The organism is Paraburkholderia translucens (genome assembly GCF_020881035.1).
Lineage (GTDB): Bacteria > Pseudomonadota > Gammaproteobacteria > Burkholderiales > Burkholderiaceae > Paraburkholderia > Paraburkholderia translucens.
Genome location: NZ_JAJITC010000011.1, coordinates 169,088 through 214,668, shown reverse-complemented (window position 1 = coordinate 214,668; position 45,581 = coordinate 169,088). Strand labels below are relative to the sequence as shown.

Genomic DNA, 45,581 nt, shown 5'->3' with positions numbered 1-45,581 from the left:
GCATCGATCTTGCGCAGCAGGTGGTCCTTCGGCACGAGTTCCTCGAGCGTGACCATCTCGAGTTCGTGCTGCATCGGTGTTGGTTTCTTGAGCATGACGCCCATTAAACGACAAAGCCCGGCGTGTGGCCAGGCTTTGGGGGTACTTTGTCAGCAGTCTGGAGCCCGCTCGCCGCGGGCTCTTTGTCATTCGGACGCCATTGGCGCAGTGCCGGTCATTGGCTCGCCGAGTCCGCCGACCCTGCCGCACCCGGCTTCTTTTTCTGCTTTTTCGCCTTCTTCACGTGCGTCTCTGTCGGCGGCGAGTAGGAGCTGACCGAGCTTGATGCGGTCGGCGCGGCGGGTTGCGCGAGTGCCACGGACATGCCCGTGGCCAGCGAAACAGCGGTCAATAACAGCGTCAGCTTCTTCATATGATTTTCTCCGGTGACGGTTGCAATCTTGGTGAGCCGGCGCGTTGCGGCCGCGCCTGACGGGATGAAAGCCGGGTTAGTCTACAAAGCCGAAATTGCCGTGGCCGCAAATATTCAGTCTTTCGGACTCGATATGGTGGGGAACGCGGGCCGCGCGTTCCGTGCCGGATCGCGCTTACAGCAGCGGCGCCAACGCGCGCTCGGCGTCCGCTTTCGTGAGCGACATCCGTTGCGCGTAGTCGTCGAGCTGATCCGGGCCGATCTTGCCGACCGAGAAATAGGTGCTGTCCGGATGCGCGAGGTAAAAGCCTGACACGCTCGCCGCGGGCAGCATCGCCAGCGATTCGGTCACGCTCATGCCGATTTCGTTCGCCTGCAGCACCTCGAACATGTCGCGCTTGACGAGGTGGTCGGGGCAGGCCGGGTAGCCGGGCGCCGGGCGGATGCCACGGTATTTTTCGGCGATCAGCTCGTCGTTGGACAGGTTTTCGCTGCTCGCGTAGCCCCACAGATCGCGCCGCACGCGTGCGTGCATCGCTTCGGCGAATGCTTCGGCGAAGCGATCCGCGAGCGCCTTCAGCATGATCGCGCTGTAGTCGTCGTGATCCTTCTCGAACTGGCGTTCCTTCACGTCGACGCCAAGACCGGCCGTCACCGCGAACATGCCGATGTAGTCGGCGACGCCCGAGTCCTTCGGCGCGATGAAGTCGGCCAGCGAGCGGTTCGGCCGCATCACGCCGTCGACCACCGGCCGCACGCTCTGTTGACGCAGATTGCGCCACGTCAGCGCGACCTCGGTGCGCGATTCGTCCGTGTAGATTTCGATGTCGTCGTCGTTCACCGTGTTGGCCGGCAGCAGCGCGATCACGCCATTTGCCTGCAACCAGCGGCCCTGAATCAGGCGCGCGAGCATCGACTTGCCGTCGGAGAACACGCGCCGCGCCGATTCGCCGACGATCTCGTCGTTGAGAATCGCCGGATAGGGGCCGGCGAGATCCCACGTCTGGAAGAACGGACCCCAGTCGATATAGTTCGCGAGTTCGTTCAGATCGTAGTTCTTGAATACACGACGGCCGATGAACTTCGGCTTGACCGGCTGGTAGCCGGCCCAGTCGATCTTCGTTTTATTGGCGCGCGCTTCGGCGAGCGTGACCATCGGCTGCGCTTTTTTGTTCGCGTGCTGATCGCGGATGCGGTTGTAGTCCGCGTTCAGTTCGTCGATGTACTTCGCGGCGCCCTCGTCCGACAGCAGACTCGACGCCACCGATACCGAGCGCGACGCGTCCGGAACGTAGACCACCGGCCCTTCGTAATTCGGAGCGATCTTCACCGCGGTGTGCACGCGCGAGGTCGTCGCGCCGCCGATCAGCAGCGGAATCTTTTTTACGCGGAAGTAGTCGTCGCGCTGCATTTCAGAGGCGACATAGGCCATTTCTTCGAGACTCGGCGTGATGAGGCCCGACAGTCCGATAATGTCCGCACCCTCGACCTTCGCCTTCGCGAGGATCTCGCTGCACGGGACCATCACGCCCATGTTGACCACTTCGAAGTTGTTGCACTGGAGCACCACCGACACGATGTTCTTGCCGATGTCGTGCACGTCGCCCTTCACGGTGGCGATGACGATCTTGCCCTTGGCGCGCACGTCGCCGCCGGCCGCCGCAAGCTGGCGCTTTTCTTCCTCGATGAACGGGATCAGATGCGCGACCGCCTGCTTCATCACGCGCGCCGACTTCACGACCTGCGGCAGGAACATCTTGCCCTGACCGAACAGGTCGCCGACGATGTTCATGCCGTCCATCAACGGACCTTCGATCACGTTGATCGGACGGCCGCCGGCGGCGGCGATCTTCGCGCGCACTTCCTCGGTGTCCTCGACGATGAAAGTGGTGATGCCGCCGACGAGCGCATGCGCGAGACGCTTTTCCACCGGCTGGTTACGCCATTCGAGGTTCTCTTCCTTCTTTGCGGCGCCGCTCTTGAACTTGTCGGCGATTTCGAGCAGGCGGTCGGTGCCGTCTTCGCGGCGATTGAGCACGACGTCTTCGACGCGCTCACGCAGTTCCGGATCGAGTTCGGCATACACGCCAAGTTGACCCGCGTTGACGATGCCCATGTCCATCCCCGCCTGGATCGCGTGATAGAGGAACACGGTGTGGATCGCCTCGCGCACCGGATCATTGCCGCGAAACGAGAACGACACGTTCGATACACCGCCGCTCACCTTCGCGTACGGCAGGTTCTGCTTGATCCAGCGCGTCGCCTCGATGAAGTCGACCGCGTAGTTGTTGTGCTCCTCGATGCCGGTCGCGACCGCGAAGATGTTCGGATCGAAGATGATGTCTTCAGGCGGAAAGCCGACTTCGTTGACGAGAATCTCGTACGAGCGCTGGCAAATCTCTTTCTTGCGCGCGAAGGTATCGGCCTGGCCCTGTTCGTCGAACGCCATCACGACACTGGCCGCGCCGTAGCGGCGAATCAGCTTCGCGTGATGAACGAACTGCTCCTTGCCTTCCTTCAGCGAGATCGAGTTGACGATCGCCTTGCCCTGCACACACTTCAGGCCCGCCTCGATCACCTCCCACTTCGACGAGTCGATCATGATCGGCACGCGCGCGATGTCCGGCTCCGACGCGATCAGATTCATGAAGCGCACCATCGCCGCCTTGGAGTCGAGCATCGCCTCGTCCATGTTCACGTCGATCACCTGCGCGCCGTTTTCGACCTGTTGGCGCGCGACGGCCAGTGCTTCGTCGAACTGATTGTTCAGGATCATTCGCGCGAATGCCTTCGAGCCGGTCACGTTGGTGCGTTCGCCGACGTTGATGAAGAGCGTCCCGGACGTGACGTTGAACGGTTCGAGGCCGGCAAGGCGCATGGTGTGATCGGTCATGGCGTGAGTGCGAGTCGGATGCGTGCGTTAAGAGGCGGGCAGGGGCGTGCGAGCGTCGGGGTGAAGTGCGCGAGGCCGGCTCAGGCCGCGTCGCGATACTGTGCCGGCCACTTGCGCGGCTTCAGGTCGGCCAGTGCCTTCGCGATCGCCGCGATGTGTTCGGGCGTCGTGCCGCAGCAGCCGCCCGCGACGTTCACGAGACCCGCTTCGGCGAATTCCTTCAGCAGACCCGAGGTATCGGCGGGCAGTTCGTCGAAGCCGGTGTCGCTCATCGGATTCGGCAGCCCGGCGTTCGGATAGCACGATACATAGGTGTCGCAGAGCTTCGCCAGTTCGGCGACGTACGGGCGCATCAGCGCCGCGCCGAGCGCGCAGTTCAGGCCGAACGTAAGCGGCTTCGCGTGACGCAGCGAATTCCAGAAGGCCTCGACGGTCTGGCCCGACAGAATGCGACCCGATGCATCGGTAACGGTGCCCGAAATCATGATCGGCAGGCGCTCGCCGGTGTCCTCGAACAGTTCGTCGAGCGCGAACAGCGCGGCCTTCGCGTTCAGCGTGTCGAAGATCGTTTCGACGAGGAACAGGTCCGCTCCGCCGTCGAGCAGCGCCTTCGCCTGCTCGTAGTAGGCCGTGCGCAGTTCGTCGAAGGTCACGTTGCGCGCGCCCGGATCGTTGACGTCCGGCGAAATGCTCGCCGTCTTCGGGGTCGGTCCGATCGCGCCGGCGACGAAGCGCGGCTTGTCCGGCGTCGAGTACCTGTCACATGCGGCGCGCGCGAGCTTCGCCGATTCGAGGTTCATCTCGACGGCGAGCGACTCCATGCCGTAGTCGGCCTGCGCGACCGTGGTCGCGCCGAACGTGTTGGTTTCAATGATGTCCGCGCCCGCCGCCAGATATTGCTCGTGAATCTCGGTGATGATCTGCGGCTGCGTGATCGACAGCAGTTCGTTGTTGCCCTTGATGTCGCGCGCGTAGTCCTTGAAGCGCTCGCCGCGATAGCGGGCTTCGTCGAGCTTGTAGCGCTGGATCATCGTGCCCATCGCTCCGTCCAGGATCAGGATGCGTGAGTTCAGCAGCGCGGGCAGCGCTGCGCCGCGCGTGTAGGCGGGCTCGGAGCGGACTGGCGTGGCGGTTTGAGCAGGCTGGGTCATGGCGGACGAGGGCTTGCGCCGGCGTTGGCGGAAAACGTGTCATTGTAGCCGCTGCCGGGCGGATTCGCCCGGCGGGCGGGCCAGGCAGGGCGCGAACGGCAGGATCGAGCGGTATGAACGCGCCGCACGAAGAATTCGGAAATGCGCTAACAAACGAAACCGAGGGCTTTAGCAAAAAAACGGCCCGGCAAGCCAAAGCCTGCCGGGCTGTTTCGCTGCTGCCGACCGCCTGTTGAAACGCGCCGGAAAGCCGCGCGATGCGGTCGTTCGATGTCGCCAAAGCGTTTGCTCGAACTCCTCCGGTTAATGAAGGATCACTGGTTGATGCATCAGGCTGTCGAACTGGCCGAGAAATTCGTCGACCTCGTCGAGCGTCGGCGCGCCTTCGATCAGTTTTTGCACATGCTCGCGAAAATGCGCCGCCATTGCACCGTCGAGGTAGATCTCGCGCTGCATGTTCTTGTCGACAATCTCGTAGCCGCCCGACTTCATGGCCAGCGGACCTTCCTGTGGCGGAAACTCGACGACACAGTAGTTAGGGCTGTTATAGATCATTTGCATGGCGACACTCCTTATTTCCGTTGGGCTCCTGCCCTGCTCTGCATCCTAGGTGGAGCATGCGAGGTGGAATTCAAGGGGTGGGTCCGGACGACGCTAGTAAAAAACTCCGGACCTGACGGTTAGACTCGCCGCTCCAGAAACGATTCAAGCAACGCGGCAAAACGGTGAGATTGCTCGATCGGCGCGAGATGCGCGGCCTCCAGCATTTCGAAGCGGGCGCCCTCGATCGCCTCAGCTATCGCCTGTGTAGCAGCAGGCGGCGTGCCCGTGTCGTGCCGTCCGGCCACCGTCAGCGTCGGACAGCGGATCGCGCCATGCCGTCCGCGCAGGTCGAAATCGCGCAGCGCCTCGCAAGCCATCGCAAAACCTTCCGGGGGCGTGCGCGCAAATGTTTCAATGATCGGCTCGACTGCTTCGGGATGCGCGGCCTGGAAGTCGGGCGTGAGCCAGCGCGCGATCGTCGAAGGCAGGAGCGCCGCCATGCCGTCGCTACGCGCGGTGCGTGCGCGCTGATCCCATAACGGGCGGTTTTCGGACGGGGGATCCCAGATGGAAAGATCGCCGCCCAACTGATGGATGAACGTGAGCCACGGGCCGCCGCCTTCGTTACTCAGCACGTAACGTGTTTCGATACCGTTGATGTTCACTTGCATGCGGACTCCTTCGAAGGAAACGCAGTGAAAAAGCGCGGTGGGTCGCCTCGTTCGCACGAACGGGCGCTCCAATGACGTGCGAGTCAGCGTTGCAAACGAAGTTTCGCCGAAATCGTGCGGATTTGCTCGTGTCAGCCCGTCACGAAACGTGTCACGGTTTGATGATGGAGGGAGCGGTCGAATCGGCCGGCGCGGCGGGTGCGGTGTCGGGCGTCACTGCCGATGCCTCCGCGGGCGCGGGCATCGAAGGAGCGGCAACAGAGGGCGCGGCGGGCGCGGCAGCCGCAGCCGTCGTCGGCGCGCCAGCATTGCCGCCATTGCCACCGTCATGCGGCGTCGCCTCGTCGACATTCAGCTTGCCGCGCCACACCAGTTCGAATTGTGTACCGTTGGGTTCGGTCTGCAGGATGCGCGCGGGCAACCAGCCGAGCGACGGCGCGAGCCACACGTCGATGCGGCGCTGATCGCCATCATGCCGCGGCAGACGCTTGAAATGACGCGTCTCCAGATAGCCCTGCGCCGCGCGGATCGTCTCGTCGCCAATCGTCTCGATCGGCCAGTTCTCGCCGCTATCGGTATCGGCGACGAAAAACTGTCGCGTCACGCCAGGCTTGTAGGCATCCGGGTCGCCGCGAACGAGGCTGGCGAGTTGCATCACGACGCTGAAGCGGTCCTGCGCACCGTCGGGCAACGGCAACGTGGACGGCGTGCGCGTGAAGCCGATTTTTCTGTCGTTGCGATTGAAGATCGCGATGTCTTCCGCGCGACGACCGCGCTTTTCGCTGTACTTCGCCGGCGCCAGGCCGAACGCATCGATTGCGCCGTGGCTCGAGAACACGAACGGACCGACGAACGGCAGCGGCACCGACACGATCATTTCGTAGCCTTGTGCGTTGCTCGCCCAATGGATCGTGCCAGGCGCGTTGCGCACGCCGTTGTAGAACGTGTCGTAGTCGAGTTCGGCCGACGGCGGCACTGAAAACTGCACGCCCTTCGATGCTTGCGGCGAGCTCGCCGCGGCAGGCGCGCTCGGTGCGGTGGCGCCTGTGTTTGCACTGGGCGATGCCTTCGCGCTCGCGGCGGCGGGCGGCGCGCTAGCCGCCACTTCCGAGGCGGGCGCGAGCGCCGGCTCGTTCGGTTTGGCGGATTGCAAGGCCGTCAACACATGCCGCTCGCGCGGCGGACTCGCCTTGGGCTGACGCGCGGGTGCAGGCGCGGGCGCATGCGGTGCCGGGGCGGGCGGTTGCGCCGGTTGACGCTCGACCCTTTGCGGTGTCAGCAGCGCGACCTGCACGGGCACATGCTCGTGTTCCCCCGGATTCAGATTTAGGAGGGTGCGCTCGAACCATTGCGCCGCGATCCAGTGCACGACCGCCACCGCTACGAGCACCGCGATCCAGCGCCACGCGCGCGCACCGCGGGATGTCCCGCTGCCAAAAGGTGGCAGGCGATCCTGACGGCGGGTGGCGGAAGCAAAATCCATTGGCGCTTGAATCCGTGAGAGGTTGAAAGGACAGCCTCGTAAATCAGCCGTTTTCGTTACGCGGCGTGGCGCTATAGCCGAGTTCGTACGACAGCTTGTGCGCGCATTCGCGCAACGCGATATCGATCTCGCCGCCCCAGCGAATATCGAACGCGCCTTCATGGCCGAGCGCGACGAGACCGAGCGCGAGTTCGCCCGTCGAATCGAACACCGGCATGCAGAACGCGTGGATGGTCGGCAGCAACATGCCTTCGACGCGCGCGGCCTCGCGCTGGCGCACCTCGGCGAGCAGCTTGTCGACGTCTTCGCGGGTGCGCGGCGCACCGCCATACGACGAGCGCCGCGAGTCGGCGAGCTCGCGCTCGAGCATCGCAGCGGTCTTGCCGGGCGGCAGGTAGGCCGCGAACAGCAGGCCGCTCGCGGAGCCGAGCAAGGGCATCACGTCGCCGAGTTTCAATGATGCCTTGGCCGGATAGCTCGATTCCATCCAATGCACCATCGTCGGTCCCTGATTGCCCCACACCGCGATGCCGACCGTCAGATCGAGCCGGTCGCGCAGTTCGGCGAGCGCGATGCGCGCGAGCTTCACGCCGTCGACGCGCGCAAGCCGCGCGAGTCCCAACTGCAACGCGAAGCCGCCGAGTTCGTAGCGACCCGACAGCGGGTCCTGTGCGACCACGCCGAGGCGCAGAAAACTGACCAGATAGCGATGCGCCTTCGCCGGACTCATGCCCGCGCGGTGCGCGAGATCGCGCAACATCATCGCGCGCGGTTCGTGGGTCAGCACGTCGAGCAGCCTGAAACCGACCTCGATCGACTGGATGCCCGAGCGCGGTTTTTCTTCGCCGGGTTCGCCGGTTTCATCGTCGGCGCGGGTTGTATCGATGGCGTGGGCGGCGTCTAGCAGCGCGTCGGCGGGCGATGGGCCGGTGCGGGTGCGGATCGAGCCGGAGCGGGCGTTGGCGGGCATGTGCAAAAGGCGCGGGCGGCGCGTTCTGTAATCGTTATGACGGCGGTTTCAATGAGAACGACGACGAACACGCAGATACTGGGCCGCGCCGATTCACCATCGTAGAATAGATTCCCTCCATCGTCACTAACACATGGTTCACAGCTCTATGAAACTTGCCTCGCTGAAGGACGGCACGCGCGACGGTCAACTGATCGTCGTGTCCCGCGACCTGCACACCGCGGCCATCGCCGACACGATCGCGCCCACGCTGCAGCGCGTGTTCGACGACTGGGCCTTCTACGCGCCGCAACTGCACGACCTCTATGACGCGCTCAATCAGGGCCGCGCGCGCAACAGCTTTTCGTTCGACGCGAAGGAGTGCATGGCGCCGCTGCCGCGCGCGTTCCAGTGGGCCGACGGCTCGTCGTACGTGAACCACGTCGAGCTCGTGCGGCGCGCGCGCGGCGCGGAAATGCCGCCGGAATTCTGGACCGACCCGCTGATGTACCAGGGCGGCAGCGACGACTTCATCGGTCCGCGCGACGATGTCGTGTGCGCATCGGAAGAGTACGGCATCGACTTCGAGGCCGAAGTCGCGGTCATCACCGCCGACGTGCCGATGGGTGCGACACCCGAGCAGGCGCTGCGCGGCGTGCGGCTGGTTACGCTCGTCAACGACGTGTCGCTGCGCAACCTGATCCCCGCGGAACTCGCGAAGGGCTTCGGCTTTTTCCAGAGCAAGCCGGCTACGTCGTTCGCGCCTGTCGCGGTGACGCCCGACGAACTCGGCGAACACTGGCGCGAAGGCCGCCTGCATCGGCCGATGATCGTCCACTGGAACGGCAGGAAGGTCGGCCAGCCCGACGCGGGCACCGACATGGTGTTTCACTTCGGTCAGCTGATCGCGCATGCGGCGAAGACGCGCAATCTGCGTGCCGGTTCGATCGTCGGTTCGGGGACGGTGTCGAACAAGGACGCGAAGCGCGGCTACTGCTGCATCGCCGAGAAGCGCTGCCTCGAGACGATCGAGCAGGGCGCGCCGCAGACCGAGTTCATGAAATACGGTGACACCGTGAAGATAGAAATGCTCGACGAGGCGGGCAAGTCGATTTTCGGTGCGATCGAGCAGAGCATCGCGCCGCTCGAATGAAGCGCGGCGGTGTCGCGGTCATGCTTTGATACGGCGGTCCGCACGAAATCCATCAGCCGCATTGGAATGGGTCGCGACGTTCCGCTCGCAGCCTGACGAATCTTATACGGACTGCTCATCATGTCTCAGCCATCGCAACCGAACGACGCGTACTACGCGCACTACCACTCGCTGCGTTTGCGGCGTCATCCGCACGGCGTGCTCGAAGTCGTGATGAGCGGCGAGGGCGCGAATAAAAGCGGGCTTGCGACCGCGAACGAGCGCATGCATTACGAACTCGCGGAGATCTGGCGCGACATCGATCGCGATCCCGATACGCGTGTTGCGATCATTCGCGGCGAGGGCAAGGGCTTTTCGGCTGGCGGCGACCTGCAACTCGTCGAAGACATGGCGAATGACTTCGACGTGCGCACGCGCGTGTGGCGCGAAGCGCGCGACCTCGTCTACAACGTGATCAACTGCGGCAAGCCGATCGTGTCGGCGATGCACGGTCCGGCGGTCGGCGCGGGGCTCGTTGCGGGGCTGCTCGCCGATATCTCGATCGCGGCTAAGACGGCGCGCATCATCGACGGACATACACGGCTCGGTGTCGCCGCGGGCGATCATGCGGCGATCGTTTGGCCGTTGCTGTGCGGGATGGCGAAGGCGAAGTACTACCTGTTGCTGTGCGAGCCGGTGAGCGGCGAGGAGGCGGAACGCATCGGGCTCGTGTCGATCGCCGTCGACGAAAGCGCTCTGCTGCCGAAGGCATTCGAAGTCGCGCGCAAGCTCGCCGACGGTTCGCAGAGCGCCATCCGCTGGACCAAGTACGCGCTGAACAACTGGCTGCGCTCGGCGGGCCCGGCGTTCGATACGTCGCTCGCGCTCGAATTCATGGGCTTCGCGGGGCCGGACGTGCGCGAGGGCGTGAGCTCGTTGCGCGAGCGGCGTGCGCCGGATTTTGGCGCAAGCGATCCGCACCAGCACAAACGATCGTGATGCCACGCCCCGCACGGTATGATCGAATCAACGCGCGCGGCTGCGCGCATCCCCCACATTTTCATGCACCGAGGCGACAAGCATGACCGACACCACTGGCGCCACGCCGCCCTTTTCCGGCTTTCCTGGTTTCCCGCCCGCTGAAATGCTCGATCGCATGTGGAGCATGATTCGGCTGTCGCCATTCGGTGCTGCCATGACGGGCGCGCAGCCGGCTGGCGACACGAATCCTTCGCTGTCGATGATGTCCGACATGATGGCGCCGCTCGCGAGCGTCGAAGAGCTCGACAAGCGCATCACCGACATGCGCGCGGTCGAGCAATGGCTGAAGCTGAATCTGAGCATGCTGCAGTCGGCGATTCAGGCACTCGAAGTGCAGCGCGCCACGCTCGCGACGCTGCGCGCGTTCGGCGCGTTCGCGCAATCGTCGATGTCGCAGGCGGCGGCTGGCGGGTCGAGCTCCGCCGCGAGCGGCGCATCGAGTGCTGCTGCGAGCCCCGCGCCGGCGCCGAGCTGGACGAAGCCGGCCGAGCCCACGCCAGAGAGCGCCACGCCGGCGGATAGCGATGAAGAAGAAGCGCCCGCCGCACCCGCTTTCGATGCATCCGCGTGGTGGAATCTGCTGCAATCGCAGTTCAATCAAATCGCACAGTTCGCGATGACGCAGCCGTCCGTCGCGGTTGCCGCGGCGGGCGGGGGCACGCAGGGCAAGCCGCAACAGTCGAACGCCGCCGAAGCGTCGGGCGTCGACACGCCGGGCGTCGATACGCCGGGCGTCGACACGCCGGGCGTCGACACGCAGAACTCGAAGAATGCCGGCAAACGGCCAGCCGCGAAGCGCGCAGCGACATCGACGAGGCGTGTGGCCGGCGAAGGCACGCGCGCGGCAGCGCCGAAGAAGACCTCCTGAATGAGCGGTGCGGTCACCGCGCTCGCACCCGGCGTGACCGCGAGCGATGGCCCCCCCGTTTTTGGCCCCATCCCGGCGCCACGATTTCCGCCCCGCGCCTACCGCCGACTCTATTGAGCGAAGTCAACGCCACAGCGCGCTCGCCCCGCTTCTGCCACGGGTTTGGTGGGGTGCGCGTGCTATCATTGCGTAAGTTTTATCTGGCTTTGGGACGTGCGCTGAGAAGAACCAATCCCACGGCCCTCGCGTCATTCGCCGCCGGCACGACCGGCGCAAGGCTTGACGGTGCGGTTGTCGACCCAGACTGGCTCGACTTCAGGCACAGGGTATCCCTCATACATGGTTGGCTGCGGCGCCTGACTCACGCTTCAAGCGCCAATTCAAAAGCCCGGAGTTCTTTGCCGCCCGATGCTTCTGGGCGGCTGGTTAGCGCGTAAAATTGAATACTTGGCCGATAAACGGCACGCCCGTTCGTCGTAGGTAAAAACGGCTACACGTAGCAGCAACAGACACACACAGTATGTGCAGAACAGGGGTGGGACTATGAACACCATGCTTTATCCGGAACTTTATAAATCGCTCGAATCCGTTCGATGGGACATGGAGAAGGACATTCCCTGGGACAAATTCGATGCATCGCTGTTGACCGACGAGCAGGCCGCGACGATCAAGATGAACGCGATCACCGAATGGTCGGCGTTGCCCGCCACGGAAATGTTTCTGCGTGACAATCATCACGACAGCGATTTCTCCGCGTTCATGAGCGTGTGGTTCTTCGAGGAGCAGAAGCATTCGCTGGTGCTGATGGAGTATCTGCGCCGCTTCAAGCCGGAACTGGTCCCGACCGAAGAAGAGCTGCACGCGGTGCGCTTCGAGTTCGATCCCGCGCCGCCGCTCGAAACGCTGATGCTGCACTTCTGCGGCGAAATCCGCCTGAATCACTGGTACCGCCGCGCTGCCGAATGGCACACCGAGCCGGTCATCAAGCACATCTACGAAACCATCTCGCGTGACGAAGCGCGCCACGGCGGCGCGTATCTGCGCTACATGAAGAAGGCGATGGCGCAAACCGGCGACATCGCGCGGGCCGCGTTCGCGAAGATCGGCGTGTTGATGGCGTCGGCGCGCCGCACCGAAAAGCCGCTGCACCCCACCAACCTGCACGTGAACCAGGCGCTCTTCCCGCGTGACACGATCCAGTCGCGTCTGCCGGACCCGGAATGGCTCGAGCGCTGGCTCGACGAGCAGATCCGTTTCGACGACGGTTGGGAAAAGAAGGTCGTCGAGCGCATTCTGCACAACCTGTCGCTGCTGTTCGAGCGCACGTTCAACACCGCGCAGGAACTGAACCGCTATCGCAAGGAAGTGGTCGCGCGCCTGCAAGCCGCGGATCAGAGCCACCCGGCGCAACAGCAGCCGGCATAACGGTTCGGGCGTCGACGTCGGCGCCGTGATCCGGCGGTTTCAGTACAGCTTCAATAGACGGTCCGGCAGGCGCGAGCTTGCCGGACCGTTTTGCGTTGCGCCGTCCGGCGTGTATCGTGACGGCATTTTTGCATTCCTCTTTCCGTAACTCGGCAACTCTGTGACTGTGCGATGACCGCTATCTTTGAACGCAAGATTCTGACGCGCGATGCCCTGGTGAAACTGCGTCCTTCGCTGCGCGCGCCCGTCGTGTTTACGAACGGCGTGTTCGATATCCTGCATCGCGGTCACGTGACCTATCTGGCCGACGCGAAGGCGCTGGGCGCGTGCCTGATCGTCGGGGTCAACAGCGACGCGTCGGTGCGGATGCTCGGCAAAGGGGACGACCGTCCGATCAACAACGAGGCCGACCGCATGGCCTTGCTCGCGGCGCTGGAAAGCGTCGACTACGTGGTGGGCTTCGGCGAGCAAACGCCGGTCGAGCTGATTTCCGCACTGCGCCCGGACGTGCTCGTGAAGGGTGGCGACTACGACATGGATGCGCTGCCTGAATCGGCGCTCGTGCGCGGCTGGGGCGGCAAGGCGCTCGCGATTGCGTTCGAGCACGATCGCTCGACGACCGCGCTGTTGAAGAAGGTGCGGGCACAGGGTTGACGCTGCTGATTGCCACGGCAAAGCGCGGCGGACTGCCGGACAACTAACCGCACACGTGGCTAGCCTCCGTTACTGCGGCAACTCCGAGGTCGAAATCCGCGCCTGCGGCGCGGGTCCGCCGACCACCGCCTGATCGGCCGCATCGGCGGCGCTGACCGGCCGCACCTTCAGCCAGTCCGGATGAATCTGGCGGTTCAGAAGATCCGGCTGGCGGGCGCCGGCGGTCAGTGCCGGACCGAATGCGCCACGCAGCGCGACGAAAGCCAGCACGTTGAGAACAATCAGAATGGCGATCGGCCAGCGAAGCATCGTGAGTGTTTCCAGTTCAGGAAGAAGTTGAGCCGGGGGCGTGAGGGTCAAGCGCCGGCGCGTAAGGCGGCGGCAGCAATAGGCGCGCGAGTCACACGCACGTCACGCGCCTGGCAGTCAGACACGCTGCCGCGCCGTATCCTCGGCGGCGATCAGCGCAAGCCCCGACAGCACCAGCGAATCGTGGCGAGTATGCGGCACTTTCAGCGCGCTCGCCACTTCGTCGGCGGCGCCGCCGCTGACCACGAGACGCACCGGCACCTGCCACTCGTCCTGCAGATCGCGCCACATCCGTTCGATCAATCCCGCCTGCGCCAGCGTGCAGCCCGCCGATAGCGAGTGCGGCGTATCCGTTGCGAAGAACGGACCGCGACGGGCGGCACGAGCGGCGTCGGCCGCGTCGAGCAGACCGCGCGCGCGCGCGCCGTCGAGCGTCGGCAGTTGCGCGGTGTGCTCGCCGAGCGAGCGCATCATCAGCGTCCAGCCCGGCGCTATCAAGCCGCCGATAAACGCGCCGTCCGCGCGCAACGCTTCGAGCGTCGTCGCGGTGCCGAAGGTCGCGAGCAGCAGATGTTCGCCGGGAAAGGCCGCGTGTGCGCCGATCATGCCGGCCCAGCGGTCGCTGCCGAGCGAGTGCGGTGTCGTGTAGCAATTGGTCACGCCGCATTGGCGCGCGCTCGCGCGGATCGTCGTGAGCGGCAGTTGCGGCCAATGCGCCTCGACGAGCGCGGCGACGTGCCTCGCAATCTCCGCGCCCGCGACGTTCGAGAGCCATGCGCCGCATGGCGTCGGCAAGTTGGCCCACTCGCGTTGCGAGCCAGACCGCGTGGGTGGCGCGGTCACATCGTCATGCGCGAGCGCGCCGCTCGCCAACTGCGTCCCGTCCGGCTGTACCAGCGCCCACTTGATCCGGCTATTGCCCGCGTCGATCAGCAGATAAGGCGCGAGCCCTGTCATGCGGCACCGTCGGCTAGGCGCAGCGACACGTCGCCGGACGCGATACGTTGGCGGCCGGCGGCCGTGTCCAGCAGCAGTTGGCCTCGTTCATCGACGCCCGCCGCCACGCCGCGCGCAAGCTCCTCGCCTTGCTCGAGCAGCACGACGTCACGGCCCGCGTACGCGTGCACCGCGTTCCAGCGCGACTGGAACGGCGCGAAGCCCTCGGCGCCGAAGCGCTGCAGCATCGGCTCGAGCGCGCTCAGCTCGGCGGCGAGCGTGTCGGTCAGATTCGCGTTGGGCAGCGCGCGCTGCAACGCGGTGGGTGCCGTGCCGCGTGCCTGCGGCGGCACCTCGGCGTTCAGCGTGCCGACCTGCGCCGCCAGTTCATCGGCGCCCTTTACGTTGGTGCCGATGCCGATCACGACTGCGCTTGCGTCGTCGGTGCTCCACGCGGTTTCGATCAGGATGCCGGCGAGCTTGTCGCCTTCGAGCAGCACGTCGTTCGGCCACTTCAGTGCAATCTGTCCCGGACCGGCGACCGGCAAAGAGCGCAGCCCGTCGACGAGCGCGACGCCCACCGCGAGGCTCAAGCCCGCCAGCCCCTCGAGCGGTCGTGGCAAGACGCAGGCGACGGAAAACAGCAGCGCGTTGCCTGGCTCCGCGTACCACGGACGTCCACGGCGCCCGCGCCCGGCCGTCTGCAGATACGCGACGCGCACGATCGGCCGCGGCAGCGCGTTGGCGCGGCGCGGCAGTGCTTTTACGCGGGCCATCAGGTCGGCGTTGGTCGAACCGGTTTCCTCGACGATTTCGATGGGCCAGTCGTGCGCGTGCGCACCGAACAGCTTGACCGCGCGTTCGCGATCGATGCGCCAGTCAGTGCCGGCGCTTGCCCCTGTGGGCGGGGAGGTGGGAATCTTGGAAGCACTCATGTCTCATATTGTAGCGACAGCAAGGCTGATCGGGACGCGACGCGGACCCGTGTGGATCAGTGCGGACCGGCGGCCGAGCCTTCGTTACAATGGCCCGTAATCCGACAACCAGATTCACGCGATCCTTGAACCACGACACTCCGCCGGCCCTTGAAGTCGCGGCCGGCAGCCAAGGCAAGATCGTCCGTCTCTCGGGCCAGTGGACGGCGCTCGCGCTCGCGCGCGATCGTGAAACCGGGCACGTGATTCCGCTGCTGCGTTCGCTGACCGGCGCGCAAGGCATCGGCGAATGGGACCTGTCGCGCGTCGACCGGATGGACCATGTCGGCGGCCAGGCGCTGTGGCGCGTGTGGGGCCGCAGGTTGCCGCCCGGCACCGCGCTCACCGACACGCAGCGCGACATCTTCGAGCGCATCGCGCTGCTCGACACCGTGCGCGAGAGCGCCGAGCCGGTCACGCGCTTCGATCCGTTCACGCGTCTCGGCCTCGGAATCTTCTCGTTTCTCGACCATATGCAGGGTGGCGTCACGATGCTTGGGCGCGTGGTGCTCGATCTGCTCTCGATCGCCCGCAAGCCGAAGCTCACGCCGTGGACCGAAATCTCCGCGAACATCTACAACGCCGGCGCCCGCGCGCTGCCGATCACCGCGCTCGTCGCGTTCCTGATCGGCATCGTGCTGAGCTATCTGTCGGCACAACAATTGCGCATCTTTGGCGCTAACCAGTTCATCGTCAATATTCTCGGCCTCGCGGTGATTCGCGAGCTCGGCCCCGTCCTGTCGGCGATTCTGGTGGCGGGCCGCTCGGGCTCGGCGATCACCGCGCAGATCGGCGTGATGCGCGTCACCGAGGAGCTCGACGCGATGCGCGTGATGGGCATTCCGCACGGGCTGCGGCTGATCCTGCCTCGCGTGATCGCGCTGGCCGTCGCGATGCCGCTGCTGGTCATGTGGACCAACATCATCTCGCTGACGGGCGGCGCGCTCGCCGCGAAGCTCGTGCTCGGCATCGAAATGAGCTTCTTCGCTCGGCAGCTCCCGAGCGTGGTGCCGATCGCGAATCTGTGGATCGGCCTTGGCAAGGGCGCGGTGTTCGGTATGCTGATCGCGATCGCGGGCTGCCATTTCGGCTTTCGCATCAAGGCCAATTCGCAAAGTCTCGGCGAAGGCACGACGACCTCGGTGGTGACGTCGATCACCATCGTGATTCTCGCGGACGCGGTGTTCGCGATCCTCTTCCAGAACGTGGGGCTCTGATGATCGCGCCTCTGACCGAAGCCGTGCGCGGCCAACCCGCGCCGTCGATTGCCGAGCCCGTGATCGAGGTGATCGACATCACCAAGCGCTACGGCCGCAACATCGTGCATCAGCATTTGAGCTTCGACGTGCGCCGTGGCGAGATCGTTTCGGTCGTCGGCGGCTCGGGCTCGGGCAAGACCACGCTGGTGCGGCAGATTCTCGGGCTCGAACGGCCATCGAGGGGCACCATCAAGCTGTTCGGTGAAGACCTCTCGAGCGTCTCGCCTGAAACCGCGCTGCTGATGCGCAGCCGCTCCGGCATGCTGTTCCAGCGCGGCGCGCTGTTCTCGTCGCTGTCCGTGTTCGACAACGTCGCGCAACCGGTGCGCGAGCTCGGCACGGTGCCCGAAGAACTGCTGCGCGACATCGTGATGCTGAAGCTCGAAATGGTCGGGCTGCCCTGCAAGCATGCGTCGAAGATGCCGGCGGCGCTCTCGGGCGGCATGATCAAGCGGGTCGGCATCGCGCGCGCGATCGCGCTCGAACCCGAGGTGCTGTTTCTCGACGAACCGACCGCCGGTCTCGACCCGCAGGCGTCCGAAGAATTCGTCGAGCTGATCTCCGGGCTGCATCGCGCGCTCGGTCTGACCGTCGTGATGATCACGCACGATCTCGACACGATGGTGTCGCTCTCGACACGCGTGGCTGTGATCGCCGATCGCAAGGTGCTCGTCAACGCGCCGGTCGAGGAGGCGGCGGGTGTCGACCATCCGTTCATCCGCGAATATTTCCTTGGCCTGCGCGGGCGCCGCGCGCTGCAGGCGCTGCCGCCGGAGCGCCGCGCGAAGCTGCCGCAGGCGGCGCTCGAACCGGCATCGTCCGAGTTGCCGCTTTGAAGCCGGCAGACACGAACCGGGCCGCAATGAACCAGGAAAACTGACAATGGAAAACAAAGCGCATGCGTTCTGGGCCGGGCTCTTCACGGTCATGCTGACGGCGGCGATCGGGCTGGCCGCGTATCTGTTCAACGTCGATCGCACCGTGCGGGTGCCGTACGACCTGATCGCGCGCACCAACGTGACCGGCCTCTTCGTGGACGCCGCGGTGCGCTTTCGCGGGCTCGACGTCGGCCGCGTGCAGTCGATCAAATTCGATCCCGCGCATCCGGGGCAGATTCTGATCCGCATCAATGTCGATGAGCACGCGCCGATCACGCATTCGACGTTCGGCAGCCTCGGGCTGCAGGGCGTGACCGGCATCGCGTTCATCCAGCTCGACGATACCGGACGCGACCTGACGCCGTTGCCGTCGTCGGTGCAGCACGTGGCGCGATTGCCGATGCGCCCAGGCCTGCTCGATCAGTTGCAGCAACGCGGCGACGTGCTGCTGCGCAAGCTCGAAAAAGTCACCGACAACGTGAACGACATGCTGTCACCGGAAATGGTCGAGCAGTTGCACGAAACGGCGGCGAGCATTGCGCAGGCGGCCTCGGGCGTCGCGACGTTGACTCGCCAGCTGGGGCCCGTCGCCGGTAAGCTGCCCGGCACGGTCGACGAGCTGAACCGGACGCTCGCGTCGACCAACCAGATGATCACGAATCTGCAGCGTCCGGACGGGCCGCTCGTGCGCAATCTGAACAAGGCAGGCACGGCGGCGCAGCAGGCGGGCGACGCGCTCGCGCAGATGAACGTGTCGCTGCAGGACCTGTCGGCGAGGGTCGGCTACGAGACGCTGCCGCGCGTGAATTCGCTGACCGATGACGTGCGCTCGGCGGCACAGTCGATCGACCGCGCCGCCGATACCTTCAGCACCAATCCGCGCAGCGTGCTGTTCGGCGCGCCGCGCGCGGCGCCGGGTCCGGGCGAGTCTGGTTTCACGTGGCCCGCCGCTGCCGCCGCGCCCGCAGCGCACTAAATCCGCAGGCCAGAACAGAGGAAGATGCCCATGTCACGCTCGATTCACCGACTGTTGTCCTCGCGCGCCGCGCTCGCGGCGCTGCTCGCGTTCGGCGCGCTGGCGGCGGGCTGCGCGGGCACGTCCGCGGTGGTGTCGGACATCCGCTACGACTTCGGACCGCCGCCGCAGCACGCGACCGCGAGCCGGCTGCCAGCCGTCAAGGTGCTCGAGGTCAGCGCGCCGCCCGTGCTCGAATCGGACCGGCTGATCTATCGGCTGAGCTATGCCGACGCGCAGCAGACGGCCCCCTATGCGAACAGTCACTGGACGATGATGCCGTCGCAACTATTGACGCAGCGCCTGCGCGACGCGCTGAGCACGCACGGCACCGTACTGACCGGCGCCGACGGCGTGAGCGCGCCGGTGCTGCGGGTCGATCTGACCGAGTTCGAGCAGGTGTTCGAGAGCCAGACGACCAGCCACGGCGCCATCACCGCGCGCGCGACGCTGATCCAGGGCGGCAAGGTGATCGGTCAGCAAACCTTCGTCGCGAGCGCGCCGGCGCATTCGGCGGATGCGGCCGGCGGCGCGCGGGCGCTTGCCGCGGCCAGCGACGACCTCGTCGCGCAGATCACCACGTGGCTCGGCTCGCAGGCGCTGGTCGCCGCGCAATGACGGGCGGGCAGCGCACGCCACGGAGCGCTGCATGAGCGATCGCGCGTGGCTGCGCCGCCCGTCGGCGTTGGCCCGTCAGGCGCTGCTGCTGTACACGGCGCTGATCGTCTACGGTTCGTGGTATCCGTTTTCCGGCTGGCGCTCGCTCGGCATCGCGCCGTTTGCCTATCTGTTCGATCCGATGCCGCAGTACCTGACGGCGTTCGACGTCGTCACCAACGTGCTCGGCTATATGCCGTTCGGCGCGCTGGTGGTGCTCGCGGTGTATCCACGCTGGCGCGGCACGCCGGCCGTGGCGCTCGCATTCGTATTGGGCGGCCTGTTGTCGGGCACGATGGAAGCGGTGCAGACGTATCTGCCGACGCGCGTCGCCTCCAATCTCGATCTCGCCGCCAATACGCTCGGCGCGCTCGTCGGCGCGGCGATGATGTCGCCGCTGACCGGCGCGCTGCTCGATCGGGGCCTGCTCAGGCGTCTGCGCTGGCTGTGGTTCGAGCGTGACCATGCGGCGCTCGCGTGCCTCGTCGCCGCGTGGCCGTTTGCGACGATGTATCCGGCGCCGCGGCTGTTCGGTCTCGGCAATTGGCCGCGCGCACTGTGGCTGAGCGTCGATCCGGCCACGCAGGACGCGCTGCTCGCATGGACGCCGTCCGCGTGGCAGGTCGGCGCATGGCCGGTGGCGGCCGCCGCGTGGCTACCGGACGCCACGTGGGAAGCATTGATCACGACACTTAACCTGTTCGCGGCGCTCGCGCTTGCGTCGCTGCCGGCGCGCCGTCATGCGCCGCGCGTGCGGCTGGTCTTCGTGTTCATCGCGGCGACCTTGTGCGTGAAGGCCGGCGCGACGTTCCTGCAATCGCAATCGGGCCTCGCGTTCGACTGGGCGACGCCCGGCGCGTTGCTCGGACTCGTGTGCGGCACCGTCGCGGCGCTCGTCGCGCTGCCGCTGCGGCGGCGCGTGCGCGCGTCCCTCGCGGGGGGCGCGCTCGTCGTCGCGCTCGTGTTCGTCAATCTGCTGCCGGTGAATCCGTATTTCGACGTCGTGCTCGCCGACTGGCGGCAGGGGCGTTATCTGCATTTCAATGGGCTCATGCGCTGGCTTGCGTGGATGTGGCCCTATGCGGCGCTGGGGTGGCTCGCGTTCGCGGCGGAGCGGGCGTGGCTGAAGCGGCGCGCGAAACCGGTGTGATGGGCATGGGCGCCGCTCGCCTGGCCCCGGCGCATCCATAGGCCGGTCGCTATAATCGTCCGCACGTCGGGCGCCTCTCTTCACATATGACCGTGCGGTAACGGCGCTCTTGCATCTCCTTTCAGCCGTGCTTTGCTCCCCCTGACACCATGAACTCCTTCTACAAGCACCACGTCTTCTTCTGTCTGAATCAGCGCGAACCCGGCGCCGAGCGTCCGAGCTGCGCGAATTGCAACGCGCAGGCGATGCAGGAGTACGCAAAAAAGCGTGTGAAACAGCTCGGCCTCGCCGGTCCAGGCCAGGTGCGCATCAACAAGGCCGGCTGCCTCGATCGCTGCGAGCTGGGCCCGACGCTTGTCGTCTATCCCGAGGCCGTCTGGTACACCTACGTCGATGAAAGCGACATCGACGAGATCGTCGAATCGCATCTTGCCAATGGCAAGGTCGTCGAGCGTCTGAAGATCGATCAATAACGCGAACCACGAAACGATCCACAGGCATCCTGATGAACGTCAACACGAAGAAGTATCTGATCGACGGCCCGGTCGGCAAGATCGAGGTCGCGCTGGACCTGCCCGACGAGGTGCGCGAAAAAGGCGCCGCACCACGCGGCATCGCGCTCGTCGCGCATCCGCATCCGCTCTTTGGCGGGACGATGGACAACAAGGTCGCGCAGACGCTCGCGCGCACGCTCGTGCAACTGAACTACGTCACGTATCGGTCGAATTTTCGCGGCGTCGGCCAGACCCAGGGCGAGCACGACGCGGGTATCGGCGAGCGCGACGATCTGTACGCGGTGCTCGAGCACATGCGCGCCGATGTGAACTACGGCGATCTGCCGCTCGTGCTCGCGGGCTTTTCGTTCGGCACCGTGGTGCTGTCGCACGTCGCGGCGAAGCTGCGCGACGAAGGGCGGGAGATCGAGCGCATCGTGTTCGTCGGTACCGCGGCGAGCCGCTGGGACGTCGCGCCGGTTCCCGGGAGCACGCTCGTGATTCACGGCGAAGTCGACGAGACCGTTCCCATTCAATCCGTTTACGACTGGGCGCGTCCGCAGGAATTGCCGATCGTCGTGATTCCGGGCGCCGAGCATTTTCTGCATCGCAAGCTGCATATCCTGAAGCGGATCATCGTCGACGCCTGGCGCTGAGACACGCGTCGCGCGCGTTTTGCGCGGGACAGGTGCGCGCAAACGTGTGCAAATCGACGACACACGCGCAAACCTGACCAAGTTGCGCGCGTATAATGAGCGCTCTTTTTTTGGGCACAGCGCCGGCCATCCGGCAGATTCGCGCGCCGCGAGGTCGTTTCGCGAGACAGCGCGGCCGGGCGCGCAGCGCTGTGCTCGCGAACCGATTGCGTCGCCGTCAGTCCAACGGGCGCCGCGCCGTTTTACGGCCAGATGCCTTGTCGACCGGCTCCCCCAACTCAGCGCGCTGTCGCGCAACGAATCTTTCTGCACGAACCGACCCTATGCGTTTCTCCTCCTCTGGCCGCACGTCATTCCCGTCTGTTGCTTCTTTCATTGCCCCTTCGCTTAATCGTGCCGTTGCCGTCGGCCTCGTGCTGCCGGCCACGCTCGTCGCGAGCACGGCGTTCGCGCAGGTGCCGCCGCCGGGCGTCAACGCACGCTCGTGGGTGCTCGTCGACGCGACCAGCAACCAGGTGCTCGCGTCCGCCAATGCGGACGAGCGCGTCGAGCCGGCCTCACTCACCAAGCTGATGACCGCGTATCTCGTGTTCGAGGCGCTCGACACGAAGAAGATCACGATGGACCAGAGCATCGAGCCGAGCGAAGCCGTGCGCCGGGTGCGCAACGACGAATCGCGCATGTTCATCGAGGCGCTCAAGCCGGTCACGGTGCACGACCTCGTGTACGGCATGATCGTGCAGTCGGGCAACGACGCGGCGATCGCGCTCGCCGAACTGGTGGGCGGCAGCGAAGCGCAGTTCGTCAACATGATGAACGCCGAAGCGCAGAAGCTCGGCATGAAGAACACGCATTTCGCCGACGTGAACGGCATGCCCGACCCGCAGCACTACACGACCGCGGGCGACCTCGCGATCCTGTCGGCGCGCCTGATCCGCGACTATCCCGAGTACTACAACATCTTCTCGGTCAAGGAATTCACCTACAACAAGATCAAGCAGCCGAACCGCAACCGCCTGCTGTGGATCGATCCCACCGTGGACGGTCTCAAGACCGGCCACACGCAAGCCGCCGGCTACTGCCTGATCGCGAGCGCCAAGCGTCCGCTGCCCGGCACGACCGATGCGTCGCGCCGCCTCGTCTCGGTGATGATGGGCGAGACCAAGGAGCACGACCGCGTCCAGGACAGCCTGAAGATGCTGAACTACGGCTACACCGCCTACGACACGACGCGTTTGTACAAGGCGAACCAGGTCGTGGCTACGCCGCGCGTCTACAAGGGGGCGAAGGACAGCGTGCAGGTCGGCGTGAAGAGCGATCAGTACATCACGCTTCCGAAGGGCGCGGGCGACAAGGCGAAGCCGCAGATCGAGCTCACCGATCCGCTGATCGCGCCGCTCGCGAACGGTCAGCAGGTCGGCACCGCGAAGCTCGTCGCCGACGGCAAGGTGCTCGCGCAGTTCCCGGTGGTTGCGCTGCAGCCGGTCGCGCAAGCAGGTGTGGTTGGCCGCGTGTGGGATTCGCTGCTGCTGATGTTCAACAAGAAAAAGTAAGGGCCGCGTCGCGATGCCGGCTGTCTGCGATGATTCGCTGGACGACGCCGGCTGGCGCGAGCTGATCGGACGCGGAGTATGCGGCGTATCAGCGAGCGAGGGCCGCCGAAGCGGCCGTGGTGGACGAAGGAGTAGAGAATGAACCCCGAGAACGACTCACTGTTTGATTTCCCCTGCGATTTCCCGATCAAGATCATGGGCAAATCGCACCCCGAGTTTGCTGCGACGATCGTCGAAGTGGTGCGCCAGTTCGATGGCGAGGTCGATGCAACGCGCGTCGAGACGCGGCCGTCGAGCAGCGGTACCTACACTGGGCTGACCGTCCACGTGCGCGCGACGAGCCGCGCGCATCTCGATGACATCTATCGCGCGCTGACCGGCCATCCAATGGTCAAGGTCGTGCTGTAACCCCGGTACGCGATTTTCCACCTCACGGCGCGACGCGCAACGCGTCCGCCGTCGCTCCCTCCACCGCGAGGCGCGCACTCGCCGCAGGGCCCGCCTCGCAGGCGAGATCGAACAGCAGCCTGAAGCGCGCCACCTCGTCGAACACCCAGTCGCGAAACGCCTTGACCCGCGCGGTCTCCAGCATCTGCGGCAGGCAGATGAAATAGTATTGCCACGGGCTCGGCCCATCCACATCGAACAGCCGTACGAGCCGGCCTGCCGCGATTTCGTGCATCGCGAGCGAGCGGCGCGTGAGCGCGATCCCCTGCCCGTCGATGGCCGCCTGCAGCAGATTCGACGAATCGTGATACAGCACGCCGCGCTTCGGCTCTGGCCAGTCGGTGAGGCCTGCGGCGTCGAACCACGGGCGCCATAGCTCGTCGTCGGAGCGCAGCAACGGGACTTTGGCGAGATCAGCCGGGGTTTGCGGCAGCTTGCCGCCGTTGAAGTCGGGCGAGCAGGCCGGAAAGAAGATCTCTTCGAGCAGCAGTTCCGTGTGCAGGCCCGGGTACTTGCCGAAGCCGAAGCGGATTGCGACGTCGACGTCGTCGCGCGCGAAGTCCGTCAGCGCATTCGTGGACAACAGCTCGATATCCCACTGCGGATGCGCCTCGATAAAGCTGCCGAGGCGCGGCGTCACCCAGCGCGCCGCGAACGACGTCAGCATCGACACCACGAGGCGCCGCTCGCGGTCGCCGGCGCGGATCGAGCGGGTCGCGTCGGCGAGCTCCATCAGCGCGGCGCGCACCTGGGTGGCATAGCGGCGGCCGGTTTCGGTGAGGCGCACGCGTTTGCCGTCGCGCGCGAACAGCGATACCCCTAGCTCGGCCTCGAGCGCGCGAATCTGATGGCTAACCGCGCCGTGCGTGACGAAGAGCTCGTCGGCGGCGCGCGAGAAGCTTTCGTGGCGGGCGGCGGCTTCGAACGCCTTGATCGCGTTCAGGGCGGGGAGTTGACGCAGGTCCATCGCAATATTTCTCACATAGAGGTGAAAATTGATCGTTTTGCCCAAGTCCTTGCTACACCTAGGATTCTAGCCATGAAACGATTTTTGGCGAGGGCATCATGCGAGAAATTTCCTCTAGCATTGCATATGAAATCCGCACGGGCGACACGCTGCCGCTGAAGGTGGCGCGCAGCACGAAGCTGAGCGTGAGCGGCGGCGCGGTGTGGGTCACGCGCAGCGACGACACGATGGACTACTGGCTGCAGCCTGGCCATACGCTACATCTGCGGCGCGGCGAGCGGCTCTGGCTCAGCGCCGAGGGCGCCCCGTTTGCGAAGGTCACGTTCTCAGTGCCGACGCGCAGCGACGAGCGCGCGCTGAACTGGCTTGCACGTATCGGCGAGCGTTGGATGATGCGCGTGAGCAGCGGCTGGCGCTCGGTTTGACCGTGGTGCGGCCGGAACGCCGTGTCTAACGAAGGGCTGGCGGCGCGCCAGCCCGCTGTTTCATGTTCCTTGCCCCGTCGGGCGCGGTCTGCAGGATTTCGGTAAACTCCCGGAATCATGTCCGCCACCCCGGTTTCCCCGTCCCCTCTGTCTGCCGTCGAGCCGCCCACGCTGCGCTGGCTCGGCCGCGAACCCTACGAAGCCAGTTTCGACGCCATGCGCGCATTCACCGACGCGCGCACCGCCGACACCCCCGACGAAATCTGGCTCGTCGAACATCAGCCCGTCTTCACGCTCGGCCAGGCCGGCGATCCGGCCCATCTGCTGGCGGCCGACAGCAACATTCCGCTCGTCAAGGTCGACCGCGGCGGACAGATCACGTATCACGGACCCGGGCAGGTGGTCGCGTATCTGCTGCTCGACCTGCGCCGGCGCAAGCTGATGGTGCGCGAGTTGGTCACCCGCATCGAGCAGGCCGTGATCGACACCCTGGCGGCGTATAATCTCGCCGGAGAACGCAAGGCGGGTGCCCCCGGCATCTACGTGGCGCCCGGTCCCGACGCCGGGCCGCATGCCGGCGCGAAGATCGCGGCGCTTGGCCTGAAGATCCGCAACGGCTGCAGCTATCACGGCGTGAGTCTGAACGTGAACATGGACCTGCGGCCGTTTCTCGCGATCAATCCATGCGGCTACGCGGGGCTCGAAACAGTCGACATGGCGACGCTCGGCGTCTCCGCCGGCTGGGACGACGTGGCCCGTACCCTCGCAGCAAGTCTCACCGCAAACCTCGACGGCAATCCCGCGGCCGTCGCCCAACCGCAGGCCGGTGCGCTCACCGCCTGACTGGATCGAACGAATGACTGACGTAACCGCGAATCCCGCAGCAGCCACTCCCGCGCCCGAAGGCGTGCCGGCCCCCGCCGCCTATGACGCGACCGCGAAGCAGAAAGCGCAAGCCAAGACCGCGCGCATCCCGATCAAGGTCGTCCCGATCGAAAAACTGAAGAAACCGGACTGGATCCGCGTGAAGGCGGCCACCGGCAATTCGCGCTTCTACGAGATCAAGCAGATCCTGCGCGAGCACAACCTGCACACGGTGTGTGAAGAGGCGAGCTGCCCGAACATCGGCGAATGCTTCGGCAAGGGCACCGCGACCTTCATGATCATGGGCGACAAGTGCACACGCCGCTGCCCGTTCTGCGACGTCGGCCACGGCCGTCCCGATCCGCTCGACGCCGCCGAACCGGCCAATCTCGCGCGCACCATTGCCGCGCTGAAGCTGAAGTACGTCGTGATTACCAGCGTCGATCGTGACGATCTGCGCGACGGCGGCGCGGCGCACTTCGTCGAATGTATCCGTCAGACGCGCGAGCTGTCGCCGCAGACGCGCATCGAAATCCTGACGCCGGACTTCCGCGGCCGCCTCGATCGCGCGCTCGGCATCCTGAACGCGGCGCCGCCCGACGTGATGAATCACAACCTCGAAACGGTGCCGCGTCTGTACAAGGAAGCGCGCCCAGGATCGGACTACGCGCATTCGCTGAAGCTGCTGAAGGACTTCAAGGCGCTGCATCCGCACGTCGCGACCAAGTCCGGCCTGATGGTCGGCCTCGGCGAGACCGAAGAGGAAATCCTCCAGGTGATGCGCGATCTGCGCGAGCACGACGTCGACATGTTGACGATCGGCCAGTATCTGCAGCCCTCGGAGCACCATCTGCCGGTGCGCGCGTACGTGCATCCGGACACCTTCAGGATGTACGAGGAAGAGGCGTACAAGATGGGCTTCACGCACGCCGCGGTGGGCGCGATGGTTCGGTCGAGCTATCACGCCGACGTGCAGGCGCATGGAGCCGGCGTGGTCTGACGCGCTGGCGCCTCGCTTCATGCCCCCAGCATGCACGCAGAAACGAAAAAGCCCGCCGATGTGCGGGCTTTTCATTTATACCGCCCATCAGCAAGGAAACGACACGTGGCAACTCCGATGGATCGCGGAACCTCCGCGCAATGGCCTTATCCGCGGCTCGTCGCGCATCGCTGCGGGGGCACGCTCGCGCCGGAAAACACCCTGGCTGGTTTCGACGCCTGCGTGCGCTACGGCTATCGCATGGTCGAATTCGACGCGAAGCTGTCCGCCGACAACGCGCTGTTCCTGCTGCACGACGACGAGCTCGATCGCACGACAAATGGCCACGGGCCTGCAGCCGCTCACACCTGGCAGCAACTCGCCGTTCTGGATGCCGGCGCATGGCGTGGCGCGCAGTTCGCCGGCACGCGACTGCCGACGCTGGCCGACGCAGCGCAACGTTGCGCGCGCGACGGCATCGCCGCCAACATCGAGATCAAGCCGTGTCCGGGCCGCGAAGTCATCACCGGCACGCTGGTCGCGCAAGGCGCGCTCGCGCTGTGGCAAGGGCAGACGCCGCCGCTGCTGTCGTCGTTCTCGTTCGATGCGCTCGCCGCCGCGCGCGCAGCCGCGCCTTCGCTGCCGCGCGGCATGCTGTTCGAGCAGGTGCCGGCGGACTGGCTGCGGATCGTGCGCGAGCTCGACTGCGCGTCGTTGCACGCGAGTCATCGCTATCTGAGCGAGCCGCTGGTCGCGCAGATCCGCGCGGCCGGCCTGCGGGTGCTCGCCTACACGGTGAACGACCCGGCGCGCGCGCGATTGCTCGAACAATGGGGCGTCGACATGATCTGCACGGATCGAATCGATCTGTTGGCGTGACGCCGCGCTCGCCAGCGCCGCGCAAACCCGTGCGGGTTTTCCCGCAAGCGCGCCCACCCCGGATTCCGGATTCCGCGACAGAGGTCGTCCGGATTTCCGGAAACCCGGACGGCGCCCGCCGAGCCTTCTCGAAAAATCCATAAAAATCAAGGCTCTCCGTCCGATACTGAACTGGCATCGAGCTTGCAAAAGAATGCCGGTGGCCGCCACGGCCCGACAAAAAAGCAAGGAGACAACGATGTCCGATTTCCCTTCCCGGTATTTGTGAATTCGTCGCCTTGCTGGGGCCCGCTAGCGTGTGCCCGCGCGACGACGTTTCGTTCGCATGGCGCGCATCGCGGCGGCTCATCAGCTCATTTCCCTCACAGGAATCATCGTGAAGAAACCTATCCATAAAGTGCTGTACGTCCAGGTGATCGTGGCGATCATCATTGGTGTCGTACTGGGCCATTTCTACCCGAACCTCGCCATCGACATGAAGCCGCTCGGCGACGGCTTCATCAAGCTGATCAAGATGGTGATCGGGCCGATCATCTTCTGTACCGTGGTGACGGGCATCGCGGGCATGGAGGACATGAAGAAGGTGGGCCGCGTCGGCGGCAAGGCGCTGCTTTACTTCGAAATCGTCTCGACCTTCGCGCTCGTGCTCGGTCTCGCCGCCACGCACCTGCTGCGCCCGGGCGCTGGCTTCAATGTCGACCCGGCCTCGCTCGACGCTCACGCGGTCGCGTCGTATGCCGAGAAGGCGCACGGCCAGTCGACCGTCGACTTCTTCATGCACCTCATTCCGGACACCCTCTCGTCGGCGTTCGCGCAGGGCGAGATCCTGCAGATCCTGCTGATCGCGCTGCTGTTCGGCGCCGTGCTCGCGACGGCCGGTGAGAAGGGCAAGCCCGTGATGAACTTCATCGAAGGCATCTCGCACGTCCTGTTCGGCATGGTACGCATCGTCACGAAGCTGGCCCCGATCGGCGCGTTCGGCGCGATGGCTTTCACGATCGGCAAGTACGGCATCGGTTCGCTGCTGCCGATGCTCAAGCTGATCGGCACGTTCTATCTGACCGCGATCGTGTTCGTGGTGTTCGTGCTCGGCGCCATTGCACGGATGGTGGGCTTCAATATTCTGCGTTTCATCGCGTACATCAAGGAAGAGATGCTGATCGTGCTCGGCACGAGCTCATCCGAAGCCGCGCTGCCGCAGTTGATGCTGAAGCTCGAAAAGCTCGGCTGTTCGCGCTCGGTGGTGGGGCTCGTGGTGCCGACCGGCTACTCGTTCAACCTCGACGGCACCAACATTTACATGACGATGGCGGTGCTGTTCATCGCCCAGGCCACCAACACCGACCTCTCGTGGGGCCAGCAGCTGACGCTGCTCGCGGTGACGATGCTGACCTCGAAGGGCGCGAGCGGCGTGACCGGCGCGGGCTTCATCACGCTTGCGGCGACGCTTGCCGTCGTGCCGACGATTCCGCTGTCGGGAATGGTGCTGATCCTTGGCATCGACCGCTTCATGAGCGAGTGCCGCGCGCTGACCAACATCGTCGGTAACGGCGTCGCGACGGTCGTCGTGTCGGCCTGGGAGAAGGAACTCGACCGCAACAGGCTGAACCTGGTGCTGCGCGGCGATGTGGAAGTCAAGGAGCCGGCCGGCGTTTGAGCCGCGCCTGGCCAACCCTGTCGTGACCAGCGCGGACGCCTGCTGATGAAACCGGCGTTCGCGTGTCCGTCTGGCGGCAAGCCCTTGCCGCTCTATGCCACAATGTCCGATCCCCCTCGATTGGACAATGCCACCGTGACGCGCCGCCTGCTGATCCTCTTCGCGCTCGTAGCCGGGCTCGCGGCGGCCTGCTGGATCACCTACAGCCTCGCGTGGAAAAGCGGCGTCGACACGCTGCGGCGCAACGCCGCCGTGCGCGCCGAGCGGACCGCGAGCACGCTCAAGAGCACGCTGGAGCGCTACGAGTCGCTGCCTTATCTGCTTGCCGAGCATCCGATCGTGCAGGACGTGCTCACCGACCCGAATCCGGCCAACGTCAAGCGCGCGAATCTCTATCTCGAAGACCTGAATCGCCACGCGCGCGCCACGGTCACCTACATCATTTCGCTCGATGGCTACTGCGTCGCCGCCAGCAACTGGCGCGGGCCGGGCAGCTTCGTCGGCGCGAGCTATCAGTTCCGCCCATATTTCGTCGATGCCTTGAACGGCGGCGTCGGCCGCTTTTTCGGTATCGGCACGATTTCACAGGCGCCCGGCTACTACATCTCGCAGCCGGTGCGGCGAGACGGCAAGATCGTCGGGGTAGCGGTCGTCAAGCTCGATCTCGAATGGTTTCAGGGCGTCGACGCGTCCGAGCCGCTCGTCGTCACCGACGATCATGGCGTGATTTTCCTGTCGTCGGTGCCGGCGTGGAAGTACCACACGATCCGGCCGCTGCCCGGTCAGATTGCCGATTCGATCTACCAGGCGCGTCAGTACGCGCAGCAGCCGATCGCGCCGCTGCCGGTGACGATCGAGCGCACCCTCGAAGGCAATGCGCAGATCCTGCGCGTCGGCGGCGGGCGTTCAGCGCCGCGTTTCCTCGCGTCGCGGCGCGGTATGGACGAGCCGGACTGGCATCTGATCACGATGTCGCCGGTCGATCCTGTCGATGCCGACGCGCGCAAGGCGACCATCGTGACTGCTTTCGGCTATGTGTCGGTGGTCCTGCTGGCGTTCTACTGGCGCATGCGGCGCGCGCGCGTGCGCGAAATGATGCGCAGCCGCGCGCTGCTGCAGAAGGCCTATGCCGAGCTGAACGAGCGAGTCGCCGAACGCACCGCCGATCTGTCCGAGGCGAACGCGCAGTTGCACAAGGAAGTCGCCGAGCGCACGCGCGCCGAGCAGGAGCTGCGCGCCGCGCACGACGAGCTGGTCCAGGCGAGCAAGCTCGCCGCGCTAGGCCAGATGGCAGCCGGCATCACGCACGAGCTGAATCAGCCGCTCGCCGCGCTGCGCAGTTTCTCGGACAACACGCGCGTGCTGCTCGAACGCGGCGATCAGGCATCGGCGCGCGAGAATCTCGAAGCGATCGCCGCGCTCACCGAGCGCATGGGCAAGATCACGAACCAGCTGAAGCTGTTCGTCGGCCGGGCGCGCCCGCGCAGTGCGCGCGCGCCGCTCGTGCGGGCATTGCGCAATGTCGTCGCTTTGCTGCAGAAGCGCCTCCAGGGTGTGGAACTCGAATTCGTGCTGACCGATGCCGAGGCCGAAGCGGTTGGTGCACCAGGCGGCGCGCGCGCCCCGCTGAATCTTGCCGACGATCATCCGGAGCTGGTCGCGAATTGCGACGATCTGCGGCTCGAACAGGTGCTGATCAACCTGCTCGGCAACGCGCTCGACGCCACCGCCGGCATGAACCCGCCGCGCATCACGATCGAGATCGAGGCAGGCGTCGCGAATCTGTCGATCGCGGTCGTCGACAACGGCCCCGGCATTCCCGACGACGTGCTGCCGCACCTGTTCGAGCCGTTCTTCACCACCAAGGAAATGGGCCACGGGCTCGGCCTGGGCCTTGCGATTTCCTCGTCGATCGCGCGCGATTGCGGCGGCTCGCTCACCGCGCGCAACGCACCGCACGGCGGTGCAATATTCGTATTGACGTTACGCCGCGCGCGCGTGCAGACGAGCCCCGCGCGTGATCCGCTGACCGCGGGCTCGTGATTTCACATCGAAGCATCACCCGGAACACGCAATGAACGACGGCCTGCAAGTGCTGTATATCGAAGACGACGAACTGGTGCGGCGCGCAAGCGTGCAGAGCCTGCAACTGGCGGGCTTCGACGTGATCGGCCATGCGTCGGTCGAGGCTGCGGCGAAGCTGATCGGCGCGGACTTTTCCGGCGTGATCGTCACCGATATCCGGCTGCCCGGTGCTAGCGGCCTCGATCTGCTCGCGCAGTGCCACGAGCGCGCGCCCGACGTGCCGGTGATTCTGGTCACCGGTCACGGCGATATATCGATGGCCGTGCAGGCGATGCGCGACGGTGCTTACGACTTCATCGAAAAGCCGTTCGCGTCCGAGCGGTTGATCGAAACCGTGCGGCGCGCGCTGGAGCGACGCAAGCTCGTGCTCGAAAACCTCGCGCTGCGCCGCGAGCTGGCTGGGCAGAACGCGGTGGCGCCGCGCATCATCGGCCGTAGTCCGGCGATCGAGCAGGTGCGGCGCCTGATCGCGAACGTCGCGCCAACCGATGCATCCGTGCTGATCAACGGGGACACCGGCGCCGGCAAGGAGCTGATCGCGCGCAGCCTGCACGAGCTGTCGCCGCGGCGTGACAAGCCGTTCATCGCGGTGAACTGCGGCGCGCTGCCCGAGCCGATGTTCGAATCGGAGATGTTCGGCTACGAGCCGGGGGCGTTCACGGGCGCGGCCAAACGGCGCATCGGCAAGCTCGAACATGCGTCGGGCGGCACGCTGTTTCTCGACGAGATCGAAAGCATGCCGCTCGCGTTGCAGGTCAAGCTGCTGCGCGTGCTGCAGGACGGCGTGCTCGAGCGGCTCGGCTCGAATCAGCCGATTCGCGTCAATTGCCGCGTGGTCGCGGCGGCGAAGGGCGATATGGCCGAGCATGTCGCGGATGGCTCGTTCCGGCGCGACCTGCTGTATCGGCTCAACGTGGTGACGATCGCGCTGCCGCCTTTGAGCGAGCGCCGCGAGGACATCGTTCCGCTGTTCGAGCATTTCCTGCTCGATGCGGCCGTCCGTTACCAGCGGCCGGCGCCGATGCTCACCGATCGGCAGCGCACGAGCCTGATGCAACGTGACTGGCCCGGCAATGTGCGCGAGCTGCGCAATGCCGCCGACCGTTTCGTGCTCGGCATCGCCGACGAGCCGGTGCTGTCTTTCGCCGACGACGGCGGGACCACACACCCGCTGAAGGAGCGCGTCGAACAGTTCGAGCGCGCGATGATTGCCGAGGCGTTGGAGCAGGCGGGCGGGGTAGTCGCGGTAGCGGCGGACCGGCTGCAGCTAGGCAAGGCGACGCTCTACGAGAAGATCAAACGATATGGCCTTGCGGCCAAAGGAGAAGGGGAGCGGTGAGGAGCGCTAGCGCCGGCGGCGGGACATTGCGCCGGCGCGGGGTGCGATGTGATTGAGCCGGCTCAAGCCGAGTTACCCTTGAGCGCCTTCGCGAGCAACTGGTCGAGTTCCGCGAATTGCGGCTCGCCGACATAACGCTTCAGGATCTTGCCGTCTTTATCGATGACGAAGGTGGTCGGCGTGAGCTGCACGTTGCCGAACTGCCTGGCGGCCGAGCCGTCATCCATTGCGACCTTGAACGGCAACTGACGCGTTTGCGTGTAGTTGGTCACGTACATCGGCGCGTCGTAGTTCATCGCCACCGCGACGAATTCGAGGCCCTGGCCCTTGAAGCGGTTATAGGTCTCGACCATCTGCGGCATTTCCTTCATGCAGGTGTCGCAGCTCGTCGCCCAGAAGTTGACGAGATAAACCTTGCCTTTCAGGTCCGCGGTCGTGAGCTTCTGCCCCGACAGCAGCGTGAAGGTCGCATCGGGCACGCGCTGCTGGCCGGCAAACGCGAGGTAACCGGCGACGGCAAGCGCAACGGCCACTGCCACTGCGATCAGATAGCGAAGCGGGCTCGTGCGCCGGGCGACGGTCGGTGAATTGGCACTCATGAACGGAACCTCGTGAGTCGCGCGCGGCGCGGAACAATGGATCGGTGTGGTGGCGCTCTGGCCGATGCTGAACAGCGCTTGTATTGTAGCTCCAACGAAGCGGCTGCGCCGAGACGGCGCGGCGGCGTAGCCCAGCGCGCCGGCTTGGCGGCCGATCGGCGGATAATGGCGCTTTACGCTCGAGAAGCCCGATCTTCCGTCCCATGCTCCGAACCGTTTCCGGCGGCCGCCGTTTTGCTGCCCGTCTCCTGTCCCGTTTTTGGTTGAGCCGCCATTTGTCTGCCGGCCGCGTCGGCGTCTTTCAGCCGCCACCTTTTTTCCGTCGCGCCTGGACGCGCCCCGATCATGCTCAAACCGTGGCCGGTGCGATGGCGGCCGCGCTCGTGCTCGGCGTAGCACTCAGCGCATGTTCGCCGACCTTCGACTGGCGGACCGTGATGAACAACGACAACGGCTACACGGTCGACTTTCCAGCCAAACCGGGCAACGATCAGCGCGCGGTGCAGATCGACGGCACCCCAATGCAGATGGCGATGCAGACCGCCGAAGCCGGTAACGCGGTATTTGCGGTCGGCACCGTGACGCTGCCTGACGACAGCGACGCGACGCAGCGCGCCGCGCTCGATTTCCTTCGCACGGGACTGGCGCGCAACGTCGGTGCTACGCCTGATGCGCACGCGGTGCAGATTCCGCTGACCGCGGGCGGCAAGACGCCCGGCCTGGAGATGACGGTGAGCGGCGCGGCGGGTGCCCAACACGAGACGCGCACTGTGTATGCGCGGCTCGTCGCGCGCGGCCGCCACGTCTACCAGGCGGCGATCATCGCAGATCAACCGCTGCCGCAGGACCAAATCGACCAGTTTTTTTCGTCGTTCCAGCTGCACTGACAGCGGTCATTTTGGCTAGCCGGACGCGCCTCAGATCGTTGCGCGCAGTGAAAGTTCCTTCGTAGGTTTGCGCGCTAATTGCCGGTTTACGTTGAGCTTTTTGACTTATCCGCGCTGCCCTGTGGATAACTCTGTTGAGAAGTCGGCCCGAATGCCCGGAAAAGCCCATTTGACGGGCTTTCGGCCAGAAGGCGCGAACATGGCATATCTTAAAAAACCCAATAAAATCAATGGATTCTTGAATCGTTCGCCAGCGCGCCTTTCAGTTGTATCCAAATCTGTCGGAAGCGCGAACATGTGAATAAGTCAAGTCTTGACAGTGGATTTTTCTCCTCATAACGAGCCAAAAGCGCGGCGGTATTGAATCGCCTCGGCAACTTGCCCGGCGCTCGGCATTGCCGCACCGGCCAGGTCCGCGACGGTGCGTGCGACCTTCAACACCCGGTAGTACGCCCGCGCCGACCAGCCGAAGCGCTCGCCGGCTTCGCGCAGCAGCGCCTCGCCCGCCGCGTCCGGGCGGCACACATCGTCGACTTCGCGTCCGTCCAGCTCGCGGTTGGTCTTGCCTTGCCGCGTCCGCTGCCGCTCGCGCGCTGCGCTCACGCGCTCTGCGATCGCCGCGCTCGATTCGCCGGCGCTGGCGGCGCGGGCCGCAAGTTCGGTGGCCGTCAGCGCCGGAATGTCGAGCTGGATGTCGATTCGGTCGAGCAGCGGCCCCGATAGTTTGCGCAGATAGCGCGCGGCAACTTCCGGCGTGCAGCGGCAGCGCCCGCCCGGATCGCCGCGCCAACCGCACGGGCACGGGTTCATTGCGGCGATCAGTTGGCAGGCGGCGGGGAAGTCCGCTTGCCACGCGGCGCGCGAGATCGTAATGCGGCCGGCTTCGAGCGGTTCGCGCAGTGTCTCGAGCACCACGCGATCGAACTCGGGAAGCTCGTCCAGAAAGAGCACGCCCAGATGCGCCAGCGTGATCTCGCCGGGCTCTGGAGGATTGCGACCGCCGACCAGCGCCGCAGCGCTCGACGAATGGTGCGGCGCGCGAAACGGCCGCTGCCGCCACTGCGACGGCTTGAAGCCGATCCGGCTCGCGGACAGCAGCGCGGCTGAGGCGAGCGCCTCGTCGTCGGTCATCGGCGGCAGCAGCCCAGGCAGGCGTGCCGCGAGCATCGACTTGCCGGCGCCGGGCGGCCCGATCAGCAGGACGTGATGGCCGCCGGCCGCGGCCACTTCGAGCGCACGCCGTGCCGCGCGCTGGCCGATCACGTCGGCCATGTCCGGCGCCGGGGCGGCGGCGTGCGCGCCGAGGTCAGGCGCTGCGACCGGGCTGAGGCGCGCATCGGCCGAGCCCGCGAGGTGAGCGCATAGCGACGGCAGATCGGCGGCACCGAAAACGTCCACGCCGGGTACGAGCGCCGCTTCCGCCGCGCTCGCGGCGGGCAGATAGAGCTGTGGGACGTGGAAGGCCTGCGCGGGTTGCTGATCGGCAGGAGGCGGCAACGCAGAACGCGATTCAAGGGATGCATCGGCGGCGCACGTCCGACCGCCGCGCGCCGTGCCGCAAGCCATCGCGAACGCGCCGCGCATCGGCCGCAGCGCGCCTGTCAGCGACAGCTCGCCGGCGAACTCTCGATAGAGCAGGGAGTCGGCCGGAATCTGCCCGCTGGCGGCGAGGATTCCGAGCGCGATCGGCAGATCGAAACGGCCTGATTCTTTCGGCAGGTCGGCGGGCGCCAGGTTGACCGTGATGCGCCGGACCGGAAAATCGAAACCGCAGTTCTGCAGCGCCGCACGCACACGCTCACGGCTCTCGCGCACTTCCAGGTCGGGCAGGCCGACGATCGAAAAGGACGGCAGCCCATTGGCGAGGTGAACCTCGACGGTGACTTCAGGCGCGCGGCCAGCGGCCGGCGCGCGGCTGCGCACCACGGCAAGCGACATACTCCCTCCCGTTGGACGGCGCGCTCACGACGCGCGCAACTTCCCCTAAAACGCTGATGACGTCACGGCCCGCTTGCCGGTGATGTGCGGCACCGCGCAGCGCAAAGGCTGCCAGCAGCGCTTACGGCGTTTGGGTGAGCGGCAGCTTTTCCTCGAGTTCGGCGACGCGGCGCTCGAGCTCTTCGAGGCGCGCGCGCGTGCGCACGAGCACCTGGGTCTGCGTATCGAATTCCTCGCGCGTGACGAGATCGAGTTTCGAGAAGCCCTGCGTCAGCATGGCCTTGACGTTGCGCTCGACGTCCTTGGCCGGCGAATTCTTGAACAGATCGCTGATGCGAGCCTGGAAGTCGTTAAAAACGTCGTTTGGTTGTTTCATTGTGTTCCCCTTGTGCACAAAAAATGTGCATGTTTCGTTGCGTCCACGTTCAATTGCGGCGAATGGGCGATCCTGGTGCGCGATGCGTTGGCAGCCGCGGCCGTTTGAGCGCCTTTGGTGCGCGAGATCGCGTTCAGAACGTTCGAACACTCTAGCAACGATCCCTGGGCCGCGCCACCGGCCGCCGCGCCGCTGGCCGTTCGGACAAGGCCGTCTGGGCTGCTCGCGCCATGCATGCGACGCGCAGTCTGACACAACATGGCATAGGAGTTGCTGTTACTGCCGCGCGCGCACTGACAGGGCGCTTTTACCGGTAGCAGGAGACCGCGATCACGGGTATGCAACGGGTTAGCAACGGATCAGCAACGACCAGGGAGGGATTTCATGAAGCTAATTACCGCAATCATCAAGCCGTTCAAGCTCGATGAAGCGCGCGAAGCCTTGTCGGCGATCGGCGTGTCGGGCATCACGGTGACGGAAGTCAAAGGCTTTGGGCGGCAGAAGGGCCACACCGAGTTGTATCGGGGCGCCGAATACGTCGTCGACTTTCTGCCGAAAGTGAAGATCGAAGCGGCGGTGTCGGACGACATCGTCGACCAGGCGATCGAGGCGCTCGAGCGCGCCGCCCGTACCGGCAAGATCGGCGACGGCAAGATTTTCGTCACGCCGATCGAACAGGTGGTTCGGATCCGCACCGGCGAGACCGGCGCGGACGCACTGTAAAAGACCAGAACATAGCGATACAGATAGCGAGAAGAGGAAAACGAAGATGCGCAAACTATTGATGTCCCTGCTGATGGCCGGCTCGCTGCTCGCGGGCGGTGTCGGCGCCGCCCTCGCGGACGATGCGTCCGCTCCCGCAGCGGCCTCCGCTCCCGATACGACGGCGAGCGCACCCGCACCGGAAGCCTCGGCCGCGGCCGCTGCACCGGCCGCTTCGGCCCCCGCTGCGGATGCGTCCGCCAGCGCGCCGGCCGATGCGTCGGCCGCTGCGGCCGCCGCCGCGCCGGCCACACCGACCGCGCCGTTCTCGGTCGACTCCTCGAAGATCAACTCCGGCGACACCGCATGGATGCTGACCTCCACGGCGCTCGTGCTGTTCATGACGATCCCCGGTCTCGCGCTGTTCTACGGCGGCATGGTCCGCAAGAAGAACGTGCTTGCGACGCTGATGCAAAGCTTCGCGATCACCTGCGTCGTGACGATCGTCTGGGTCGTGATCGGCTATAGCCTCGCGTTCACGCCAGGCGGCTCGTTCATCGGTGGCCTGTCGCGCTTCTTCATGGCGGGCATGAACTATATCCACGGCGACAAGGCGACGACGTTGACCGTCAGCCACCTCGCACCGACGATCCCGGAAACGGTCTACTGCGTCTATCAGATGACCTTCGCGATCATCACCCCGGCGCTGATCACCGGTGCGTTTGCCGACCGCATGAAGTTCTCGGCAATGCTGGTATTCATGACGCTGTGGTCGATCATCGTCTACTCGCCGATCGCGCACATGGTGTGGGAGCCGAGCGGCTGGCTGGCTAGCGCGGGCATCCTCGACTTCGCGGGCGGCACCGTGGTGCACATCAACGCCGGTATCGCGGGCCTCGTCTGCTGTCTGGTACTCGGCAAGCGTGTCGGCTACGGTAGGGAATCGATGGCGCCGCACAACCTGACGCTCACGCTGATGGGTGGCGCGATGCTGTGGGTCGGCTGGTTCGGCTTCAACGCGGGTTCGGCGGTGGCAGCGGACGGCCGTGCCGGCTTCGCGATGTTCGCGACGCAAGTGGCGACCGCCGCGGCGGCGCTCGCATGGATGTTCGCCGAATGGGCGGCCAAGGGTAAGCCGTCGGTGCTCGGTATCGTGTCGGGCGCGGTCGCAGGTCTGGTGGCGGTGACGCCGGCTTCGGGCTTCGTCGGCCTGACTGGCGCGCTCGTGATCGGTATCGTCGCGGGTGTGGTCTGCTTCTGGTCGGCCTCGTGGCTCAAGCACAAGCTCGGTTACGACGATTCGCTCGACGCGTTCGGCGTGCACTGCATCGGCGGGATCGTCGGTGCGCTGCTGACTGGCGTGTTCGCAGTCAAGGACATCGGCGGCTTCGACGGTAGCGTGATCGTGCAGGCCAAGGGCGTACTGACGACGCTGATCTACAGCGGCGTGGTCAGCTTCGTGCTGCTGAAGGTCATCGACATGGTGATGGGCATCCGCGTGACCGAAGAGCAGGAACGCGAAGGCCTCGATCTTGTCCTGCATGGCGAGGCCGTCGAATAACGGAAGACTGCACGTCCGCGGGCCCGCGCTTCATGGCCCGCGGATCAAGAAAGAAGATTAGCAAGCGCAGCAATTTCGCCCGCCTTCATGGCGGGCTTTTTTCTTGCGGAGCCGGTTGCGAATGGCAAATTTCCGCGTCTATCATCGTGTTAGGGAGAATGCCTTCGAGTCTGCTTGCGAATGGAGAAACCGTCCCCAAATGAGAAAAGCAATTGTTCTACAATCTTTTTTCTCCAGTCTGCGAGTGATCAATGGTTCCGCACCTAGTTACGGCGTTAAACGGCCCGCTGCTCGACCTCGAGCGGAAGATCCTCGATGCCACGCCCGCTATCGAACGCTGGTTCCGGCTTGAATGGCAGGAGCACACGCCGCCGTTCTACTGTTCCGTCGATTTGCGCAACGCGGGCTTCAAGCTCGCGCCGGTCGACACCAATCTCTTTCCCGGCGCCTTCAACAATCTGCCGCAGGAAGTGCTGCCGCTCGCAGTCCAGGCCGCGATGGCCTCCATCGAAAAGATCTGCCCGGACGCGAAGAATCTGCTCGTGATTCCGGAGCGCCATACCCGCAACGCTTTCTATCTCGAGAACGTCGCGCGGCTCGCGTCGATCATGCGCCAGGCGGGTCTGAACGTGCGCTTCGGCACGCTCGACGAAACCATCAGCGGCCCGGTCACGATCGCGCTGTCCGACGGCCAGAAGCTCGTGCTCGAACCGCTCGAGCGCTCGCCGCGCCGGCTTGGGCTGAAGAACTTCGACCCGTGCTCGATCCTGTTGAACAACGATCTGTCCGGCGGCATTCCGCCCGTGCTCGAAAATCTGCACGAGCAGTACCTGTTGCCGCCGCTGCATGCGGGCTGGGCCGTGCGTCGCAAGTCGATGCATTTCTCGTGTTATGACGACGTCGCGAAGAAGTTCGCGAAGCTGGTCGAGATCGACCCCTGGATGATCAATCCGTACTTCGCGCACGTCGAAGGTGTCGACTTCCAGCAGCGCACCGGTGAGGAAGCGCTTGCCGATGCGATCGACGGCGTGCTGAAGAAGATCGCGCGCAAGTATCGCGAGTACGGCATCTCCGAGAAACCGTACGTCATCATCAAGTCCGATGCGGGCACCTACGGCATGGGCGTGATGACCCTGCACGACGCGTCGGAAGTCGCCGCGCTCACCAAGCGCGAACGCACGCGCATGGCCGCGACCAAAGACGGCCTCGACGTTCACGACGTCATCGTGCAGGAAGGCGTGTACACGTTCGAGCGCATCGGCGAGGAAGTTGCCGAGCCGGTCGTCTACATGATCGACCGCTATGTGGTGGGCGGCTTCTATCGCGTGCACGGCAGCCGCGAGCGCGACCAGAATCTGAACGCGCCGGGTATGCACTTCGTGCCGCTCGGCTTCGAACATACGGCGCTGCCCGATGCGCACGCAAAGCCCGGCGCGGCGCCGCCGAACCGCTTTTACATGTACGGCGTCGTGGCGCGGCTCGGGCTGCTCGCCGCATCGGTCGAACTCGAAAAGACCGATCCCGAAGCGATCCAGGTCTAAGCCACCTCGCGCGGCAGGATGGCGGCAAGCGTGCCGCCATCGCCGTCTTCAAAGACTATATTGACGAACAATGTCACGCCACTCAGGGCGCACCGGGAGTTTCATGGACATTCTTTTCATCGCCGATCCGCTCAGCCATTTCAAGATCTACAAGGACACGACCTACGCAATGATGGCCGAAGCGGCGCGCCGCGGTCACACGGTGTACGCCTGCGAGCCCAAACATCTGGCGTGGACGGGCGGCGACGTCGAGGCGAACGTGCAGCGCATTGCGATCACCGGCGACACCGCCGATCTGCATCGTGACGTGTGGTTCGCGGCCGATCCGGCCGCCCCGCGCGCGCTCGCGCGCTTCGGCGCGGTCGTGATGCGCAAGGACCCGCCGTTCGACATGGAATACGTGACGTCGACCTGGTTGCTTGAGCTGGCCGAGCGCGGCGGCGCGCGCATTTTCAACAAGCCGCAGGCGATCCGTGATCATTCCGAGAAACTCGCGATCGGCGAATTCGCACAGTTCGTCGCGCCGACGCTGGTGACGCGCGACCCGGCGCGTCTGCGCGCGTTCCACGAGCAGCACGGCGACGTGATCCTGAAGCCGCTCGACGGCATGGGCGGCATGGGCGTGTTCCGCGTCAAGGCGGACGGCATGAACCTCGGCTCGATCGTGGAAATGCTGAGCCACGACGGCGCGCGCACGGTGATGGCGCAGAAATTCATCCCCGAGATCAAGGAGGGTGACAAGCGCATTCTGTTGATCGGTGGCGAGGCGGTGCCGTACTCGCTCGCTCGCATTCCTCAGGGCAATGAGGTGCGCGGCAATCTCGCGGCGGGCGGACTGGGCGTGGCGCGGCCGCTCAGCGAGCACGATCGCAAGATCGCCGAGACGCTGGCCCCGGTGCTGGCGGCGCGCGGCCTGCTGTTGGTCGGGCTCGACGCGATCGGCGACTGGCTTACCGAGGTGAACGTCACGAGCCCGACGTGTTTCCGCGAGATCATGGATCAGACCGGTTTCGACGTTGCCGCGATGTTCGTCGACGCGCTGGAGCGCGCGGTCGGCTGACGCCCGGCGCTCGCGTGGCGTGCCGGCGCTGCCGCCTTGATTGGCCGGCTGCGACCCCAATCTGTGCAGTAAATCGGAATCGAGCGCGCCGTCGGGTTTGGCGCGAAAATGGGCCTGTTACAATGCCCGCTCTCCTGACGATGCATCCCCTCCCTTGCGACCCACGGCCGGTCCGGGGCGGTGACGAACCGGGCTCGAGTCCCGGTTCACGGTTTGGGGCCGTTCTTTTGCAGCAAGGCTGATATGGCAGGCATTCTGATCGTTGCGCACGCTCCATTCGCCACCGCGTTGCGCGATTGCATTTCCCACATCTATGGCGGTTTGCCGGCGCGTATCGGCGTGATCGACGTGTCGCCGGATTGCGATCCCGCGCAGGTCGTCGCGTTCGCGAATTTGGAAATCGAGCGGCTGAGGGAAGAGAACGGCGCGCTCGTGCTGACCGACATGTTCGGCGCGACACCGGCCAACATCGCGGGCCGGCTCGCCAACATCCCGGACGTGCGGGTGCTGTGCGGCGTCAATCTGCCGATGCTCGTGCGCGCGGTCTGCTATCGCGCGACTCCGCTCGACACGCTCGTCGACAAGGCGCTCGCCGGCGCGACCAAGGGCGTGCACGCGATCGGACCGGCGACGCCGGAACTGGTCGCGCCGCCGGTTTGCGCGGCCGATTGCGTGGCGGCGCTGCCGCCCGACGCGGCGCCCGGCGACTGTATTCCCGCGTTGCCGGCCGATGCCGATCTGACGCAAAAGACGGACGCGGCCGGCCTGTAGATCGGGCCGGTTGGCGCGCAAGGTATCGACAGATTCGAGCGGCTCGAAAACGGCTTCAATCGCATCGGAACGGCTTTGCAGTTTCACCTTTCACCATTTCATTCACCGCGCTTCGGACCATCACATGCTGCAACAGGAAACGACTATTGTGAACAAGCTGGGGCTGCACGCACGCGCGTCGGCCAAGTTGACGCAACTCGCAGGCAATTACCAGGCGGAAATCTGGATGAGCCGCAACGGCCGCCGTATCAACGCAAAGAGCATCATGGGCGTGATGATGCTGGCCGCCGGCATCGGCAGTACCGTGCTGATTGAAACTGAAGGCGCCGACGAAAAGGATGCGATGGACGCGCTGCTGAAACTGATCGCCGATAAATTCGGCGAGGGCCAATAAAGCCATTCGTCTGGCAATCGACTAACCGGAAAAAAGCCGCGGCCGAGTTCGCGGCTTTTTTTCGCCGTCGACATTTGAATGCCATACCAGGCGGCGTGCTAATCGGCATCAAAGAGATGCAGAAGCGGCGCGAAGGCCATTGGAAAGAGTCCTTAAGGCGACATGCGTTTTTAATGTTTAAACCATATATTTAGCGCGACGTATATTAAACGAGGCATTGGGGCACCGATGAACGCCCGATTACGATAATTCGTGTTGCGCTGCACACACCCCAGGCATACTTCAAAAAGGCACGGAATTTATAATGCCCAGTACAGTCTGAGAGCATTGCAGCGGTTTGCCGCGGCATTACACAACTAGAGGAGGTGCGCGTGTCATTCACGCTGCATGGAATTCCCGTGTCACGCGGTATCGCCATCGGGCGGGCCTATCTGATCGCCCCGGCAGCACTCGACGTAGACCACTATCTGATCGAACCTGCCCGGATCGAAGGCGAGGTCGAGCGTTTTCGCGCGGCTCAGCGTCGCGTGCATGAAGAACTCGACACGCTGCGCGCCGATCTCGCCGCGGATGCTCCCAGCGAAATGGGCGCGTTCATCGACGTTCACGCGATGATCCTGAACGACGCGATGCTCGTTCAGGAAACCATCGACCTGATCCGCACGCGCCGCTACAACGTCGAGTGGGCGCTGACTGAACAGCTCGAGCGTCTGTCGCGCCATTTCGACGATATCGAAGACGAATACCTGCGCGAGCGCAAGGCTGACATCGAGCAGGTCGTCGAGCGGGTGCTGAAGGCGCTCGCGGGCGCGACGGGCATTGCCGACAACGTGCATGGCGCATGCGACGAGATGATCGTCGTCGCGCACGACATCGCGCCGGCCGACATGATGCAGTTCAAAACGCAAACGTTCCAGGGCTTCGTCACCGATCTCGGCGGACGTACGTCACACACCGCGATCGTCGCGCGCAGCCTCGGCATACCGGCCGCGGTCGGCGTGCAACATGCGAGCGCGCTGATCCGCCAGGACGACCTGATCATCGTCGATGGCGACCACGGCATCGTGATCGTCGATCCCGCGCCGATCGTGCTCGAGGAATACTCGTACCGGCAAAGCGAGAAGGAACTGGAGCAGCGCAAGCTGCAACGGCTCAAGTTCTCGCCGACGCAAACGTTGTGCGGCACGCGCATCGAACTGTGCGCGAACATCGAACTGCCGGACGACGCGCGCGCGGCGATCGAATCGGGCGCGACCGGCGTGGGTCTATTCCGCACCGAATTCCTGTTCATGAATCACAAGGACCGGATGCCCGAAGAGGAGGAGCAGTTCGGCGCATATCGGCGTGCCGTCGAGCTGATGAACGGCTTGCCGGTCACGATTCGCACCATCGATGTCGGCGCCGACAAGCCGCTCGATTCGATGGGCGGCGGCGACGGCTACGAGACCGCCGCGAATCCGGCGCTCGGCTTGCGCGCGATTCGCTGGAGCCTGTCCGAGCCGCAGATGTTCCTCACGCAGCTGCGCGCGATCCTGCGCGCGTCGGCGTTCGGCAAGGTGAAGATCCTGATTCCGATGCTCGCGCACGCGCAGGAAATCGACCAGACGCTCGATCTGATCCGCGAAGCCAAGCGCCAACTCGACGACGCGGGCATCGCCTACGATCCGAACGTGCAGATCGGCGCGATGATCGAAATACCGGCCGCCGCGATCGCGTTGCCGCTGTTTCTCAAGCGGCTCGATTTCCTGTCGATCGGCACCAACGATCTGATCCAGTACACGCTTGCGATAGATCGCGCTGACAACGCGGTCGCCCATCTGTACGACCCGCTTCATCCGGCGGTGCTGCATCTGATCGCGTTCACGCTGCGCGAGGCGAAGCGCGCGGGCGTGCCCGTGTCGGTGTGTGGTGAGATGGCGGGCGATCCGGCGTTGACGCGTCTGTTGCTCGGCATGGGCCTGACCGAGTTTTCGATGCATCCGAGCCAGTTGCTCGAGGTCAAGCAGGAGGTGCTGCGCTCTCATCTGAAGACGCTGGAGAAGCCGGTTGCCGACGTGCTGGCTTCGTTCGAGCCGGAAGAGGTGCAGGCGGCGCTCAAGCGCGTCGCGCTGGTTTGAATCCGAGGCGCTTTGTCCGCGCCTCGTTGAACGGAACGCCGCACGTGTGCGGCGTTTTTCTTATTGGCGCGGAGCCAGGCTCAGGACCCGTGCGCGTGGCCGCACACCGGACAATCCGGCTGACGCCCGATGCGCATCGTGTTCCACTCCATCCTCAGCGAATCGAGCATCGTCAGGCGGCCCACGAGCGGCGTGCCAATTTCGCCGATCACCTTCAGCGCTTCGGCCGCCTGCATCGACCCGATGATGCCGACCGTCGGCGCGAATACGCCCATCGTCGAGCACGCGACTTCCTCGAACGGCTGGTCTTCGGGAAATACGCACGCGTAGCACGGCGACGTTTCGTTGCGGAAATCGAAGGTGCTGATCTGGCCGTCGAAGCGCAGCGCCGCGCCCGACACGAGCGGCACGCGATGCTTGACGCACGCGCGGTTGATCGCGTGACGCGTCGCGAAGTTGTCGGTGCAATCGAGCACGACGCTCGCGTGCGGCACCTCGCGATCGAGCCACGCATCGTCGACGCGCTCGGCTACTGCGGTGACGACGACCTCGGGATTGATCTGCGCGAGCATGTCGCGGCCTGACTCGACTTTCCTGCGTCCAACCGACGCGCTCACGTGCAGGATCTGCCGCTGCAGGTTGGTGAGATCGACGCTATCGGCATCGACCAGCGTCAGACGGCCGACGCCCGCCGCCGCGAGATACAGTGCGGCTGGCGAACCGAGCCCGCCCGCACCAACGATGATCGCGTGGGCGTCGATAAAACGCTGCTGCGCCTCGATGCCGATTTCGTCGACGAGGATATGGCGAGAGTAGCGAAGGAGTTGATCGTCGTTCATGGCGGGGCGCGTGAGTGTGTCGCTATGTCGCGCAAGGAGAGGCAGACCGGG

At 65.2% G+C, this 45,581-nt stretch carries 44 protein-coding genes and 1 pseudogene; 30 read left to right on the top strand and 15 right to left on the bottom strand.

Annotated features, from left to right (window positions below; genetic code table 11):
• Positions 1-214 precede the first annotated feature (214 nt).
• The 3 genes and pseudogenes from LJ655_RS21015 to LJ655_RS21005 all read right to left on the bottom strand — a co-directional run bounded on the left by LJ655_RS21015 (position 215) and on the right by LJ655_RS21005 (position 4,456).
• Complete coding sequence (locus tag LJ655_RS21015) at positions 215-412, bottom strand: acid-shock protein (protein WP_230563141.1); 198 nt, start codon at positions 410-412, stop codon at positions 215-217.
• A 175-nt stretch (positions 413-587) separates the two neighbouring features.
• Positions 588-3,317: pseudogene (gene metH / locus LJ655_RS21010) on the bottom strand (methionine synthase); the annotation flags it as partial.
• Between the two features lie 68 nt (positions 3,318-3,385).
• Positions 3,386-4,456: a homocysteine S-methyltransferase family protein gene (locus LJ655_RS21005; RefSeq protein WP_230563139.1), complete on the bottom strand. Its 1,071-nt coding sequence runs from the start codon at positions 4,454-4,456 to the stop codon at positions 3,386-3,388.
• Positions 4,457-4,569: 113 nt separating this feature from the next.
• Between LJ655_RS21005 and LJ655_RS30130 the strand changes: the two genes are divergently transcribed.
• On the top strand, positions 4,570-4,692 hold the full coding sequence (locus LJ655_RS30130) for a hypothetical protein (RefSeq protein WP_268991606.1): 123 nt from the start codon (positions 4,570-4,572) through the stop codon (positions 4,690-4,692).
• A gap of 67 nt (positions 4,693-4,759) precedes the next feature.
• Here the strand turns inward: LJ655_RS30130 and LJ655_RS21000 are convergent, their stop codons facing one another.
• The 4 genes from LJ655_RS21000 to LJ655_RS20985 all read right to left on the bottom strand — a co-directional run bounded on the left by LJ655_RS21000 (position 4,760) and on the right by LJ655_RS20985 (position 8,123).
• Positions 4,760-5,017: a BTH_I0359 family protein gene (locus LJ655_RS21000; protein WP_230563138.1), complete on the bottom strand. Its 258-nt coding sequence runs from the start codon at positions 5,015-5,017 to the stop codon at positions 4,760-4,762.
• A gap of 119 nt (positions 5,018-5,136) precedes the next feature.
• On the bottom strand, positions 5,137-5,670 hold the full coding sequence (locus LJ655_RS20995; protein WP_230563137.1) for an alpha/beta hydrolase: 534 nt from the start codon (positions 5,668-5,670) through the stop codon (positions 5,137-5,139).
• A 151-nt stretch (positions 5,671-5,821) separates the two neighbouring features.
• Positions 5,822-7,153 carry a DUF3108 domain-containing protein gene (locus LJ655_RS20990; protein ID WP_230563136.1) on the bottom strand — a complete coding sequence of 444 codons (1,332 nt, stop codon included), beginning with the start codon at positions 7,151-7,153 and terminating at the stop codon, positions 5,822-5,824.
• Positions 7,154-7,196: 43 nt separating this feature from the next.
• Positions 7,197-8,123, bottom strand: coding sequence for an IclR family transcriptional regulator (locus LJ655_RS20985; RefSeq protein ID WP_230563135.1), 927 nt, complete (start codon positions 8,121-8,123; stop codon positions 7,197-7,199).
• 148 nt (positions 8,124-8,271) lie between these two features.
• Between LJ655_RS20985 and LJ655_RS20980 the strand changes: the two genes are divergently transcribed.
• The 5 genes from LJ655_RS20980 (at position 8,272) to rfaE2 (ending at position 13,222) form a co-directional block, all read left to right on the top strand.
• Positions 8,272-9,255: a fumarylacetoacetate hydrolase family protein gene (locus LJ655_RS20980; protein ID WP_230563134.1), complete on the top strand. Its 984-nt coding sequence runs from the start codon at positions 8,272-8,274 to the stop codon at positions 9,253-9,255.
• A gap of 120 nt (positions 9,256-9,375) precedes the next feature.
• Entirely contained in the window at positions 9,376-10,233 is an 858-nt protein-coding gene (locus LJ655_RS20975) for an enoyl-CoA hydratase/isomerase family protein (protein ID WP_230563133.1), read from the top strand.
• Positions 10,234-10,315: 82 nt separating this feature from the next.
• Positions 10,316-11,143 carry a PhaM family polyhydroxyalkanoate granule multifunctional regulatory protein gene (locus LJ655_RS20970; protein WP_230563132.1) on the top strand — a complete coding sequence of 276 codons (828 nt, stop codon included), beginning with the start codon at positions 10,316-10,318 and terminating at the stop codon, positions 11,141-11,143.
• Positions 11,144-11,695: 552 nt separating this feature from the next.
• On the top strand, positions 11,696-12,568 hold the full coding sequence (locus tag LJ655_RS20965) for a ferritin family protein (protein WP_230563150.1): 873 nt from the start codon (positions 11,696-11,698) through the stop codon (positions 12,566-12,568).
• A gap of 171 nt (positions 12,569-12,739) precedes the next feature.
• Entirely contained in the window at positions 12,740-13,222 is a 483-nt protein-coding gene (gene rfaE2 / locus LJ655_RS20960) for a D-glycero-beta-D-manno-heptose 1-phosphate adenylyltransferase (RefSeq protein ID WP_230563131.1), read from the top strand.
• A gap of 69 nt (positions 13,223-13,291) precedes the next feature.
• Here the strand turns inward: rfaE2 and LJ655_RS20955 are convergent, their stop codons facing one another.
• From LJ655_RS20955 to LJ655_RS20945, 3 genes are all read right to left on the bottom strand, one after another.
• Positions 13,292-13,531: a hypothetical protein gene (locus LJ655_RS20955; RefSeq protein WP_230563130.1), complete on the bottom strand. Its 240-nt coding sequence runs from the start codon at positions 13,529-13,531 to the stop codon at positions 13,292-13,294.
• A gap of 117 nt (positions 13,532-13,648) precedes the next feature.
• On the bottom strand, positions 13,649-14,488 hold the full coding sequence (locus tag LJ655_RS20950) for a type III pantothenate kinase (protein WP_230563129.1): 840 nt from the start codon (positions 14,486-14,488) through the stop codon (positions 13,649-13,651).
• Positions 14,485-15,402, bottom strand: coding sequence for a biotin--[acetyl-CoA-carboxylase] ligase (locus tag LJ655_RS20945; RefSeq protein WP_230563128.1), 918 nt, complete (start codon positions 15,400-15,402; stop codon positions 14,485-14,487). Before LJ655_RS20945 ends, LJ655_RS20950 begins: the two co-directional genes overlap by 4 nt.
• 125 nt (positions 15,403-15,527) lie before the next feature.
• On the opposite strand from LJ655_RS20945, the gene LJ655_RS20940 reads away from it, so the two are divergent.
• From LJ655_RS20940 to LJ655_RS20900, 9 genes are all read left to right on the top strand, one after another.
• On the top strand, positions 15,528-16,658 hold the full coding sequence (locus tag LJ655_RS20940; RefSeq protein WP_230563127.1) for an MlaE family ABC transporter permease: 1,131 nt from the start codon (positions 15,528-15,530) through the stop codon (positions 16,656-16,658).
• A complete protein-coding gene (locus LJ655_RS20935) occupies positions 16,658-17,536 on the top strand; it encodes an ABC transporter ATP-binding protein (protein ID WP_230563126.1) in 879 nt (292 codons plus the stop codon). The genes LJ655_RS20940 and LJ655_RS20935 overlap by 1 nt, the downstream gene beginning before the upstream one ends.
• A gap of 46 nt (positions 17,537-17,582) precedes the next feature.
• The gene (locus tag LJ655_RS20930; RefSeq protein WP_230563125.1) at positions 17,583-18,554 is read left to right on the top strand and encodes an MlaD family protein; all 972 of its coding nucleotides are present in this window, start codon (positions 17,583-17,585) and stop codon (positions 18,552-18,554) included.
• A gap of 30 nt (positions 18,555-18,584) precedes the next feature.
• Positions 18,585-19,211, top strand: coding sequence for an ABC-type transport auxiliary lipoprotein family protein (locus LJ655_RS20925; RefSeq protein ID WP_230563124.1), 627 nt, complete (start codon positions 18,585-18,587; stop codon positions 19,209-19,211).
• A 31-nt stretch (positions 19,212-19,242) separates the two neighbouring features.
• On the top strand, positions 19,243-20,400 hold the full coding sequence (locus LJ655_RS20920) for a VanZ family protein (protein WP_230563123.1): 1,158 nt from the start codon (positions 19,243-19,245) through the stop codon (positions 20,398-20,400).
• A 149-nt stretch (positions 20,401-20,549) separates the two neighbouring features.
• Positions 20,550-20,873: a (2Fe-2S) ferredoxin domain-containing protein gene (locus tag LJ655_RS20915; RefSeq protein ID WP_230563122.1), complete on the top strand. Its 324-nt coding sequence runs from the start codon at positions 20,550-20,552 to the stop codon at positions 20,871-20,873.
• 32 nt (positions 20,874-20,905) lie between these two features.
• Complete coding sequence (locus tag LJ655_RS20910) at positions 20,906-21,550, top strand: alpha/beta hydrolase (RefSeq protein ID WP_230563121.1); 645 nt, start codon at positions 20,906-20,908, stop codon at positions 21,548-21,550.
• Between the two features lie 323 nt (positions 21,551-21,873).
• Positions 21,874-23,103 (top strand): D-alanyl-D-alanine carboxypeptidase family protein, encoded by a 1,230-nt coding sequence (locus tag LJ655_RS20905; protein WP_230563120.1) that lies wholly within the window; start codon positions 21,874-21,876, stop codon positions 23,101-23,103.
• Positions 23,104-23,241: 138 nt separating this feature from the next.
• Positions 23,242-23,511 (top strand): DUF493 family protein, encoded by a 270-nt coding sequence (locus LJ655_RS20900; protein ID WP_230563119.1) that lies wholly within the window; start codon positions 23,242-23,244, stop codon positions 23,509-23,511.
• A gap of 22 nt (positions 23,512-23,533) precedes the next feature.
• Here LJ655_RS20900 and LJ655_RS20895 read toward each other — a convergent pair whose 3' ends face one another.
• Positions 23,534-24,517, bottom strand: a complete 984-nt coding sequence (locus LJ655_RS20895) for a transcriptional regulator GcvA (RefSeq protein WP_230563118.1) — start codon at positions 24,515-24,517, stop codon at positions 23,534-23,536.
• A gap of 98 nt (positions 24,518-24,615) precedes the next feature.
• Between LJ655_RS20895 and LJ655_RS20890 the strand changes: the two genes are divergently transcribed.
• From LJ655_RS20890 to LJ655_RS20860, 7 genes are all read left to right on the top strand, one after another.
• Positions 24,616-24,942, top strand: coding sequence for a DUF2917 domain-containing protein (locus LJ655_RS20890; protein WP_230563117.1), 327 nt, complete (start codon positions 24,616-24,618; stop codon positions 24,940-24,942).
• Positions 24,943-25,059: 117 nt separating this feature from the next.
• Entirely contained in the window at positions 25,060-25,785 is a 726-nt protein-coding gene (gene lipB, locus LJ655_RS20885) for a lipoyl(octanoyl) transferase LipB (protein ID WP_230563116.1), read from the top strand.
• Between the two features lie 13 nt (positions 25,786-25,798).
• Positions 25,799-26,806, top strand: a complete 1,008-nt coding sequence (gene lipA, locus LJ655_RS20880; protein ID WP_230563115.1) for a lipoyl synthase — start codon at positions 25,799-25,801, stop codon at positions 26,804-26,806.
• A 105-nt stretch (positions 26,807-26,911) separates the two neighbouring features.
• Positions 26,912-27,664: a glycerophosphodiester phosphodiesterase gene (gene ugpQ / locus LJ655_RS20875; RefSeq protein WP_230563114.1), complete on the top strand. Its 753-nt coding sequence runs from the start codon at positions 26,912-26,914 to the stop codon at positions 27,662-27,664.
• A 376-nt stretch (positions 27,665-28,040) separates the two neighbouring features.
• Positions 28,041-29,321, top strand: a complete 1,281-nt coding sequence (locus LJ655_RS20870) for a dicarboxylate/amino acid:cation symporter (protein WP_230563113.1) — start codon at positions 28,041-28,043, stop codon at positions 29,319-29,321.
• Positions 29,322-29,366: 45 nt separating this feature from the next.
• Positions 29,367-31,364 carry a sensor histidine kinase gene (locus tag LJ655_RS20865; protein ID WP_230563112.1) on the top strand — a complete coding sequence of 666 codons (1,998 nt, stop codon included), beginning with the start codon at positions 29,367-29,369 and terminating at the stop codon, positions 31,362-31,364.
• 31 nt (positions 31,365-31,395) lie between these two features.
• Positions 31,396-32,745 carry a sigma-54-dependent transcriptional regulator gene (locus LJ655_RS20860; RefSeq protein ID WP_230563111.1) on the top strand — a complete coding sequence of 450 codons (1,350 nt, stop codon included), beginning with the start codon at positions 31,396-31,398 and terminating at the stop codon, positions 32,743-32,745.
• A gap of 62 nt (positions 32,746-32,807) precedes the next feature.
• On the opposite strand, the gene LJ655_RS20855 is transcribed toward LJ655_RS20860, so the two are convergent.
• On the bottom strand, positions 32,808-33,344 hold the full coding sequence (locus tag LJ655_RS20855; protein WP_230563110.1) for a TlpA family protein disulfide reductase: 537 nt from the start codon (positions 33,342-33,344) through the stop codon (positions 32,808-32,810).
• 203 nt (positions 33,345-33,547) lie between these two features.
• Between LJ655_RS20855 and LJ655_RS20850 the strand changes: the two genes are divergently transcribed.
• Entirely contained in the window at positions 33,548-34,231 is a 684-nt protein-coding gene (locus LJ655_RS20850) for a hypothetical protein (RefSeq protein ID WP_425605825.1), read from the top strand.
• A 333-nt stretch (positions 34,232-34,564) separates the two neighbouring features.
• Here the strand turns inward: LJ655_RS20850 and LJ655_RS20845 are convergent, their stop codons facing one another.
• Together LJ655_RS20845 and LJ655_RS20840 are read right to left on the bottom strand one after the other, a co-directional pair.
• Positions 34,565-36,169, bottom strand: a complete 1,605-nt coding sequence (locus tag LJ655_RS20845; RefSeq protein ID WP_230563109.1) for a YifB family Mg chelatase-like AAA ATPase — start codon at positions 36,167-36,169, stop codon at positions 34,565-34,567.
• 121 nt (positions 36,170-36,290) lie between these two features.
• Entirely contained in the window at positions 36,291-36,545 is a 255-nt protein-coding gene (locus LJ655_RS20840) for an accessory factor UbiK family protein (protein ID WP_230563108.1), read from the bottom strand.
• A gap of 384 nt (positions 36,546-36,929) precedes the next feature.
• On the opposite strand from LJ655_RS20840, the gene LJ655_RS20835 reads away from it, so the two are divergent.
• From LJ655_RS20835 to ptsP, 7 genes are all read left to right on the top strand, one after another.
• On the top strand, positions 36,930-37,268 hold the full coding sequence (locus LJ655_RS20835) for a P-II family nitrogen regulator (RefSeq protein WP_013088261.1): 339 nt from the start codon (positions 36,930-36,932) through the stop codon (positions 37,266-37,268).
• 46 nt (positions 37,269-37,314) lie between these two features.
• Complete coding sequence (locus LJ655_RS20830; RefSeq protein WP_230563107.1) at positions 37,315-38,808, top strand: ammonium transporter; 1,494 nt, start codon at positions 37,315-37,317, stop codon at positions 38,806-38,808.
• A gap of 251 nt (positions 38,809-39,059) precedes the next feature.
• Positions 39,060-40,349, top strand: coding sequence for a glutamate--cysteine ligase (gene gshA / locus LJ655_RS20825; RefSeq protein ID WP_230563106.1), 1,290 nt, complete (start codon positions 39,060-39,062; stop codon positions 40,347-40,349).
• A 103-nt stretch (positions 40,350-40,452) separates the two neighbouring features.
• The gene (gene gshB / locus LJ655_RS20820) at positions 40,453-41,409 is read left to right on the top strand and encodes a glutathione synthase (protein WP_230563105.1); all 957 of its coding nucleotides are present in this window, start codon (positions 40,453-40,455) and stop codon (positions 41,407-41,409) included.
• A gap of 243 nt (positions 41,410-41,652) precedes the next feature.
• Entirely contained in the window at positions 41,653-42,180 is a 528-nt protein-coding gene (locus LJ655_RS20815) for a PTS sugar transporter subunit IIA (protein ID WP_230563104.1), read from the top strand.
• A 124-nt stretch (positions 42,181-42,304) separates the two neighbouring features.
• Complete coding sequence (locus LJ655_RS20810) at positions 42,305-42,574, top strand: HPr family phosphocarrier protein (protein ID WP_085482323.1); 270 nt, start codon at positions 42,305-42,307, stop codon at positions 42,572-42,574.
• Between the two features lie 371 nt (positions 42,575-42,945).
• On the top strand, positions 42,946-44,691 hold the full coding sequence (gene ptsP / locus LJ655_RS20805; protein WP_230563103.1) for a phosphoenolpyruvate--protein phosphotransferase: 1,746 nt from the start codon (positions 42,946-42,948) through the stop codon (positions 44,689-44,691).
• Between the two features lie 80 nt (positions 44,692-44,771).
• Here ptsP and LJ655_RS20800 read toward each other — a convergent pair whose 3' ends face one another.
• On the bottom strand, positions 44,772-45,530 hold the full coding sequence (locus LJ655_RS20800; RefSeq protein WP_230563102.1) for a HesA/MoeB/ThiF family protein: 759 nt from the start codon (positions 45,528-45,530) through the stop codon (positions 44,772-44,774).
• Positions 45,531-45,581: the final 51 nt, after the last annotated feature.

Bases quoted from the DNA above. Each gene is read 5' to 3' on its own strand.
- LJ655_RS21015 (WP_230563141.1), bottom strand. From the start codon at position 412: ATGAAGAAGCTGACGCTGTTATTGACCGCTGTTTCGCTGGCCACGGGC.
- LJ655_RS21005 (WP_230563139.1), bottom strand. From the start codon at position 4,456: ATGACCCAGCCTGCTCAAACCGCCACGCCAGTCCGCTCCGAGCCCGCC.
- LJ655_RS30130 (WP_268991606.1), top strand. From the start codon at position 4,570: ATGAACGCGCCGCACGAAGAATTCGGAAATGCGCTAACAAACGAAACC.
- LJ655_RS21000 (WP_230563138.1), bottom strand. From the start codon at position 5,017: ATGCAAATGATCTATAACAGCCCTAACTACTGTGTCGTCGAGTTTCCG.
- LJ655_RS20995 (WP_230563137.1), bottom strand. From the start codon at position 5,670: ATGCAAGTGAACATCAACGGTATCGAAACACGTTACGTGCTGAGTAAC.
- LJ655_RS20990 (WP_230563136.1), bottom strand. From the start codon at position 7,153: ATGGATTTTGCTTCCGCCACCCGCCGTCAGGATCGCCTGCCACCTTTT.
- LJ655_RS20985 (WP_230563135.1), bottom strand. From the start codon at position 8,123: ATGCCCGCCAACGCCCGCTCCGGCTCGATCCGCACCCGCACCGGCCCA.
- LJ655_RS20980 (WP_230563134.1), top strand. From the start codon at position 8,272: ATGAAACTTGCCTCGCTGAAGGACGGCACGCGCGACGGTCAACTGATC.
- LJ655_RS20975 (WP_230563133.1), top strand. From the start codon at position 9,376: ATGTCTCAGCCATCGCAACCGAACGACGCGTACTACGCGCACTACCAC.
- LJ655_RS20970 (WP_230563132.1), top strand. From the start codon at position 10,316: ATGACCGACACCACTGGCGCCACGCCGCCCTTTTCCGGCTTTCCTGGT.
- LJ655_RS20965 (WP_230563150.1), top strand. From the start codon at position 11,696: ATGCTTTATCCGGAACTTTATAAATCGCTCGAATCCGTTCGATGGGAC.
- rfaE2 (WP_230563131.1), top strand. From the start codon at position 12,740: ATGACCGCTATCTTTGAACGCAAGATTCTGACGCGCGATGCCCTGGTG.
- LJ655_RS20955 (WP_230563130.1), bottom strand. From the start codon at position 13,531: ATGCTTCGCTGGCCGATCGCCATTCTGATTGTTCTCAACGTGCTGGCT.
- LJ655_RS20950 (WP_230563129.1), bottom strand. From the start codon at position 14,488: ATGACAGGGCTCGCGCCTTATCTGCTGATCGACGCGGGCAATAGCCGG.
- LJ655_RS20945 (WP_230563128.1), bottom strand. From the start codon at position 15,402: ATGAGTGCTTCCAAGATTCCCACCTCCCCGCCCACAGGGGCAAGCGCC.
- LJ655_RS20935 (WP_230563126.1), top strand. From the start codon at position 16,658: ATGATCGCGCCTCTGACCGAAGCCGTGCGCGGCCAACCCGCGCCGTCG.
- LJ655_RS20930 (WP_230563125.1), top strand. From the start codon at position 17,583: ATGGAAAACAAAGCGCATGCGTTCTGGGCCGGGCTCTTCACGGTCATG.
- LJ655_RS20925 (WP_230563124.1), top strand. From the start codon at position 18,585: ATGTCACGCTCGATTCACCGACTGTTGTCCTCGCGCGCCGCGCTCGCG.
- LJ655_RS20920 (WP_230563123.1), top strand. From the start codon at position 19,243: ATGAGCGATCGCGCGTGGCTGCGCCGCCCGTCGGCGTTGGCCCGTCAG.
- LJ655_RS20915 (WP_230563122.1), top strand. From the start codon at position 20,550: ATGAACTCCTTCTACAAGCACCACGTCTTCTTCTGTCTGAATCAGCGC.
- LJ655_RS20910 (WP_230563121.1), top strand. From the start codon at position 20,906: ATGAACGTCAACACGAAGAAGTATCTGATCGACGGCCCGGTCGGCAAG.
- LJ655_RS20905 (WP_230563120.1), top strand. From the start codon at position 21,874: ATGCGTTTCTCCTCCTCTGGCCGCACGTCATTCCCGTCTGTTGCTTCT.
- LJ655_RS20900 (WP_230563119.1), top strand. From the start codon at position 23,242: ATGAACCCCGAGAACGACTCACTGTTTGATTTCCCCTGCGATTTCCCG.
- LJ655_RS20895 (WP_230563118.1), bottom strand. From the start codon at position 24,517: ATGGACCTGCGTCAACTCCCCGCCCTGAACGCGATCAAGGCGTTCGAA.
- LJ655_RS20890 (WP_230563117.1), top strand. From the start codon at position 24,616: ATGCGAGAAATTTCCTCTAGCATTGCATATGAAATCCGCACGGGCGAC.
- lipB (WP_230563116.1), top strand. From the start codon at position 25,060: ATGTCCGCCACCCCGGTTTCCCCGTCCCCTCTGTCTGCCGTCGAGCCG.
- lipA (WP_230563115.1), top strand. From the start codon at position 25,799: ATGACTGACGTAACCGCGAATCCCGCAGCAGCCACTCCCGCGCCCGAA.
- LJ655_RS20865 (WP_230563112.1), top strand. From the start codon at position 29,367: ATGAAACCGGCGTTCGCGTGTCCGTCTGGCGGCAAGCCCTTGCCGCTC.
- LJ655_RS20860 (WP_230563111.1), top strand. From the start codon at position 31,396: ATGAACGACGGCCTGCAAGTGCTGTATATCGAAGACGACGAACTGGTG.
- LJ655_RS20855 (WP_230563110.1), bottom strand. From the start codon at position 33,344: ATGAGTGCCAATTCACCGACCGTCGCCCGGCGCACGAGCCCGCTTCGC.
- LJ655_RS20850 (WP_425605825.1), top strand. From the start codon at position 33,548: ATGCTCCGAACCGTTTCCGGCGGCCGCCGTTTTGCTGCCCGTCTCCTG.
- LJ655_RS20845 (WP_230563109.1), bottom strand. From the start codon at position 36,169: ATGTCGCTTGCCGTGGTGCGCAGCCGCGCGCCGGCCGCTGGCCGCGCG.
- LJ655_RS20840 (WP_230563108.1), bottom strand. From the start codon at position 36,545: ATGAAACAACCAAACGACGTTTTTAACGACTTCCAGGCTCGCATCAGC.
- LJ655_RS20835 (WP_013088261.1), top strand. From the start codon at position 36,930: ATGAAGCTAATTACCGCAATCATCAAGCCGTTCAAGCTCGATGAAGCG.
- LJ655_RS20830 (WP_230563107.1), top strand. From the start codon at position 37,315: ATGCGCAAACTATTGATGTCCCTGCTGATGGCCGGCTCGCTGCTCGCG.
- gshA (WP_230563106.1), top strand. From the start codon at position 39,060: ATGGTTCCGCACCTAGTTACGGCGTTAAACGGCCCGCTGCTCGACCTC.
- gshB (WP_230563105.1), top strand. From the start codon at position 40,453: ATGGACATTCTTTTCATCGCCGATCCGCTCAGCCATTTCAAGATCTAC.
- LJ655_RS20815 (WP_230563104.1), top strand. From the start codon at position 41,653: ATGGCAGGCATTCTGATCGTTGCGCACGCTCCATTCGCCACCGCGTTG.
- LJ655_RS20810 (WP_085482323.1), top strand. From the start codon at position 42,305: ATGCTGCAACAGGAAACGACTATTGTGAACAAGCTGGGGCTGCACGCA.
- LJ655_RS20800 (WP_230563102.1), bottom strand. From the start codon at position 45,530: ATGAACGACGATCAACTCCTTCGCTACTCTCGCCATATCCTCGTCGAC.